This is a genomic window from Paenibacillus bouchesdurhonensis, assembly GCF_900155685.1.
Lineage (GTDB): Bacteria > Bacillota > Bacilli > Paenibacillales > Paenibacillaceae > Fontibacillus > Fontibacillus bouchesdurhonensis.
In genome coordinates, this window is sequence record NZ_LT732548.1 from 4,450,001 (window position 1) to 4,507,671 (window position 57,671).

36 protein-coding genes (2 of these 36 running past the window's edge) are annotated in these 57,671 nt (G+C 47.7%); 1 reads left to right on the forward strand and 35 read right to left on the reverse strand.

The annotated features are described in order from the left end of the window. From CZ379_RS24335 to CZ379_RS24360, 6 genes are all read right to left on the reverse strand, one after another. Positions 1-669: the 5' portion of an aminotransferase class I/II-fold pyridoxal phosphate-dependent enzyme gene (locus CZ379_RS24335; protein WP_110933978.1), read on the reverse strand. The gene continues 501 nt to the left of window position 1, outside the view; only the first 669 of its 1,170 coding nucleotides appear in the window; it begins with the start codon at positions 667-669; the stop codon falls past the left edge of the window. A gap of 84 nt (positions 670-753) precedes the next feature. Then, positions 754-2,262, reverse strand: coding sequence for an aminotransferase-like domain-containing protein (locus tag CZ379_RS24340; RefSeq protein WP_110933979.1), 1,509 nt, complete (start codon positions 2,260-2,262; stop codon positions 754-756). Positions 2,263-2,483: 221 nt separating this feature from the next. Continuing rightward, positions 2,484-3,374 carry a putative RNA methyltransferase gene (locus tag CZ379_RS24345; RefSeq protein ID WP_234405007.1) on the reverse strand — a complete coding sequence of 297 codons (891 nt, stop codon included), beginning with the start codon at positions 3,372-3,374 and terminating at the stop codon, positions 2,484-2,486. 356 nt (positions 3,375-3,730) lie between these two features. After that, on the reverse strand, positions 3,731-5,605 hold the full coding sequence (gene htpG, locus CZ379_RS24350; RefSeq protein ID WP_110933981.1) for a molecular chaperone HtpG: 1,875 nt from the start codon (positions 5,603-5,605) through the stop codon (positions 3,731-3,733). 208 nt (positions 5,606-5,813) lie between these two features. Beyond that, positions 5,814-6,080, reverse strand: coding sequence for a hypothetical protein (locus CZ379_RS24355; RefSeq protein WP_199925760.1), 267 nt, complete (start codon positions 6,078-6,080; stop codon positions 5,814-5,816). 185 nt (positions 6,081-6,265) lie between these two features. Next, entirely contained in the window at positions 6,266-6,535 is a 270-nt protein-coding gene (locus CZ379_RS24360; RefSeq protein ID WP_110933982.1) for a NifU N-terminal domain-containing protein, read from the reverse strand. A 203-nt stretch (positions 6,536-6,738) separates the two neighbouring features. Here CZ379_RS24360 and CZ379_RS24365 point away from each other — a divergent pair, with 203 nt between their 5' ends. Further along, positions 6,739-7,131, forward strand: coding sequence for a hypothetical protein (locus CZ379_RS24365; protein WP_110933983.1), 393 nt, complete (start codon positions 6,739-6,741; stop codon positions 7,129-7,131). Positions 7,132-7,278: 147 nt separating this feature from the next. On the opposite strand, the gene CZ379_RS24370 is transcribed toward CZ379_RS24365, so the two are convergent. The 29 genes from CZ379_RS24370 to CZ379_RS24510 form a co-directional block, all read right to left on the reverse strand. Beyond that, complete coding sequence (locus CZ379_RS24370) at positions 7,279-8,310, reverse strand: LacI family DNA-binding transcriptional regulator (RefSeq protein ID WP_110933984.1); 1,032 nt, start codon at positions 8,308-8,310, stop codon at positions 7,279-7,281. A gap of 111 nt (positions 8,311-8,421) precedes the next feature. Next, a complete protein-coding gene (locus tag CZ379_RS24375) occupies positions 8,422-9,258 on the reverse strand; it encodes a carbohydrate ABC transporter permease (protein WP_110933985.1) in 837 nt (278 codons plus the stop codon). After that, entirely contained in the window at positions 9,258-10,100 is an 843-nt protein-coding gene (locus CZ379_RS24380; RefSeq protein WP_110933986.1) for a carbohydrate ABC transporter permease, read from the reverse strand. The genes CZ379_RS24375 and CZ379_RS24380 overlap by 1 nt, the downstream gene beginning before the upstream one ends. 118 nt (positions 10,101-10,218) lie before the next feature. Continuing rightward, positions 10,219-11,607: an ABC transporter substrate-binding protein gene (locus tag CZ379_RS24385; protein WP_110933987.1), complete on the reverse strand. Its 1,389-nt coding sequence runs from the start codon at positions 11,605-11,607 to the stop codon at positions 10,219-10,221. A 350-nt stretch (positions 11,608-11,957) separates the two neighbouring features. Further along, on the reverse strand, positions 11,958-14,588 hold the full coding sequence (locus tag CZ379_RS24390; protein WP_110933988.1) for a cation-translocating P-type ATPase: 2,631 nt from the start codon (positions 14,586-14,588) through the stop codon (positions 11,958-11,960). Positions 14,589-14,802: 214 nt separating this feature from the next. Next, positions 14,803-17,082, reverse strand: coding sequence for a N,N-dimethylformamidase beta subunit family domain-containing protein (locus tag CZ379_RS24395; protein WP_110933989.1), 2,280 nt, complete (start codon positions 17,080-17,082; stop codon positions 14,803-14,805). Between the two features lie 675 nt (positions 17,083-17,757). Further along, the gene (locus tag CZ379_RS24400) at positions 17,758-18,753 is read right to left on the reverse strand and encodes a phage tail protein (RefSeq protein ID WP_110933990.1); all 996 of its coding nucleotides are present in this window, start codon (positions 18,751-18,753) and stop codon (positions 17,758-17,760) included. 2 nt (positions 18,754-18,755) lie between these two features. Next, entirely contained in the window at positions 18,756-19,034 is a 279-nt protein-coding gene (locus CZ379_RS24405; RefSeq protein ID WP_110933991.1) for a ketopantoate hydroxymethyltransferase, read from the reverse strand. Continuing rightward, positions 19,034-19,615: a putative phage tail protein gene (locus CZ379_RS24410; protein WP_234405008.1), complete on the reverse strand. Its 582-nt coding sequence runs from the start codon at positions 19,613-19,615 to the stop codon at positions 19,034-19,036. Before CZ379_RS24410 ends, CZ379_RS24405 begins: the two co-directional genes overlap by 1 nt. Continuing rightward, entirely contained in the window at positions 19,608-20,687 is a 1,080-nt protein-coding gene (locus tag CZ379_RS24415) for a baseplate J/gp47 family protein (RefSeq protein ID WP_110933992.1), read from the reverse strand. Before CZ379_RS24415 ends, CZ379_RS24410 begins: the two co-directional genes overlap by 8 nt. Continuing rightward, the gene (locus tag CZ379_RS24420; protein ID WP_110933993.1) at positions 20,680-21,075 is read right to left on the reverse strand and encodes a DUF2634 domain-containing protein; all 396 of its coding nucleotides are present in this window, start codon (positions 21,073-21,075) and stop codon (positions 20,680-20,682) included. The genes CZ379_RS24415 and CZ379_RS24420 overlap by 8 nt, the downstream gene beginning before the upstream one ends. Beyond that, positions 21,072-21,413, reverse strand: coding sequence for a DUF2577 domain-containing protein (locus CZ379_RS24425; protein WP_110933994.1), 342 nt, complete (start codon positions 21,411-21,413; stop codon positions 21,072-21,074). Before CZ379_RS24425 ends, CZ379_RS24420 begins: the two co-directional genes overlap by 4 nt. After that, a complete protein-coding gene (locus CZ379_RS24430; RefSeq protein ID WP_110933995.1) occupies positions 21,410-22,366 on the reverse strand; it encodes an XkdQ/YqbQ family protein in 957 nt (318 codons plus the stop codon). Before CZ379_RS24430 ends, CZ379_RS24425 begins: the two co-directional genes overlap by 4 nt. Before the next feature lie 10 nt (positions 22,367-22,376). Beyond that, positions 22,377-23,054 carry a LysM peptidoglycan-binding domain-containing protein gene (locus CZ379_RS24435; RefSeq protein ID WP_110933996.1) on the reverse strand — a complete coding sequence of 226 codons (678 nt, stop codon included), beginning with the start codon at positions 23,052-23,054 and terminating at the stop codon, positions 22,377-22,379. A gap of 26 nt (positions 23,055-23,080) precedes the next feature. Beyond that, entirely contained in the window at positions 23,081-24,982 is a 1,902-nt protein-coding gene (locus CZ379_RS24440; RefSeq protein ID WP_199925762.1) for a tape measure protein, read from the reverse strand. A 201-nt stretch (positions 24,983-25,183) separates the two neighbouring features. Then, positions 25,184-25,591 (reverse strand): phage tail assembly chaperone, encoded by a 408-nt coding sequence (locus CZ379_RS24445; RefSeq protein ID WP_110933998.1) that lies wholly within the window; start codon positions 25,589-25,591, stop codon positions 25,184-25,186. A gap of 21 nt (positions 25,592-25,612) precedes the next feature. After that, entirely contained in the window at positions 25,613-26,071 is a 459-nt protein-coding gene (locus CZ379_RS24450) for a phage tail tube protein (protein WP_110933999.1), read from the reverse strand. A 15-nt stretch (positions 26,072-26,086) separates the two neighbouring features. Continuing rightward, positions 26,087-27,412: a phage tail sheath family protein gene (locus CZ379_RS24455; RefSeq protein WP_110934000.1), complete on the reverse strand. Its 1,326-nt coding sequence runs from the start codon at positions 27,410-27,412 to the stop codon at positions 26,087-26,089. Then, on the reverse strand, positions 27,413-27,607 hold the full coding sequence (locus tag CZ379_RS24460) for a YqzN/YkzM domain-containing protein (protein WP_110934001.1): 195 nt from the start codon (positions 27,605-27,607) through the stop codon (positions 27,413-27,415). It abuts the gene before it with no gap. Then, entirely contained in the window at positions 27,600-28,037 is a 438-nt protein-coding gene (locus tag CZ379_RS24465; RefSeq protein WP_110934002.1) for a phage tail terminator family protein, read from the reverse strand. Before CZ379_RS24465 ends, CZ379_RS24460 begins: the two co-directional genes overlap by 8 nt. Before the next feature lie 447 nt (positions 28,038-28,484). Next, on the reverse strand, positions 28,485-28,733 hold the full coding sequence (locus CZ379_RS24470; RefSeq protein WP_110934003.1) for an acyl carrier protein: 249 nt from the start codon (positions 28,731-28,733) through the stop codon (positions 28,485-28,487). A gap of 4 nt (positions 28,734-28,737) precedes the next feature. Then, complete coding sequence (locus CZ379_RS24475) at positions 28,738-29,769, reverse strand: HAD-IIIC family phosphatase (RefSeq protein ID WP_234405078.1); 1,032 nt, start codon at positions 29,767-29,769, stop codon at positions 28,738-28,740. After that, complete coding sequence (locus CZ379_RS24480) at positions 29,762-30,205, reverse strand: GNAT family N-acetyltransferase (protein ID WP_234405079.1); 444 nt, start codon at positions 30,203-30,205, stop codon at positions 29,762-29,764. The genes CZ379_RS24475 and CZ379_RS24480 overlap by 8 nt, the downstream gene beginning before the upstream one ends. Positions 30,206-30,256: 51 nt before the next feature. Further along, positions 30,257-31,447 carry a bis-aminopropyl spermidine synthase family protein gene (locus CZ379_RS24485; protein ID WP_110934006.1) on the reverse strand — a complete coding sequence of 397 codons (1,191 nt, stop codon included), beginning with the start codon at positions 31,445-31,447 and terminating at the stop codon, positions 30,257-30,259. A 217-nt stretch (positions 31,448-31,664) separates the two neighbouring features. Beyond that, positions 31,665-38,216: a type I polyketide synthase gene (locus CZ379_RS24490; protein WP_110934007.1), complete on the reverse strand. Its 6,552-nt coding sequence runs from the start codon at positions 38,214-38,216 to the stop codon at positions 31,665-31,667. Then, positions 38,213-45,865 carry a type I polyketide synthase gene (locus CZ379_RS24495; protein WP_110934008.1) on the reverse strand — a complete coding sequence of 2,551 codons (7,653 nt, stop codon included), beginning with the start codon at positions 45,863-45,865 and terminating at the stop codon, positions 38,213-38,215. The genes CZ379_RS24490 and CZ379_RS24495 overlap by 4 nt, the downstream gene beginning before the upstream one ends. Positions 45,866-45,949: 84 nt before the next feature. Beyond that, the gene (locus CZ379_RS24500) at positions 45,950-50,812 is read right to left on the reverse strand and encodes a type I polyketide synthase (protein ID WP_110934009.1); all 4,863 of its coding nucleotides are present in this window, start codon (positions 50,810-50,812) and stop codon (positions 45,950-45,952) included. Beyond that, on the reverse strand, positions 50,805-53,441 hold the full coding sequence (locus tag CZ379_RS24505) for a non-ribosomal peptide synthetase (RefSeq protein WP_110934010.1): 2,637 nt from the start codon (positions 53,439-53,441) through the stop codon (positions 50,805-50,807). The genes CZ379_RS24500 and CZ379_RS24505 overlap by 8 nt, the downstream gene beginning before the upstream one ends. Positions 53,442-53,472: 31 nt before the next feature. Next, a protein-coding gene (locus tag CZ379_RS24510) for a non-ribosomal peptide synthetase/type I polyketide synthase (protein WP_110934011.1) crosses the window boundary here: on the reverse strand, positions 53,473-57,671 show its 3' end. The gene runs 5,077 nt beyond the window's last position; the window shows 4,199 of its 9,276 coding nt (coding positions 5,078-9,276); the start codon falls outside the window, past its right edge — the gene reads right to left on this strand; its stop codon occupies positions 53,473-53,475.

The following is a 57,671-nucleotide window of genomic DNA, read 5'->3' on the forward strand; positions in this document are numbered from 1 at the left end:
CTCCTTCATGCCCGGCAGCGAAGCAATGCTCGTATGCTGCTGTCCGTAGCTTAGCTCAGCATAGATCTCATCCGAGATAACGATAAGATCATGAGCGACAGCCAACTCGGCAATCGGCACCAAGTCCTCTCTTGTCATGACCGCCCCTGTCGGATTGTTAGGGTAATTCAAAATTAACACCTTAGAACGAGGGGTCAAATGATGCCTGAGTTTCCATGCCCGAAGCTTAAACTGCTCCTCCGCAGAGGTCTGCACCTCTACGGCCCTGCCCCCGTGCAGTTGTGCTAGAGGAGTATAGGCGATATAACTGGGCGTCGGAACAACGACTTCGTCCCCCGGCCTAAGAATCGTGCGCAGCGCCAGATCTACGGCTTCGCTGCTGCCAACGGTGACAAACATTTCAGTAGAAGGGCAATAGCTCACATGAAATCTCGCGTGCAAATATTTTGCGATTTCCTCACGCAATTCCATGAGACCGGCATTCGGAGTATATCCCGTCGCCCCCTGATTCAATGCCGTAATACAAGCCTCAATCACAGGTCTTGGCGTTACGAAATCCGGTTCTCCCACGGCCAATGATACGACACCCTGATCGACAGCTCCTACAAAAGCCCTGATCCCGGATGGCGGTATTTCCCTTACCAATGGATTGACCCAATCCTTGCTCATTTTAGCCACTCCTTGTCCACATTGTTGTACAATACTAGCTGCTCCGCCCATGACTTTTCAGGGTCGAGGTGTTATGGTGTCTTGTTATGGTGTAATAGTGTCTGTCTTTTCTTGGCTACAGTGTCTTATTATCTTACTTTCCTGCTGCGATAACAGCTCTTTTGCAGCCTCGCCAATGATCTTGATCCCAGCTTCGATATTATCATCACTCACGCGAGAGAAGCCCAGCCGCATCGTTTCCCCTCCCGTTTCATCCGTATGAAAAATATCCCCGGGTGTAAAAATGACGCCTCGCTGCTTACACAACTGGAGCAGCCTTCTCGTGTCAAATCCTTCGGCAAAGGACACAAAAAGATGCAGCCCCCCGTCTCCAGTCAGCTGGCTATAAGGCAAATATGTCTCGCAGCACTGCCTCGTCCATTCGTATTTCCGTTTATATTCCGTCCTGGCTCTTCGCAAATACTTATCCAGGTTTCCATTTAATAAATATTGATACAAAATAGATTGATCCAGCGTTGAGGTATGAATGCTGCGGGCTCGCTTCAAGCTTTCCAAGTAATAGATCAGCTCTCGATCCGCCAGCACCCAGCCTACCCGGAGGCCCGGAAACAGCACCTTCGAGAAACTGCCCAGATAGATAACGCCGTTCCCTTGACCAGCCGTTGCAATGAGCGGGGACACATGAGAGCCCGAATAACGAAGCTCTTCGTTGAACCCATCCTCGATGACAGGAATCTGATAGCGGGTCATTAACTTCATGAGCTCCAGCCTTTTCTGCGGAGACATGACGATTCCCGTAGGGTTGTGATAGGAGGGAACAAAATACGCACAGTCGAAGGACTGGCACGACAGCATCTGTTCGAGCTGTTCCAAATTAATCCCGTCTCGCTCCATACCGATCCCGGTAATCTCATACCCGTGCAGACGTAAATTTTTGATTGCCGTATGATGGGTCGGATTCTCGCAAATGACGGCTCCGCTGCGCTTCGTCAGGGCGGACAGCACCAGATCCAACCCCTCTGTAAAGCCGTTCGTAATGAGTAAATCCTTGCCCGTCAAATCCACGCCCTTCTGCTCCATATAATGTTTCAAAAAATCAATTAAAGGCTTATATCCCTTGGCATAGCCATAATTGAGCAATACTTCACCTTCCACGGCCATCCGGTCGAGAAACGCTCTTTTCACATTACCTAAATCGAACAGCTTCTCATTCGGGGCAATGCTTGTAAACGAAATCGTCCCTCTCTCCGCACGTATGCCGTGCTTCATCAAATCCATTTCCTCGGCCAGCAGCGCTTGACTATTCATCCGTTCCTTCCAATTGAGCTCCAATAGAGGTGCAGCAACACTAGCTACCATTTGGGAAATATAACTGCCCTTTCCCTTCTGCGTGTATATCAGCCCCTCTTCCTCTAGACCGATATATGCCGAAATAATCGTGTTGCGGCTAACGTTCATGAGCTCGCTGAGCTCCCGGGTAGAAGGAAGCTTCTGATGAGGCTGGAGCACCCCTTTTAGCACCATTCGTTTTAAATACTCCTTCACCTGAACGTATACCGGACGACCTTCTGTTATTTTAAAATCCTGATACATATCTATCGCTCCTATCCCCATCATGGCATAGAACAAGTGCTTGCAAAAGAACCACAGCCCTGTATTGTTCCCCTGGTCGTGGTTCCTTTCCTTTAAAATGATGTTTAGTCCTTGTCTCTTCATTCCCAAATTGTACGGGCAAGCAATTGCTACGGTCAAACGCAGACAACATTTAAACGAGCAAGGGAGCGGACTCAGTGTCCGCTCCCTCATAATTTTGACTAGTTCAACTTCCTCTTACCTGTTAAAATATCAAAGTCGAAGGTGACTGGCCTCCCCTTGCTCACCTTGACCATCTGCTGCACCTGCTCCCAGGACAGCTGCCATGCTAACGGGGTCATCTGCAGCAAATGCATGAAATGCTCCTGATCCAAGACCACCTCGTACTTCACCCGCTCCATGGCCACAAGCTTAAAATGACGACGAAACAACGCTATCGTCCTGTCATTGGAATATATCCTCCGGTCGGTTCCACGGTATAGTACCTGCCGTATTTCCTGCAAATACTCTTCGCCCGGTATGACTTTAAAGACCAAGCCCTCAGGTGCGAGCATTCGCTGAAACTCCGCGTAATTGGCCGGGGACAAAATATTCAGGATAAAATCGAAGGATCGGTCAGCAAATGGACATTTCGCCAGATCAGCAACTCCCCACATCACTTCGGGATTTCTCTTGACAGCCATTTTAATTCCCTCTTTGGCAATATCTATCCCAGCCGCGACCAACGACAGCCGGTTCCCTGTCGCCCCTGCCAGCTTGCGCTCGACTGCTGATAGATGAGAGCCCTCCCCACAGCCCGCATCCAACAGCTTAACCATATAGCGTTGTCCTGCTTCAGGGCTTCTCTGCGCCAGCGCCTGCAGCACCAGTGCACTCAGACGATCCGTAAGTCCTTGAAACACCCCAGCCTGACTGATATAACCCCGGGATTGGAATAAGCGCTTATCATATTTCTCCTTCGGAGCTTGCAGCAGGAAGTTAACATACCCCTGCTTCGCGACATCAAAACAATGACTGTTACTGCAAATCAGACTGCTTCCTTGTAGATTTAACGATTCAAAGCAAACAGGGCAAATGACCATGCCTGCAGGGATGTTATAAAATTTTGACATGCTATCGCACCTCATTCATTCGTATTGATTGAATAAAAAAGGCACAGTTAAATAAACCCAGGCATCCTTATTCTTAAAAAACCGGGTTCATCCCTCTGTACCTCTCATTATCGCAACCGAATGAATTTAATAATCATCTGATAGCAGCCTCTTTTCTCCATTCTCATGCATAGCATGGACTACTTATACAAAATGAAAATAAGAGGAGCCTAATAAGCTCCTCTATCATTCTAACCTATACTTCATGCAGTTGTAAAAGCTGTGCTCTTCCTTCCTAAAATCTCTATCTCTCAGAATCCCAACATTTATTCGATTCTCTATAGCATAGGAACGGATATTGTAGCTATGCCGCTGTATTAAACCATAATCTTGCAGATGCTATTCGTGAATTCCACCGGATCTTGAACAGGTAGTCCTTCGATCAGCAGCGCCTGATTGTACAGCAGATTCGTGTACAGACTTAGCTTCTCTTTATCATTCTCATGCGCAGCCTTGAGCGATTGGAACACCTCGTGGTTCATGTTGATTTCCAGCACTTTATCGGCTTGGACGTCCTGACCGCTAGGCATTGATTTCAATATTTTCTCCATCTCGATCGACAGCTCGCCCTCACTCGACAAGCAGACCGGATGGGATTTAAGCCGCTTCGAAGCTTTGACGCTCTTCACCTTGCCGCCCAGAACGCCCTGCATCGCCTCGAACAGCTCCTTGTTGCTGCTCTCGTCCGCTTCCTTATCCTTTTCATCCGGCTCGATGCCGAGGTCGCCGCTCGATACGGATTTGAACTCCTTTTCCTTATAGTTCAAGATCATCTTAATCGCGAATTCATCAATATCGTCGGTCAGATACAGGATTTCAAAGCCTTTATCGGCTACAAGCTCCGTCTGTGGCAGCTTCTCGATTCGTTCGATCGATTCGCCGGAAGCGTAGTAGATATATTTCTGATCCTCAGGCATTCTTGAGACGTACTCATCCAGCGTAACCAGCTTCTTCTCCTTGGAGGAATAGAACATGAGCAGATCCTGCAGATCTTCCTTATGCGTGCCATAGTCGTTGTATACGCCATACTTCAACTGGCGGCCGAAGGAGTCGTAGAATTTCTCGTATTGCTCTCTTTCATCCTTCAGCATGCTTTGCAGCTGTCCCTTGATCTTGTTCTTGATGTTCCGGGCGATCAGCGTCAGCTGACGATCGTGCTGCAGCAGCTCTCTGGATATGTTGAGCGACAGATCCTCGGAATCGACCATCCCTTTGACGAAACCAAAGTAATCCGGCAGCAGATCGCCGCATTTCTCCATGATCAGTACGCCGTTGGAGTAGAGCTCCAGTCCTTTCTCATATTCTTTCGTGTAGTAATCAAAAGGTGTATTTTCCGGAATAAATAGGATTGCATTATAAACGACCGCGCCGTCCGCGCTAATATGAATATGCTTCAGCGGCTTGTCGAAGCCGTAGCGCTTCTCATGGTAGAAGTTCTCGTAGTCCTCCACCGTCAGCTCGCTTTTATTTTTACGCCAAATCGGCACCATGCTGTTGATCGTTTGCTCTTCCTTGTATTCCTCGAACTCGTTCTCGGCGCCTTCTTTAGGACGCTGTCCGGTAACATCCATCTTGATCGGATAGCGGATGAAGTCGGAGTATTTCTTGATAATGGCTCTCAGACGGTACTCCTCCAGGAACTCATCGTACTGATCCTCTTCCGTGTTCTCTTTGATTTTCAGAATAATATCCGTACCTGGCGTCGTTTTCTCAAACGGAACAATGGTATAACCATCTGCACCTTCCGACTCCCACTTGAAGGCTTGATCGCTTCCGAACGGCTTGCTGATGACGGTTACCACATCGGCTACCATGAACGCCGAATAGAAGCCTACTCCGAATTGACCGATGATATTGTGCCCGTCCTTCGCTTCGTTCTCTTTCTTGAACGCCAAAGAACCGCTCTTTGCAATGATCCCGAGGTTGTTCTCCAGGTCTTCCTCCGTCATACCGATCCCTGTGTCGGAAATCGTGAGCGTGCGGCTGTCCTTGTCCGCTGTTATCTTAATGAAGTAATCCTCGCGGTTGAACACGAGATTGTCGTCGGTCAGCGCCTTGTAATATATTTTATCGATCGCATCGCTTGCATTGGAAATAAGCTCTCGAAGAAAAATCTCTCTTTGCGTATAAATGGAGTTGATCATCATTTCCAACAATCTTTTGGATTCCGCCTGAAACTCTTTCTTTGCCATGAATAAATAATCTCCTTTCAAGGGTTCATTTTGAGGGGGCCTGGTTCCAAATAGAGGCATGCTCACGCCTAATTGTCCAGCTTCATTCACGATACAAGCGCTTACCAGGCTCTCCGCCCTGTTAGCACTCCAATTCACAGAGTGCTAATTCTTCCTTTTATATACCATATAGTAAAATTTAAAGTCAACCCGTTGTGCTATATATGCGTTAACTTATCCGGATTTCGATCCTCACGACAATTCCTCTGACAACTTGGATATCCGGAAACATGCGTGCAAAAGCAATAGTGATCTCCTCCTGATGTGCAGCGGGCTTAAAGAGCAGCACCTTCCGTAGATGATAGGGCTCCTTATCAATCAGAACAATTCGTATCTTCCTTGTCTCTCCGGCTTTCTGAAATGCTTGCTGAATAGAGCGGATCGCATGTATTCCTGCATATCCCCCGCCTATGACAAGGCATGTTAATTCGTTCATCTTCCCATCTCCTTTGTGTTGTTTTCCATGTGACGGCAAAGGAGCCGGATTTGTGACAAAGCAAAAAAAGACGGCTCCCTTAAAGAACCGCCTTTTTTTGCTTTTACAGCGTAATCGCATTTTCACCTAAAGATAAATCCGTAGGATCAGACTTACTGTAGGCTTATTGTAAACCATCTTTTCTGTTAACCGTAAATCTTCTTGAAGACCTCTTCCGCTTCTGCTAGAATCGCATCCCAATCGGCTTCAGGCTTTTTGGTAATCGTTACGAAATCTCTCAAACCAAAGATGTTATCAACGCCTTCGATGCTAACTAGCGCGCTTGCAAGCGGATGGTCTGTCGAGTCGCCGCTCTTGACGGACATACTGCCAGTGCCTTCAAACAACGTCGCACTCGCATTGATCTTCACTGCGTTCGGATTCGGGGTGCCCTGAACATCGACTTCTATTGCCATTGCTGTATCACTCCTTTCCATTCCCCGCTATTGTAGCATGGTTCACTCGACTTGACGAATGCCCTGAAATAACGTGCTTTGGAGAAACGCCTCTCACTGCGATCAAGTTGCCCAAGCACCTCGGACACACTTTGTTCATATTGCGTTCATAATTCTGATATATATTTGGAAATGTCATTACAAAAATTTTCGGGGAGCGTACTATGGTTAATTATAGTAAATGGTTAATCCGCATTGCAGCAGTTTACTCCTTAATCGGCGCATTGATCGGGGCGGATATGGCTGGGCGATATGATTATTCTCTGACACCTGCTCACGCCCATATTCTTGTCGTTGGCTGGCTGACCTTGTTCGTCTACGGCATGTTCTACTATATCTTTAAAGAGATTAGTATGCTCAAAATCGCCAAACTGCATGTATGGTGCAGCATCATTGGCGGCGGACTCATGCCCTTCGGCATGCTTCTCTATTACAAAATGCAGAACACGGCAACCCTGCTTTCTTTCATTCTTCCTGCCTGTGTGCTGCTGGTGGCCATCGCCTTGTTCGTTGTTTTATTATTTTTCGATAAAAAGCTGTTCCGCGCCAATAATTAAAAGTAAATGCGGTTGTCCAGCGGACTACGCGATTTAGTAAATAGCAACTATTATACATAGAGCCCTGTTCTCCCTTGGGAGGGAGACAGGGCTCTTCACATTTCGCCGAAGCAAGCTGGTGTACTGCGCTGCTCTATAAGCGAAAAACTAGTTTAAGCGCTTAGTAGAATTCCTGATGACCAGCTCACCGGGAAACGTTTTATGTGCATGAGTTATTTTCTTATCGATCAAATCGAACAATATTCTAATCGTCTCTTGAGCAATTTCCTCGGTCGGCTGCTTAATGGTCGTAATCGAAGGATTATAGTAGAAAGAAATGTCCAATCCGTCAAAGCCAACGACCGAATAATCTTCAGGCACCCTGCGGCCGGCTTCGAATATCGCTTTGCAGGCTCCGATAGCGAGACTGTCCGAGACGGCATAAATCGCCGTGAACTCTTCACCGGACTGCAGCAGCTCCTTCGTCACCTCATATCCGTTCTCCATCGAGTAGCTGTCGATATCTTCCCGCATACTGCGCACCAGCCGCTCATTGTATTCAATGCCGTGCTGCTTCAATGCTTTCTTGTATCCTTCATATCTCAATTTACCGATACTTACATCGTCCATAGGAGCCGTAATGATCGCAATTTTACGATGCCCCTCATTGCATAAATAGTCAACGATTTTATGGCTCTCTTTCACGTCATCGACCGATACGGAGGAATAATCATTAGGATCGAACTCTTCCGTCATGCCGATCGTACTTAACACGAACGGTACGGATAATTGATCCAACTTCTCTTTGGAGTGAGAGAAATACCCCCCGAGGAACACGATGCCCTTCAGTCGTTTCTCCTTCTCCAGTTCGATGGCCACTTCAATTTCATCCTGCTTCTCATCAACTCGCTGCAAAATAAATGAATACTTCTTCCGTTGGATTTCCCTCTCAAACACTTGAATCATCGGGTTGAAAAAAGGGTTGGTAATCCCCTTGATCAGCACCGCAATCGTCTTGGACACCGAGCGCTTTAAATTTCTTGCACTGTTATTCGGCACATAATGATTCTCTTTGATGACTTTCATAATCATCGTTTTGGTCTCTTCACTAATGTCCGGATGATTATTAATCGCTCGGGAGACCGTAGTTACTCCAACGCCGCACATCTTTGCAATATCTTTAATTGTAATAGAAGCCATATTTGTTCTTCCCTTACATCGTAATGTAAACTACCACACCGATACATTTGATTAGAATAGCAGTTAAAGTATTAGAAAACAAGGCAGCTTCCATCGAAGAAACGGCGCCTGTCAGCCCTTAACTGCCCCTGCTACGACACCTTCAATAATATACTTCTGGCATAGCAAATAGAATATGACAATCGGTACAATGGCAAGAACCAGCATCGCCATCATAGCTCCCATATCAATCGAGCCGTAACCGCCTTTCAGATACTGGATCGCAATTGGAATCGTCTTGTATTCGCTGCCGATGACCAGATCGGGCAATAGGTAGTCATTCCATACCCACATCACGTTCAAGATCGCGACCGTGATTGCAATCGGTTTAAGGATCGGCAGAACCACTTTGAAGAAGGACTGCGCAGGATTACATCCGTCGATCATGACCGCTTCTTCAATCTCAATCGGAATGGACTTCACAAATCCACTGAACAGGAAGACAGATAAGCCTGACCCAAAACCTAAATATATAAAGATGATGCCAATCGGATTGTCAAGATTCAGTACGTTTGCCGTCTTCGTCATCGTGAACATCACCATTTGAAAAGGCACGATCATCGAGAAGACAAAAATATAGTATAGCATTTGATTGAATTTCGTCTTTACTCTCGTAATATACCAGGCTGTCATTGACGTAAACAGCACGATGACACCCACGGAGAACACTGTAATAAATAGCGACATGCCGAATGCTGAGATGAAATCCGTCTTGGCAATACCGCTTGTATAGTTGCTGACTCCCGAGAACGTCTCGCTATTCGGAAATAAGAACGGGGTGTCGCTGATAAAGAACTTTCCTTTAAAAGAGTTCATCAATACGATTAAAATCGGTGAAATAAAAGCTACGGCTAGAACGAATAAAATAAGAAATATAAGAGCGTCTGCTCCTTTATTTGTCTTTTGCATTAGCTCTCAACCTCCTTCCTTCTGGTAATAAGAAGCTGCACCAGCGCAATTAGAGCCACCAGGACAAAGAACACAACGGCCTTAGCCTGACCTACGCCTTCCCAACCCGTCTTACCATAGAAGGTGTTGTAAATATCCAATGCCAGCATCGCTGTTTGCTTCGCAGGCGCACCTGCAGTCAAAGCCAAGTTCTGGTCGAACAGCTTGAAGGAATTCGACAGTGACAAGAACAAGCATATCGTGATCGATGGCATGACTAGAGGCAGTGTGACATTGCGCAGCACTTGGAAACGGGAAGCCCCATCGATCTTCGCTACTTCGATCACGTCTTTAGGAACGTTCTGAATGCCAGCTACATAAATGATCATCATATAACCGATCAGCTGCCAGTTCATTAGCACAACAAGTCCCCAGAAGCCATATTTCGCATCATAGGTTAAGGTGAGATCAAAATTATACAGTACGCCGTTAATGATAAGCTGCCAAATGTAACCGAGCACAATCCCGCCGATTAAGTTCGGCATAAAAAACACCGTTCGGAACAGATTCGTGCCCTTCTTGCCACGGGTCAACAACATGGCGAGAGTGAAGGCAAACACATTAATTGTTAGTACCGATACCAAGGTGAATTTCACCGTAAACCATAACGCATTCAAAAAATCCTGATTCGAAAACGCCTTGACGTAATTGCTTAATCCTACCCACTTTGCATCATTCACGGTCGTAAATTCCGTGAAGGACAGATATACACCTAATAAGAAAGGTATGACAAAAGCTACCGAAAAGGCGATGATCGTTGGCAATGCAAAAAGGGCAAAGTATTTCTTTATCGACTTTTGCATGTTTTCTTCTCCTATCTCAGTTTTAAACATGATGCTATAAATGCCACTTATTCACCGACCATCGTATTGGTGCCACTGAGCTGCTTCTTCAGCCCAGTGGCACCGCCTGCACTAAAACTTATTTAGCCTTCTCTGCCTTCCAGCTCTCCGTGAATACCTTCACGACTTCATCCCAGGCTTGGTTGCCTTGAACATATTGCAGAAGCGCATCGCCAAACTGATTTTTGAATTCCTCGCTTGGGAAGGCTGCGAACGTCCAAGGTACAGAGGTCACGTCCTTCTCCATCCAGGTCATTACTTCTTTAGCCAGTGGATCGGCCGGTTTCTCATCTTCATTAAATGTATTGAACGGCGCGATAAATCCTAGCTCTTGCGTAACGTACGCTTTTCCTTTATCGCTGGTGAATAGCCACTCCAGGAATTCGATCGAAGCTTGCTGTTTCTCAGGGGATACTTTGCTGTTAATGGAGAGGTAGTTCTCTGTGCCGATGGCAAGACCCTGCTTCTCTTCTCCGCTCATGCCCGTGTAGATCGGCAAGAATTTAATATCCTCGGCTTTAACTACGTTACCGCCTACTTCATTAATTTGTCCCCAAGCCCAGTTCCCGTTCTGAACCATCGCGGCTTGACCAAGCGCGAATTCGGCCATGGAGTCGGCTACGGATTTTCCGCCCAGAAGTGCTCCCTTAGTTACCGAATTGTTCGTATACAGGTCAAAAATATTTTTGAAGTTGTCGCCATATTTGAATTGAACTTCATCTGCTGCCAGACCAGCCATGACTGTATTGTCGAACTCCGTATTATCCTTGAATTCATAATACAGCGGCAGGTTGGCTAAGTGAGTTTGCCATCTCCACTGCTCGCCTGCACCTAGTGAAGTGGAAGCGAATACACCTTTGATGCCAAGCTGATCCTGCTTCGCTGTCATATCTTCCACAACAGCCTTCAGCGTATCGAAGTTATTGATTTCAGATGCTGAAGAAATCGATACTGCCTTGTCCGGCAGGGCAAAATACTTTTGCATAATCGCGTCATTATAGATGATTCCGTAGCCTTCCACGACGTAAGGAATACCATATACACCATCCTCACTCGTTACAGCAAGGCTCGGATCGGATAAGTAGCTGTAGAGCTTCGTATCTTTAAGATCCAACGAGTAATCTTTCCAAGCCTGATAGCCTACAGGACCGTTGATTTGGAATATTGTCGGCGCGTCCTTCTTGGAAATTTCCGATTTCAACTTCGTCTCATAAGTTCCGCTTGCCGCGGTAACAACTTTTACCTTAACACCAGTTTCCGCTTCATACTCCTTAGCGATCTTCTCATAAACCTCAGCAATTTCTGGTTTAAAGTTTAAGAAGTAAATCTCTTTAGCTCCACCAGCCGCGCCTTCGCTTTTGCCGCCGTTTTCGCCGGCCGCCGAATTATCGCTCTTACCGCATGCTGCCAGCACAGTAACCAAAGTGAGTACAAGCATAATTCCTAGCATTTTCTTAAGCTTGTTCATCGTATAGACCCCTCTTTCGTTAATGAAATATCGTTTGTCATGAAAACCTTATGCAATAATCATGATAGCGTTTTCGGGAACGTTTCCGAAAACGTAATCGGAATCCTTATCGGTAACGTTTTCAATGACAAGGCTATAGTAGCACATGAAGCCCAAACTTCGCAATCCCATTTCTCGTAATTCAAAAAAAATTACCATTGGAAGTTTTAAACAGGGGGCATCTAACAAAAAGCCGGATCGAAAAATATGGCGTTTCCGTCCGGCTTTCTATTTCAAGGGCTCAATGGGCAGCCCCGTTGTAAAATTACAGGTGTTTTTTTGAGATGTTATGGCTCAGCCGCTCCTTATTCCTACGCTTGCTTCGCCGCGCCCATTCGCATGAACACCTTGATAACCTCATTGATGATGAGTGGGATCAAGGCTAGGCCAATCACAACGCCCCAATCTGCAAGGGACAGGTTGTGGACTTTGAAGGCAGCTGCCAGGAACGGAATGCTGATCGAAGCAAACTGAAGCGCCAACCCAGCAATGACCGCACCGACCAACAGCTTGTTAGAGAACAAGCCGACCTGGAAAATCGATTTCGTGTCGCTCCGCTTCGAGAATGAATAGAATAGCTGCGATGCGGCAAGTACAACGAAGGCCATCGTTCTTGCATACGTCATCGCCTCTTCGGATATATTCGCCGAGTTCATGCTGAAGCCGTGCTCTCTTAGGCCTAAGTAGAAGGCAACCAGTGTCAGGGAGCCGATCAGAATACCGCCGAGAATCGCCCGAAATGCTGCACCTCCGGCAAAGAAGCTCTCTTTCGGATTTCTCGGCTTCCGCTTCATGACATCCTCTTCTCCTGGATCAACGCCAAGCGCAATCGCCGGCAAGGTATCAGTCACAAGGTTCACCCAGAGGATTTGTGTAGCCAAGAGCGGCAGCGGCCAGAAGAACAGAATTGATGCCAGAATGGCAACTACCTCACCGAAATTACAGGACAGGAGGAAGGTAACGGTCTTGCGAATGTTCGCGTAAATATTTCTTCCTTGTCGAATAGCATGCACAATGGTGGTGAAGTTGTCATCGGTTAGGATCATATCGCTGGCGCCCTTGGATACGTCGGTGCCGGTAATTCCCATCGCAACGCCGATATCGGCATTTTTTAGTGAAGGCGCATCATTCACCCCGTCACCGGTCATCGAGACGATATTGCCTTGGGCTTTGTACGCCTTGACAATCTTCACTTTGTGCTCGGGCGAGACGCGGGCGAACACACGGATGTTTCTGATTTTCTGAGCAAAAACCTCATCGGAAAGCTCATCAATTTCCGCCCCCGTCATGCTTTGATCGATCGAGTCGGCAATGCCGAGCTCTTTAGCGATCGCTACGGCCGTGTTCCGGTGGTCACCAGTAATCATAACAGGTGTAATTCCCGCCATCTTCGCTTCACGGATGGAATCCTTCACTTCAAGTCTCGGCGGGTCAATCATGCCGACAAAGCCAAGTATCGTTAAATCCTGTTCCATCTCATCCGGAGATAGAAGCTGTTCCGTATCTTTATACGCGGCACCGAGCACCCTCAAGGCATCGTCGGACATGCCTTCAGCTGCATTCAAATATTGCTGCTTTAGTTCCTCGGTCAGAGGAACAACCTCCCCGCCTACGACCGCAGAGGTGGAGATATTCAGCAGTTGATCGATTGCCCCCTTGGTATGGACGCGGTAGCCCGTTCTCGTCTTATTTAGCGTAGACATGAGCTTGCGGTCAGAGTCGAAGGGCTTCTCGGAGACTCTCTTATATTCAGCCTCCAGCGATTTCTTTAAAATATTGTTTTGTTCCCCGTATACGACAAGTGCAACCTCCGTTGGATCCCCCGTGCTTTCCCCGTTCTCATATGTTGCGTCCGAGCAGAGAACGAATGATTTAATCAGCTCTACTGGAGGCTCGTCACCGAGCGGAGTAGCGGTATAGTACTTCACAACAGTCATTTTATTTTGGGTCAAGGTACCCGTTTTGTCCGAACAAATAATATTGACCGAGCCCAGCGTCTCCACGGCAGGAAGCTTCTTCACAATCGCGTTGATCTTCGACATTCTGGTCACGCCAAGGGCGAGGACAATGGCGACGATGGCCGGCAGCCCTTCCGGGATAGCCGCCACGGCCAAGCTGATCGCGGTCAGGAACAACTCGAACAAATCACGCTTCTGAATAAGACCGATAACAAAAATCAGTACGCAGATGCCAATGGCGATGAAGCCCAGTGTCTTGCCAAGCTCTTCTAATTTTTTTTGCAGCGGGGTCAGTTCATGAATGTCCTCATCAAGGATCGTCGCGATTTTCCCCATCTCCGTGTTCATCCCGGTAGCCACCGCAATGCCTTCTCCCCTACCATAAGTAACAAGGGTAGACATGAAGGCCATATTGGACATATCTCCAATCGGTGTCTTGGGATCATCGAGCAGGGTTGAGGCGTCTTTATCCGAAGGGACGGACTCCCCGGTCAGAGCCGATTCCTCAATCTGCAAATTGGCGCTATCCAGCAGCCGAAGATCAGCCGGTATGTATCGACCTGCGTCCAGAATGACAATATCCCCGGGAACAATGTCCTCGGAATTAATCTCCTTCACCTCTCCTTGACGGCGAACGAGCGACCTGGGCGTCGTCATTTGCTGCAAGGCCTCAATGGCCTTCTCCGCCTTATGCTCCTGGAATACACCGATCAGCGCATTAAGCAGAACGACAGCAAGAATAATGATGGCATCCACATATTCGCCTACGATGAGAGTAACTATTGCTGCGCCCAAGAGCACATAAATGAGCATATCCTTTAACTGGGCTAAAAATAGAGCAATCATGCTTTTCTTTGGCTTGCCCTTTAGTTTGTTCGGCCCGTGCTGCTCCAGTCTCGTGCGTACTTCTTCCTCAGAAAGCCCCGCAGCCGGATCGACCTGCAACTCCTCGAGCACTTCTTCCTGTGATTTCGAATGCCACATTAGAGAAACACCTCTTATTCTTGATAAAATGCATGTGTTGTTACCTATATTGTAAACCGAATCGACCAGAAATAATCGATTGGATTATTACTATATACGAGCCAGATCATAATATGTACTCAAAAATCAATCAGGTTATAGCACAGCCAAAATGAAAAAAGGGAAGCTTCCTGAAATGGCAGCTTCCCTGATAACAACATTGACTATTCAAGCACTATATTTTTGCGCCGTTAACCGTAGATGCAGGCTTTTCCTTGGTTAACATGTGTTTCAAGACATTTTCAGTAATTATGGCAACGTTATTATCATATTCGTTCCATGGCAGACTTCCTGCCCAGTTGATGGATCCTGTTGAGAATACTGCCCCGCCGCCCTCTATATCAAAATAAGTCATATCCGCACGCACCAATGGGTGAGTGCTTCCTCCTTGATTCGGCATCGTATTAAGCAAATCCTCATGCACAAATTGATAATTATCGTCCAAAGCCACTGATGTGGCAAGCCATAACGTGTGTTGGGGGGTACCATATCCAAGGTCGTAACGATCCACCTCGTCACCAGCGGCTCCACCTGATGCATAACCAAAGTCGCCAATAATCTCATTTTCACCGATGCCCTCAAAGATAAATTGTGCTGAAGGATGGAAGCTGTCCTCAAGGCGTTTATAACCGCTAGCTGTACCGCCACCTAAAGCAGTTGTGCCGACACCTACTAGACGCTGGGGAACGTAGCCATAGTGGCGCCAAATGCCCCCCGGTTCCCCCGTAGTACTATGAAAGAGTTCCCCAGGCGGCGAATCAGAAGAACGGGAACCAGCGTTGCCACGCCGTACTTCCAACAAGTAAGGACGATCCGGATCAAGGCTTGTAACCCAATAAAATCCGTTCCCACCAAGATACATCAGGCGGCCCCCTTCTGCCAAATACTGCTCCAGCGCCTTCATCATCGGCCGTGTCCAATATTCAGGGTGGCTGCCAGTGATAATGACTTTATATTGACGAAGCAGTTCAATTCCCTCGTTATGCAAATCCTCGTCCGTTACCGCATCGTAACGGTGCCCCTGCCGCTCAAGCCACCCCGTAATATACATGTCCGCCGGAAAATGGCGTACAGCACGCCAATTGGTGTAATTGGGACGAAAGTTCAACATTGGACGAAGCCTTGACGAAAATTGTACTCCGAAGCCATCACTATGCAAATCGTAAATTGAGCTTCCAAGTTCAGCATGCTCATCCAAATAAACATCTTGTGCCGGCAAAACATAATCATCATCTAAATAATCCTGCGCTAGTTTAAACAGCCGCTCATTTGCGTAAGCCAAATACGTGTTCGTTGGCGCTAAATACAAAGCCTGAGCAGTCGCAGTTCCCCGGGAAGGGCGGACGTAAAAAGGAATGTAATCCACAAAGCCGTCGGCCTCCAGTTGCAATGCGTAGACCCCGCTTTCTAAGTTCTGCGGTATTTTCCAGGTTATATCCACCTCCCAGCCTGCATCAACGACATCATCATCGTGGAAATGAACAGCAGCATACTGTTCTGGAGCAATCCGATAATCCACCTGTTCCCCCGTCCAGTTATAACTGGTTACTCCTCGTACGCCACCTTGTCTCAGCATACCAAGATAGCTGCCAGATGATTTGTCCCAAAGCTTAGTCGAGGATATATCTTTACTGAAATCATAATCAGCAATCATATCAATCTGATCCGCAGCAGAAATACGGCCAGCGGCAAACTCACGTAATTGATGCTCGTTAAAATATTTACAGAAGAAACGTGGATTGCTAATTTTGCCGTTATAGTGGCATCTTGTTCTTCCCTTTTTCCCCGGGTCGATATCCGCCGCAAGCAGGACATGCTCCGTGACAGTTCTGGAATAGTCGAAACCCGCCTTTTCCGTATGGAACTGTAATTCATTTACTTGGCTCCATCCAGTATATCGATGTGAGAATAGCATTACAGATTCATTCTGTGCTGAATATTGCACTGCTACGAAATACCATTCCTTCGCAAGCAGCGGCTGATCCGTGACCACACCAGCACTTTTCCCGCCTGCAGCTTCGAGTGAGAATGCCAATTTTCCATCCCTAGTTAATGACAATCTGGCATAGTCTGTACATTCAGTGGAACATGCAGACCAAATCGTCTGCTCGTTGTCATATTTCGGAATCGTAGGATAAATCCACATTTGTACTGAGAATTCTCCATCTTGCAGCCATTCTGGCGGTAAAGTCAGTTCAGCATATGAACCAGCTAGCGTTGTTTGTCTTCGTCCTTTATACTCTCCTGCACAATCCGCTGGAATCAGCTTCGTCGGCACTTCAGTTGAATTGTTGGGGTCTGGCATTCCGCCGCATAGCTTTACAATATTGGCCATATAGACTTCGCTTGCAGTATCAATCATGAAATTGATGTCCTGTCCCGGCTGTACACTAAACTCATCCGCATAACCGACAATAGTTACAGGTGACGTTGCAGCAGCAGATTGCTCATTCATTATAATTCCTCCTTCAAAATTTTCGAATATTATGTAAAATATGAATTAGGTACAAATAATTACAAAAATTATACCATATGTATTTGTGTTATGAATACAGGAAATGGATCTTCCCCCAATAAATTATCGGATATTTTGATATACTGATTTTAAAGCATAGCAAATAAGCCTCCATTTAATGGAGGCTTATGGAATAAGTGGTTTCTTTCTTAATCCGCGTATTACCGCTAGATAAGCGGCTCTTCGCAGGCACTTTGAGCTGCCCTATAATTAGAACTACCATATATCACCTTTCAGTTTGAAATTATGTTAAAAAAATACGCCTTGTGGCGTTCATTATGGCTATTCTGCTATTTTCAGTTCCCGAAACTTCCTCGTACCTCTCAGCAGCGAGGTGTTCATAGTTGCAAATATCGACACTCCCTGTATCATTCTTATACACAAAGTGTCCCGGGTTGGCCACGAGCTCCTGAGCCCCATTTTTTAAGCTTAATGACCTCAGCACACTTTCTAGCGAGAAGTTAACTGATCCTACCATATCTGCAAGTATGAATAAGGATCGACGTCAAATCTTTAGCTTCGACTGCTTCAACGCAATCCTTGGACTGAAATATTCTAATCATCTCTAACCCCCTTCGTTCACTTGGTAAATAATTTCAACATAACTTTAACCTTTTATCCCCATGCTCTAACAACAACGTTATAGATAGTTTTGCTAGAATTTCCAACGTGTCGGTAAAGCAGTAGGCCATTTAATGGTTCATCGCGATTATAGTTTTCTTTACCGATATATAAATTACCAGGAACCGTATACTGCCACAAATAGTTGTTATATATAGTATGAGACAACAGATAGCAAATTCCATAATCCAAATCTGTTGGTGAGTTCTCTAATGGATTTGATTTATAGGTTCCAGTAATCATGGCAATCTTTGGCGTAAAAGGGAGTTCTAATGTACTACTTACACTCGGATTGATCCTATTTACAGTATATTCGTAGTACAATTTAGGTTCTAGAGCCCCTAGCACCCCGAATATATCAACCTCGCTCCTTATATTATTAGAATCTAAATCAGAATCTCCCAATATCGTAATTGCGCTACTATAATAACCCGCCGCTTTTGTCTGGTTCGTCGTCCCCGGCGTTACAGTACCACCTGAGCCCCGGTTAGGCATGCTCCCGATCAGATTATTTGCACCGGCATTACTAAACGTTCTGCCACTCAACACGTCCGCTGTAACTGCATTCCCGGTCGCCTTTACGATAGAATTGAGTTTTGCAATCAACGAATCCCAACTCTCACTCGTGGATGCCGAAATCCCTTTGGCAACAAGCGCGGCAACCACTTCCGCTTTTCGCTCATTGCCAAGCTGAAAAGCCGAATCAGCCCTCGCCTGCGCTGTTGCCGCAGCAGTATTAGCCGCGTTCGCCGTAGTTTGCGCTGCTGTGGCTGCATCATACGCCGAATTTACTGCCCGGGGTGTTGCTGCCAAAGTCTCGCTAGTGCTGTTCGTAGCATTAGAGAGCTTCACGATCCCCGCCTCCGTTACTGATGCCGAAGGGATTTCGATATGATCCACATCTTCACGCAGTTGATTGATCTCTTCCCCGATCGCATTCATATCCTGAGGTTGAACCGTGCCATTCAAACTCCAATCTGTCCTCGCCATCCTTACACCTCCTTAGCTTGTACCGTATGCAGCAGAAGAGTATCAGTCGTGATCGGTACATAAACGTTATTGGTTGTTTTAATGTTGTTATTCGCATCCTTAAGCTCAATTTTCGTAACTAGCGAAACATCGGCGGCTGGGACGATATACTGCATTCCCACGGTTGAACCGGTTACTTCCTTTACACTAAAGCTTGTAATCTCAACCGTATCATTCAACACGACCTTTGAAATATTCGCATCAACAAAGCGAGCCACATCATTCAAAAAAGAGCTTATCATCACTTCACCACCACCTCCGGACCGAAGTCGGCAAATGGTTTTTCTCCCAGCTTCCATTCACCTAATTTATAGTTCCAATAAATTTCCTTACTAGTGATCCTTTCTTCCAAGCCGAGGACGTCCCCTAAACTGGTTTGCTGCTGATAGATCATGTTCGCAGGCTTTAACATCTTAACCGTATGTTCAACCTCTTTAAATACGGCTGCATCATCGAGATTGGTTGTAACGTTTAACTTAAAAGCTTGGGGATCTACACTGACAATCGTGAGTCCAGCCCCCACCAAAAAATCGAGCTGACGCTGCAAATACCGCACAGTAAACGGCGGTTTCGTAGAATACCGATTAATCAGCCGCTTTCGTCTGAACTCTAGCGTTTCTGTGGCAGGGTCGGCCTGTATGCCTAGAATCTTTTCCCGTCGTTTAATCGCCTGCATCGAAGCACTAACTACGAATTGGTCATCCAATAATTGGTCAACAACCTGCTCCACGCTAATAAATTCCTGCGACTCCGTCTCAGTCAAATCCACAAAATCCACGACATCATGGTATAAGTCCGGGAGATACTGCATGAATCTATTCACTCAGCGTCACCGTCCCCATGATTGGGATCTGTTCATCTGTCAAAATGACATTCGCTGCCGCTCCATTCAGCATCGTATGGGTCACATCTACTACACCCTGCACAGTCAAAATGCGAGATTCGATATGCGCGACGCGAACGATCAGAGATGAGTCATTGGCCCATGCTTGCCGAAGGGATAACAGATAAGCGCTTATCGCCTCTTCAACGTCACTTTGTACTTGTCCCAAGACGGCCTCGGGAGCTAGCGTCAATGATGCTGTGACATCCATTATGCGCCCCTGGGCACCCGTGATCGTTACCTCGTGACCAATCGGCGCCAGTCCCAATCCCTGGCCTTGATTTTGTTCTGGATCAATCCTCGTTTGAACTTCGTCTATCAGCGTTTGAGACGGCTGGCTGAAATCGGCTGCGAGAATTGTCGCCTTCACCGTCCCCCCGCCATTCCATACCGGAAATACTTTAACGCCGCCTACACCGGAAATTTCGTTAATCTTTTTCTTGTAATCCGCGATGTTGCCGCCAAAAGGCTGCTCGTTAATCGCATCCATGTACCGCTTCCGCAAAGCTTCATCACTCTCTGCATCCTCTCCCGGTACGAGTACATCCGTCAATTCAGCACGAACCAGGCCTGCAACATAATGGATGGGAAGCATTCCCCCATACTCCTGATTGCCGACCACCCCCGGCGTTTCGCATTCTACAACCCACTCGCCAGTACCGCCCCTGCTGACTGCAACATAATCAAGATCGTTGATCGAGAACCTGGACCCTGCTGGCACATCGATAGGTACGTTGTTGGAGCCATAGAACAAAGCTTTACGCCTTGCTTTCGTTGCTGGTTCACGGTGAATCCCGAACTCGGCTGTACGCCGTTCCAAATACTCTGCTGTGGCCGTATCGGCGTATGCAAGGTTGTTGTTTATGTCCAGTTCGATGTACATCTGGGCCAGCTCCGCTGCAGCAGGAGCCAGAGCGTCGTAAATAACTGATCCCTGGCGTTTATCGACATGATGGGATACCTTATCTAGCATCCTTTGCAAAATATGTTCATAGGTTTGGTGTTCATACATTTATTGTCACCTCGCTTTTAAAATCCCCGAAGGTAGAAACTACCGTAAACGTGGCTAGCGCTTCATCCCCAGTGATTGTGATTTGCATGTTTTCCACCCCAGATATTCGGTTGTCCGCCAATAGTGCTTCCTTTATAAGACGATCTATTTCTGATCGCACATACCCCTGACTTCGCCCCTGCAATCCTGTTAATTCGCTGCCGTAATTCGCATCATAGATAAGATGTGCGAATCGGTCGGTTTGGAGTATTTTATACACGGCTTGCCTGACTGCATCCAAACCTTCAACCATGCCCGTGCACCGGCCTTTATGAAAATCTATGCCATATGTCCGGCTCGTTTCCAGGGCCGTCTCAGCCGTCATTAAATTGCCGCCCAACGGTATCATGATCCCACCACCTTATCTAGCACCACATATTGCTGTCCCCCCTGCATTCTTAACAGCAAAACACCGTCACCCGCCTTCAGCCCCTCGCGAATAACGATCTTTTCTGTTAACGCATCCTGGGTCGGAATGCCATCTGTGTGATGGCTGTGTTTCAGATCAATTTCACACCTGGTCAGCTGTTCAGTCAGAACAAAAAAATCCTCATCCAGCAATAAACGCTGATCGACGAGGATTTCCAGGGGCTGTTCTTTGGTCACTGTACCAAACATGACCGCGACAGGATGCTCTGCTTCATTCAGATTCATGGTGATTTGCTTTATCGCATTGGCTAGACTCATTCGATCACCTTCAATTCAATTTGCAATGTGTATTCTTCGCCGCTGAAACGGTGGGAACATTCCTCAACCAAGTAAAGCTGGTTGATCGCCAATTCCCCGATTTCCATATGGATGTAGCAGCCAGCACGAACGGACGGATCCCCTAGCGCATCCACCTTCAAACTTTTGGTCTCGCGGTTTTTCAGCTTGATCAACTGATCGAGAAGCTGACGAATTTGGGCATCATTCATGTTCTCGTCTACTTTTTCGTAATACTGTAGTCTCCCCCATTTCGCCATATTGGCGCTATCCTGAGCGATATGCACATCCCGCTTCTTGGTGTCCTTGTTGTCACGCACCAATTTGAACTGGTTATACGTTTCGCTGTCGATGCTCTTTTCAAAGCTGAACCCGGTCATCAGACTCCCGTCCCCGATAGCTATATCCAGCTTCATGTCCTTTACATTTTGTAAGGCCAGCTTGCCGTAGTCGTCGTAAAACACGTAAATGCTTCCTGTGTTGACCGTTGTGAGTGCTAGAGCTTTGTCGATGATATCAATAAGCTTCTGACCGTCCTCAATCAGTGTGGGAAGTGCATATTTGGTATCAGCGATATAGCCCCACTTCAACTCGAAGTCGTTGGCAATCTGCTTGATAATCGCTGCTGCCGTCTTGTTCTTAAATACGTAAGTATCTGTCGTGGTTAAATATCGAATCTGATCATACGCTTTGATCTTTAGCGTTTCTTCCTGACTCCTGCCGATTGAAAATACATAGCCATAAAAAAGGGGCTTATCATCATACTTCACCGAGACGATGTCCCCGTTTTGAATCAGATAGTTACGATCTTGCAGCATCGTAAAATCTAGGCTTCCCGGCTTGCCGACCCTTGATGTTTTCCAGGTTGCATCCGTGACAAGCTCCGATATATCATACATACCGCCTTGTTTATCGTCCGTCATCACTTGCAGCATGTTACCCCTCCTATGGCAGCTTAATAACTTTACCAATGGGCAGCCGTTTTAATTCACTGTCTTTGATACCGTTCAGTGTTTGTATTTGCTTATATTTACTGCCATCGCCCAGAAATTGTTTAGCCACTTTCCAAAGGTTGTCTCCCGCGACAAGAGTATACGTTCCAGGCTGTACCCGAGTATCTGCACGCGACGCTGACTGATTCTCAGACAGTACCGTTTCTTTGCCCGTTGCATCCTGCTCGACTTTGACCTTCTTCGCGGCGTAAAAGCGATATTCTTTAAACGAAAGTTGGTAGTGTATGTCCCCCACAGCGCCGCCTTCTTCACTCCAGCTAAACTTTTCAATGCTCACTGCCATATTAATATTCAAATTCGAACCGGTGAGCACCAACCGAACCGGGCGTTTTTTACTTCGCCAATCTTCAATTCTATCAATGTAATAAGCCGGCCTGAACATAGCGCTGCGCTCAACATTAACCCCCGGAAACCAACTTGCTGGGAATAAGCTTTCAAAAGCAATTTCTTTCAGCTTCATATTCTTGATGACGTTAATTTCGCCTAACATAGATATATCGTATGTCTTACTATCCCCGCTGGATTGAACCTCAATTTTACCCGGAAGCACCGGGAATTCTATGGCTTCGGCTCCATTGTTGAATGACAGGGTGAGAGTGTATTTATCCACGGATCCCCCCCCTTTCTACCTTTAATTTAAGCGTATATTCTCGACGCACTCGATGCTATTTCTTCTTCCAATGTAACTGCAATTTGCGATATGATCGAATCCAAATCTGCTCCATGGTTAATATCCCCGGTGCTAACGGATACGGTAGGTGTTAGCGTTACAAAGTTTTGGATGGACTTCATTTCTGCCAGCTCACGCATCGTTTTGAGGTCTTCACTACTGATGTCCACCTTGTCTTCAATTTTTCCAACACTACCCACTTTATCAACTTTGTCAATGGATGCTGCAGGCACACCGGTTTGACTGAACAAAGAGGCGCTAGATCCCCTAGGGCCGCCTTTCGCTTCTTCATCGGCTTGTTGTTTTGCTCTATTCGCAGCCCTGTCCGCCATCATATCCGACAACTTTTGATCTCGTTCCTGTGCCTTTTTCGCAGCTCTCGCATAGGCTTCGTCTTTTTCAGTGCCAGCAAAATCAGCGATCTTGCCAGCTATATCCTCCATGTTAAACTTCCCTTGTAACGCAAACGTTGACCCAGTAACCCTGTCTATCAGGCTTAATATGACATTTATACCATTGATGATGTTATTGATTACATGGTCAAACAATTTCCCGATCGTTTGCGACCAAACAATAAAGGGTACCATCATCCATTCAACCAACTGCCAGAAATACGCCGGAAGCTGATCAAATATATTCAGAATAAAGTTCCACGCTCGCATAACACCAGCTACAAAATTGTCGTTGGTTGTCCACAATTTATAGAGGATCAAAATTAAGGATGCAATCAAAGTTATGATTAAAACGATGGGATTAGCGTTCATGATCGCATTCCATAGCGCCTGGGCTGTGGCTGCAATCCTTGTAGCTATCGTGCTCCAGTTTATCGCTAAGGTTAACCCCGCGATCGCTGCTGCCAGCCCCCATACAATCGGGCCGAGAAGGGACCAATTTTCAGAGAAGAAGCTAAAGACTTGAGCTGCATACTCAACTAGTTGAATCATCCACGATACTGCCTCGGATATGCCCACTGCTAATCCATCCAGAAAATTTGCCACGGCATCAGACTGCAAGTAAGTGGTTAACAAGACTACCAGTTCAGTAATTCTTGCTAATGGGCCTCCTGCTTCCCCTAAGCTCCCGACCCAGCCTTTAATGATATTGTCGAGAACGGTCATCGCACCACCAAAGGTCACCGGCATGTCCTCGAACATCTTGTCAATGTCTCCCGATTGTTTCTGAAAGGCCTTAACAAATTGATCGGCTGTAAGCTGATCGTTAGCTGCCATTTGCATTAATTCTCCACCGGAAATTCCTAATCCACCCGATAATATCTGCATCATGGCCGGGGCAGTATCCAAAAGGTGGCGGAGTTCATCCCCTTGCACAACCCCATCTCCCAACGTTTGGGACATTTGCTGCATAGCATTTTCAGCATCTGCTGCTGAAACTCCACTAATCACTAGAGATTTATTGAATTTATCCGTGAAATCAAGCAAATCATCATTGTTCTTAAATAAACCTTGCGTACCTACTCCAAGCTTAGTTATGAGTCCGGCTGTTGCACTATAACTCGTCCTGGTTCTATTGGCTATATCTAAAACTTGCTGCTGTAACCCAGCCTGGGTGCGCAAACCATCATTAGCAAAAGCTAAACGGGCGTTGGTATTAGCCATGTCATCGGATATCGCCATGGCACCACCGATCACCCCCCCTAGTTTTTGGGCAAGTTTCACCCCCTTGGCTATAACACCAAATACAAGACTTTTAACTGAGGATTCCGTTTGCTTCAAGCCATTGTTAATAGTTATATTTGCATCGTTTAATGTGGTGTTGATTTGCTGGTAATTGTTGTTGATTACCTGTGTCATATGAATAATCTTCTGGTAATTGTTAATCATGTTCAGAGTCGCTTGCACTGTTGCCATTTTGTATTTCACCTTCTTTCGAAGCAAATAACTATCTCTTCATTTTTTTCGCCGCTTTATCTTCCGCTGCAACCCTTTCATCAATGCAAGCCATAACAAAAGCCCTCTCTTCTCTAGAAAGGGCTAAAAACTCACTGGGCCATTTATGAAACTTGTGGAGGGCATAGTAAGCATAATTCGCCTCACTGTCGCCCTCCCTGATTAGTTTTTTGCTTCTTCCACCAGATCCTCCATCCCAACATCAAAACCGCTCAGGCGTTGGATGTGTTCAGCAAGCGTTGCAAGCTCACCGGGCAACAACACTTTATTTACATATTGCTCAGGAGTGGAACAACCAAGTTTGCTAATGGACTCCGCATCTTTAAAGTCAGGTACTAGCGTATTATTGATGACAGATGTGGTGTTAAACTGCTGTGCATTAAACTCTACCTTCCCTTTTTTATGAATGATGGTAGAACGTTTGCGAAGCTCCTCAAAATCAGGACCTGTCATGGCCTTAATCTTGAACTTTAACAGATTTCCCTCTGCATCTTTAAAGCGCTTGGACACGGTCACTTCTTCCGTCAAACCATCAATAGGGTTAGCATTCAAAAATTCTTGCAAGCTCATATCGTTTCCCTCTTTCTATCATTAAATAGTATTAAACATATCCGGCATGTCCACATCCTCAAATGTGAACGGAATTTCCTCTTCCAGCATATCGTCGCTGGTGGCATCAAATTTGGAGAGGAGCAGACTATCGACATTGCAGTTTTTAAGCACAATTGTTTGCTTCCCCGCAGCACTCCCCGGTTGCTCGTTGACCATCATCAAATCAAACCAAAAATCCTCACCTGTTTTAATATAGTTGATCATCAATTCCCTAAACATCGACGTTACATAATAGACCGTCAGTGTACCAGTGCCTTTCCATCCAGCAGCACGCTGTGGCGTATTCGTTTTACCGAGCACAGGCACATCCACTTTGTTTTTCTCAGCAGTGGCCTCCCCGGTCTTACCGTAGAGCAATTCCTCCACCCGTCCGTTGATGGTTACAAAAGCTCGTGCAGTCTTGCCGCTAATGGCATCTTTAACATTAAAAACTCCCATTGTTGAACCCCTCCCTTAACGTACTGTGACACTGATATAAATTTTTTCGACGCTATCCACGACTTGAATCCAAAGATTAATTCCAATGGAATCTGAATCCTTGCCCGGCAAAACTTCAATATCCTTTTGAGAATCAAAATTTTGGATCGCACCTATAGCCTGCAGGCTCTCGAGATAAGAGATCGCTTCAGCTTTAAACAGATTTCGCCCGTCGGCATCATTGGATACCTTGCCAAGGAAATGCTGTTTGAACACTCTGGATATATCATTAGCAATGGCGTCCAAGGTGCGAATAATCCGGTTTTTGCTAAATGGCTTCCCCCGGTCCATCGTAAATGTCTTAAGTGTATTAATATCCTGCACAATTCGTGCCTGGCCGTTATCGACAGTAAGCACCATTTCGCCGTTACTAATCGCCTGAACAAGCTCAGTCTTTGTATATTTCGGTGACACATCGACTGCGTTAGGAATCACCGCATAAGTCAACGATTGGTTGACGTTAGCAGCTGCTTCCATAGCTGCAATCTCCCATACCAGATAGGTCGGTTCTACCGTTAAGCCATCAGCGGTCACAATACCGTTTTTCAGGCTAATTACACCTTCATGATCCGCTTCAGGATAGTTGCACAGTACAGTCTGAAACTTCTTCCCCTCGTTCTCCCGGAGACGCTTGGTATAAGCCGTTGCGAGTGATTTAATGACACTATCTTCTGTAGGCACCGCCAACACCTCAAATTCCTCCGCCTCAAAGGCTGCAAGGGCTGCAGTATATTCCCCAGCTCCGCCAGAACCGTCCGCCCCGCCCTCCAGGGAGGTCACAGCAGTGTCTGTCAATACGCCTGTACCGCTAAAGTCCACAAAGTCATTGGATACGAGATCCTCTGCTTTTTCGACCATCTGGACATCCACTTCCTCCTGATCCACATACGTGATGACATTAAAAAAGCCCAGCATATCTATGTTGGACTGGATCGAAACTTTCAGATCATTTCCTCGCGGGCCGCCGTATTTAGCCGTCGCGGTCAAACTACCTGACACGGCGCTTGCCTTCACTGCCCCGTTTGCTCCTAAGCGATAAATCAATACCTTATTAACATGGGAAAGTGCCGCGGCAATATGCCTGATCCGTGGGTCGACTGCATGAAACCCGATAGCAGCTAACGAGTTCTGCATAAATGTGCTTGCTTCAAGTGTCGTGATTCCTTCTTTCCCCCAAGGCAGATGAGCGGGAACCGCCAATATACCTCGTTCTCCTAATTTACCAAGTGCCTGTGCTTCAGATTTGAAATTAATGTATACATCAGGCAATACTTTATTTTGTGTAGTCCAAGTGCCGCCCATTTATTTCACCTCTCTGTTCATAAATTGTTCTACTAGCTGTTTCGCTTGTGCGATCGAATAAGTCTTGTAATCCTCCAGCACAATGCTAAGGATATCTCGATCAACACCTTGCCATTGCTCAGATTGCACAAATTGTTCCTTCGTAAAGCGAGCTGCATTCGCCTTTTGCTTTGTATCTTCTTCTTTTTTAGCCATAATTTAAGTACCCCTCCTGCTCGAGTGTTTGCATTTTTGGCATTTCCGGCTTCGGCTTCCACAGCCAATAGTTATAATCCACGAAGAAATGTAATGTCTGATCATTAACTTCATGCTTCATATTAATCCCCCGGTATATTTCGCCATCGATCTCTACTGTCGCTAGCGCATCATAGAGTATTTCTGCGGTTGCATGAGCCTTTTCGTTGTATTGCGGCCCTGTCGGGAAAAAGGTAATGTCGAAGGTATGAGTGCGGTGATAGCGCCTGCCCAGTTCTTGTATTTGTGATGTTGTCAGCATTTGAACCATGAAATATGGTCTTTCCAGGCCCTGCTCACTCTCTTCGTCATAGACTGTTATGCCAGGAAATGCTTCCGCCAGAGCGTCTGCGATTCCCTTACGAATGCGATTTGAACTTACTTTGTTCATAGCAGCACCCCTTTCTGCCATTCTCGCGTTGATTTTCTTCGTAAATAAAAAAAGACCGATATACTTCGGTCATGAGTATGCCTAATCCATTCGCAATTCGGGCGGCATAGGGGTATTAGGCGGCAAATCAGCTAATCTTTCCTGCAGTGCGTTCATAGCCTCCTCCTCCTCCTTTCGATCGTCCATCGTGAGCGGAAATTGATCTTACCACAACAAAAAAAGCCGGCAAAATTGCCAGCCATGACATCAAGTGTCTGCCCTTTTGTGGTGTCCATGAATCTAATTCCCACACTATCATTATAGCCCGGTTATTTTGGCAAAGTCGGACAGGCTTTGGTCAAGGAGCGGACAGGTTGCGGCCTTTGATTTGTATCATATGAATCAGGATACTCTCAACTATATGTACTCATTCCGCATAAATTGGGCCCTGCGCTAACAATCTTAGCCCTAACCATATTTACTTTTAATTATCCAATCTGTTAAACTTCCGACACTTCGAAGTGAATCCAAGGCCAGATCTTCTTCATCAACGGTAAAATCAAATCGTCTTTCTAACTCCGCCAGTAATCTGATCATTGTCATCGAATCCAGAATACCCGAGCTGCCAATCAGTTCGGTATCTATATCAGCCTCCGGCAGCCCAAGTACTAAATGAATAGCCTCCAATATTCCCTCTTGAACTTGTATACGCTCCATACCTTTATTCTCCTATCTCAAGCCAGTCAAATGTTCTGCTTGAAAGCGGCAGCTCTAGTTGATAGTTAATGTACTCCTTATCTCCCTGCTCCTTTAGCTTACTGAAACCAAGCATTTCCAATAGCAAACGAGCAGGCAAATTACGTTCCTTTCGGGCCAGGAGGCAATGCATCTCCCTAACCTGAGGCCATTTTAGCACTAGACGCCTTAGTACAGTATATAAAAATGCCGCAGCCACTCCACGCCCTTCAATTCGGCAGGAAACACAGAACAGCCTGATTTCTATTGTGCTTCCCTTAAGAGCGATAAAGCAGGTGCCAATCAAGCCATGATCTCCAAAACGATCCTTCAATCTCGCTACATAAATAATATGTTGCTTCCACTGGCAAAATGCTTCAACAAACGGGCGGTCAATACGCTCCAGCAGGCTATTCATCTGATTGGTTCGACGCGATAACTCAACAATTCGCGCATAATCGCCAGGACTGGCCTGTTGTATCTGAAGTACCATTTGGCATTCCTTCAAAAACTGTTCGCGGCTGCCTTGAAATACTTTTGCCGCTGCTTCACGCTGCTGCCGTGCATTCATATAATGTCTGCGGTTTGCAGACTCCTCTGTTACATCCCTAACCTGAAGCTCGGGATAATTAGGCAGCTCTAAATAATGCTGCGCATCATAGGTGCGCACCTGGGGATAGTAATAATTCATTTCAAACCGCTCAAATGAATCATTATCCACGAATGCCAGCGCCTCCAAGCCAATATTCAGTTCCATGGCTATCTGCTTCAAGCTTATCGCCTTAGAATTAAAATGGCATTGCAAAGATACAAAATATTGGGCTATGCCCAGTTTCTCCAGCTTGCTAACCACCTGGTCAAGTCTGTTGCGGCTTGCGATACTATGTAAAATACCGCGATGATCCAATTCGGCCAGCACCAGTTCTATACCTGGACGCAATATAATATTGTCGGCATCCTCCCTTAAGATGCCTTCCCAGATCGTATCATCCAAATCCCAAACAATGCATTTAATCATCTGACTCACTTACCGACAGCTCCATCGTTAGATGCATGGGCCTGAAGCCATACTTCTTATACAGCAGACGCATCGGTAAATTTTCGACATGCACCTTACCGACAATGTGCTCTACCTGTTCCCTGCGGCAATAAGCTATTCCTTCTTCAAATAGCTCTTCCACATAACGGGTTCCTCGCAAGTCTGGAGCAATATAGAAGCTTTTAAAGTTGGCATACTTTTCCTTCGTAATCGAATTTTCACGTGGCGTGATCCACATCCAGCCGCCAATACTCTCATCTACCTCAAGGATAAGCATGCCTTTCCGTTCATTTTGGCTAGCCTTCTCAAGCTTTTTAATATGAAACTGCGGGTCAATTACAGCATCGCGCCCAAATGAAATAACAGAGATTTCAATTTCAATTTGAGCCACCTGTACTATATCATGATGTTCCATCACCCGGATCGGCATTTCCTAAAGACCCCATTCTCTATGATTTGTATTGGTTTATGTTCCTCTCTTCTGAATAAGCTCGAAAGTACTATGCCGACAATTCGGACAACCATCCTGCTTCAATTGTTCTATCGTCTGCCATTGCAGTTGATAGCCTACCTGGCAAATTTGACTGCATTCTTTACATTGATAAGAACGAATTGTGCGTTTGACTTCCCCCGTATAAATGGCATCTTTATACTCAGAAGCGATTCTTTCCTTAATCTCTGCAGTTGATTGCAGCACAATCATTTGACTCGTGTTACCGATAATTTCCGCACCAATATATTCGTTAAAGCGGGGTAACACGCTTGTTACCAGCAAGCCCATTTCCGTTATTGATCGCTGCATTTCCAATGTAAAGTCAGGGGATTTATGAGCAAAGGACAGAAAGATCGGTAATCCTACATCCGGCTTCAACAACTGGATAGCTCTAGACAAAAACAGATTCATTCCAGGAAGCGTATATGGGGGATCGGTAAATACACAATCAAACTGATGCATAAAATCCTGAGGAAGCTGGACACGGAAGTCCATTTCATAGCAAACAATTGGCAAATCTTCATGCTCAGCCAAATAATTGATATAGCTGATAATACGCTTATCAATTTCAAAGACATGAATACGAGAATTGGACTTATGAGGGTTCTGACGATACAACTCCTTAAGCAGAAATGCGAGTGAAACGCTGACAAGATCATCATCGCCCAAGCACACAATATCCCTGCCAATCAATACGCCGTTCCGCAATGCAAGCACCGCTCGCTTCATACTTGTCTCCAGCGTGCAAGAGGATTGATCAATCGTTACATCTACTTGTGGTCTCCCCGCAAAGATCGCCTCAAGCTTGCCCATCAGTTCATGCAATTCCTTGCGTAAATCTTCCATCCCTCCTGGCTGCCAGTTGCCCCGCATTAAGCGTTGATACATGTCACGATCCAAGGCTCCAAATCCCATAGTGTATTCAATCAACCGTGTTCCCCGCAAGGTGCATTTAACTCCCCGTCCCTGCTCAATAATTCCCGCTTTAATAAATTCTTTCTTGATCGCGGCAACAATCGGCAAAGGCAGAAGGGTTTTTCGCGCTATATCCTTAGTAGATATGCCAGGTTTAAAATATATATCCAGTAAAATATTTTCAATGACCTTCTTGCCGTCCTTTATCGATACCTGAGAATATATTGAATCGATCGCCTCATTGTTCATAGATCAGCCATCCTCCTAACCTCTAGGAAAAGCCAGTCATCTCAGCCGCAAAAGTCTTGGTTTGGAATTCCCTATATTTTTTTACTTATGTTTAATAGCCTATTTGTTAGTATTTACTATTTTATTTAATATAATCCCATAAATTCTATAAAAAAACAAGACATCAGCTATCAGTCAGAACTGATCGGCTGATGTCCATGGCCTGCATACTTCAACGCTAATCCATTACAGAAACCTGAATAAATGGACTGAGCTGTTTTATCGTCCGATATTTAAACAAATGCTGACTCTCCATAAGCAACCCCTGTTTCTCCATCTCAATTTCTACTTGGATTGCATAAAGAGAGTTGCCTCCCAAATGAAAGAAGTCATCATCTACTCCAATCTTCTTAACAGCTAGTATCCTCTCCCATATTTGCACCAATGCCTCTTCGATTTCGTTGTCAGGCGCGCAATATAAAGCTCTTGTGATCTGCCCGCCCGTTTCTAAAGGCAGCTGCAGAAGCCTGCTAGCAGCTGCATACCGCAATGGTTGCAGCTGACAGCGATGCAACTGCTTTTCCCAACCTGTTACAAGAGCTTCCCGTTCCAACTGATTTGCTTGTTGTTCCAATGCAGCTAACTCCGTCAACGTATCGTATACCGTATTTCTACCTCTCTCACTGTCTCTCTTTTCCTTCATCGCTTCAGGATCAGCTTCACTTGATAAAGGTGCATTATAGATGCATGTCGTCCCTTTCAGCTTATCGGGGATATCCTCGACTTTTTGACGGAACAGCAGCGTCTCCCCTGGCTCATCTGTATGAAGCCATGAACCACTGATCAGAAAATCCAGCATAGGCACATTCCTGCCAGTCTTCATGTACGCAGCTTCAAGATAATTGATTCCCTCCTCCAGGAAATAAGGCTTCAAAGCGCTAAGCACCGCTTGTTCAACTCCTCTGCCGAGCACCCGACAGCTCAACAGAAATGCATCCAAATACAATGTATCCTTATTCCTTCTAGTAATCACCGCACCGGACAATCCATAACTGCCAAAGCGGTCAGCCGCCTCGACAGCCCAGCATATCGTGTCGGGCTGGTTCAATAAAGCATATAATTCGGCTTCCGTATAACGGGTAGCTTGTAGTGTAAACTGATTAATTCGCTGCGTAAGCTGAGCAATCCGTGGAAGCTGCTCCGCCCGAACCCGATTTACGCTAACGACCAGCTTCAACTCATTAAGAAAATGTTGCAGCGACGGTAAAGAAGCCTTTGCCTTTAAACGTTCTCGTTCCGTAATATATCTGCTTGTTCTTTGCTTGTCCTCCTCTGTTACCCGGAAACGATCCAGCGCCCATAGATGCTCCAAGAACGGACCCAATTCCCGTTCCTGAGGCAGCTGAAGCGTAAGCACCTCTGGACATCGGGCCTGTACCTCGGCACACTCCAGTTCGTTATCATCAATAAATACGAAGGTGTCGAGACCTACGCCTATTTCTTCAGCCAACTGCTGCAAATTATGAGATTTCGCTTGCCAATTTAGCCGCCAAGCCACAAAGTGCTCTTTGCTCAGCAGCATATCAGGATGGCTTTCAAACACCTGCCACACATCCTGTTCGTTATTTTTACTCACGAGCACAAGGAGCATTCCCTCCTGTTGTTTGGACAATAGAAATTGCTGCAGCATGCGGCTGGATTCTTGGATCTGCACCCCATCACAACCATCCTCGCCACAAACGCCCTGCCACAAAGTATTATCGCAATCCACCGCAATCACTTTAAATGGATGCCCCTGCCATGCCAACAAATGCCGGGCAGCAAATGTACCCATTACTGCATTAAATTGCGGTGTAAACGGTAAATGGGCCGCCTGATCGCCTACCGCATCATAACGCTCGGTTACAGCATACATTCGATCCGCTTGTCTAAAATCAATAACGTGAATCGGATGAAGCTTCCCAAGCTTTTCAAGCTCCTCTTTCCATCGATCATTCAAGTACTCCAGATAGCTGATCATTTCTGAAGAGAATGACGCTGGTGCCGTTACAGGCAGCACGCCTGCAAACAATGGCGTATCCCGACGGTTAGCAGCGGATATTGCCTCTATTAGTTCACTCAACACATGCTCCATCTTCACCCGCTGGTCTGCTTCCGATGATTCATCAGCCAGCAGCCAATCCTCAAACCGGACAAGCAGCATTCCTGCTCCTTCGGTTGTAGAAAGCAGGCTATCTGGATCCAGAAGCTCCTGGAATACCTGATTGTACGGTGCAAATCGAACATCAATTCTTGTTCCGAACTGTTTGCCCCACCAATCAAGGTAAGGCTGGATTGGATCAGCAGTAAAAGTTGCCGCGACCACGAGTTCTAGAGCCGGTTCAGGCACGATATTCTGTTGCTTTGCAGCCAATGCCTGATGCTCCTCTTCCGTTAATACTCTGATATCTCCCAGCGTGCGGTTTGGCTCGCTCAGCACCAAATCGATCAGCCTGATCAAATGATCCATCAGCCCAACCATCGTATCCTCGATAAACAATGCCGTATTATACTGAAGGGCACAGAGTAAACCGCCATCGTCCGCATAGCCGATATCCAGCTTGAAATCAAGCTTGGAAATTCCTTTAGTAATTTCATAGTTCTCAAATGTGAGGCCTTCAGCCATCAGTACGGTGTCCTCATCAAATTCATTATGAAAGATCATCATCGTATCAAACAGCGGGTTACGTCCACGTGTCAGTCTGGTAGTCAGCTTCTCCACCATTCGATCAAACGGATAATCCTGGTTCTCATAGGCACTCATTATTGTCTCGTTCAAGGACAGCAATTGATCCAGAACCGTTTGCTGCGGCTCAAGACTAACTCGTATCGGTAGGAAATTGGTGAACATACCGATCAACGACTCCACATCTGCATGACGCCGGCCCGCTACCAGGGAGCCGACAATCAAATTCTGCTGTCCTGTATACTTGTGCAGCACAATCGTATATAAATGAAATAACAGTACATTAATCGTGACATTCTGTGATCTAGCAACCTTGTCAAGACGCTCTGCAACCTCTTTAGAAATTCTTCGCTTATGCACTCGGCCTGCAAAGGATTGAAACTCCGGCCGCTCGAAATCCGTTGGCATATGAAGGAGAGGAAGCTCAGTGCGGAGTTGGTTCAGCCAGTATTCCTCCTGCTTCTGAAGCAAATTCCCTTCTAGCAAATCATGCTGCCATTCGGCATAATCTTTATATTGAATCCGCAGCGGCGATAATTCCTTACCAGCATATAAGTCACTAAACTCCTTAATAAATACATTCATAGATGAACCGTCAGATACAATATTGTGCATATCCATCAAGAGCACATGCTTTTCAGGTGCAAGCTGTACTAGAGCGGCACGAATGAGCGGAGCTTGCCCTAGATCAAATGGCTGTATGAAGCCGCGCACGACCTGCTGCATATCCTCTTCATTAGCTTCTAGACGTGCAATTTTAAACTCAAAGCTATCGTGCACTTGCTGCATCGGTTCGCCATTGATCATGTGGAATGACGTTCGCATATTTTCATGCCGTTGAATAAGCTTGATATATGCCTGTTCAAACCGATCAGCGTCCACTCTGCCAGTTACCGTTAACGCCATCGGCATATTATAGGTCGTCATTTGACCAATTTGCTGGTGAATAAGGAACGTGCGCTTTTGTGCAGAGGAAAGTCGATAATAGGGCTTGGGTTCCACCGGTTTGATCGCCAAATACTTCTTTTGATCAAGCTGGCTAATATACTGGGCAAGTTCCTGAATTGTCGGATAGGCAAAAATATCGGACAAAGCCAGCTCGACATGAAGCTCCTTATGAATTCTAGCAATAAGACTCGTTGCTTTTAAAGAATGGCCTCCTATTTCAAAGAAATCCTCATTAATCCCGATCTCCTCAATGCCAAACATATCCTGCCATATCTGGACTAGCGTCTTCTCCACAGGATTGCGCGGTGCTGCTTTGTCACCCGCGGCTTTCCTAGATGTATAAGCTCCCGGTGATTTCTTTACAAGGGCAAAGCCTTCTCCTGCTGCGCCTGTTCTTGATGCTCTTGTTGCAGCTTCGTTTCCTGATGCAGACCGGGTTTCGTGATGAATAATTCGTACTCCCCCATCCTCCAGCCAGAATCGCCCACGCTCAAATGGATAAGTCGGCAGAGGAATACGATACCTCAATTCCTCTTTATATAGCCCTCTCCAATCGGGCTTAACGCCGGCGCCCCACAGGCGGCCAACCTGTGTAAGCAAATGCGCCATATCCGGAACTGCCTGCTTTGGATGGCGCAGCAAATGCACCATCACCTTATTTTCTCTATTTTGCATGTTGGCAAATGAGGTAAGGGCATTTCCACCCCCCAGTTCGATTAACGCGGCATCCCACTCGTTCAGCAATGTAGCTAATCCATCGGCAAATCGAACAGGGCAGCGAAGATGTCTTGCCCAATACGCCGGACTTGTCGCTTCCTCATCACGAATCCATGTCCCGGTTACATTGGAAATAAACGGCTTAGTCGGCCTATTCAATGTCAGCCTGCCTACTTCTTCTTCATACTTCTTCAAAATCGGATCCATCATAGCCGAATGAAATGCGTGTGATGTATGAAGCTTGCGACAATCATGGCCTTGGGCTTCAAGCTTTGCAGCCAGACTATCAATTGCTTCATGCGTACCTGATACCACGCACATGGAAGGAGCATTGACAGCTGCAAGAGCCAGATCCTCCGAGAGCAGCGGAAGCAGCTCCTGCTCACTAAGCGGAACACTAAGCATCGCTCCGCTCGGTTGACTCTGCATAAGCTGACCTCGAACCACAACAAGGCTAAGCGCATCTTTTAGCGAGAAAACACCGGATATGCAGGCGGCAACATATTCACCAATACTATGGCCAATCATCGCCTGAGGAGTGAAGCCCCATTCCAGCATCATTCTGGCGATCGCATATTCTACAATGAAGATAACCGGCTGGGCAACATCCGTCTGATTGATAGCATTGTGATCTATCTGCTCCTCTATAGGCGGGTACAATGCTTGCTTTACCCGCTTGGCGGCCTCATCAGACAGCAGTTCCAGACAGCGCTTAACCTCATCACGGAATATGGGTACCTTCTCGTACAATTCCCGCCCCATTTCAACATACTGCGAACCTTGACCAGAAAACATAAATACAATCGGTCTGTCATCCGACTCTGCTAAATGATTGTATACTTCAGGTGCATCCGGATCGGCCAGCAGTGCAGCAGCCTCCTCCGTACTTGTGCAAACCAAGGAGCGGCGATAGGGGAAGGAAGCACGGCCGACCTGCAAGGTATAAGCCATATCCTTAAGAGATACCTCAGGGTTCTCACGGATATAATTACTAAGCCGTCTCGCCATTCGGTCAAGCGCCGCTTCTGAACGTGCCGAGATCGTAATCAATTCGGCTGATTGATCTGAAGCGATTCTTTCCGTCATGGGCGCTTCTTCCAAAACAACGTGTGCATTGGTTCCGCCGATCCCAAAGGAGCTGACGCCAGCACGCAGAGGATATCGATCATTTGTCCAAGCCTTTAATTGATTGTTTACATAAAAGGGACTGTTCACAAAATCTATTTTGGGATTCGGGCTCTGGTAGTGCAGCGTTGGCGGCATTGCCTTGTGTACTAGGGCCAGCACTGCTTTAATAAGTCCTGCTACCCCGGCTGCATTATTGAGATGTCCAATGTTCGATTTGACAGAACCAATCCCGCAATATTGTCTCTGATCTGTCTGAAAGGCCGTCTTTAATGCTTCAATTTCTATTGGATCACCGAGAGTGGTTCCTGTACCGTGCGCTTCAATGTAGCTAATACTCTCCGGTTCTACCTCTGCCACATGATGCGCAGCCCGAATAACGGAGACTTGACCCGTCGTGCTGGGGGCCGAATATCCTACCTTACGATTTCCATCATTATTAATTGCCGAGCCTTTAATTATCGCAAAAACATGATCCCCATCCTCCAGAGCATCCTCTAGCGTCTTTAGTACAACCATCCCTGCGCCGTCCCCAAATACTGTACCAGCCGCCTGTTCATCGAAGGCCCGGCAATGTCCATCAGGAGAATTAATCATACCCTCCTGATAGAAGTAGCCATTTTTTCTCGGCAACTGAATAGACACACCTCCAGCCAGAGCTATGCTGCATTCCCCGCTCAATAAGGCCTGGCAGGCTAAATGCACAGCAACAAGCGAGGTGGAGCACGCTGTCTGTACAGTAAAGCTCGGTCCTTTTAAATTCAATTTATAGGACACCAATGTTGCTAAATAATCCCGTAGATTCAACATAGCTGTCTCAAGGGTAGCAGATTCCTCAGAACCCCCCAGACCTTTAAACGCTCGCATGAACCAGTGGGAGTTAAACGCAGCTCCCGTGTACAAGCCGATTGCTCCTTTATAAGTCTTCGGATCATAGCCAGCCTGCTCCAGAGCCTCCCACGAGCATTCATGAAGAAGCCTGAATTGGGGATCCATAACCTCCGCTTCCCGCGGAGTATAATCGAAGAATTCTGGATCAAACAGGTCAATATCCTCAAGTATCCCCTTTGCCTTAACATAATTAGGATGACGGATGATCTCTGGATCAATGCCTTCTGCCAATAACTCTTCGTCCGTAAAAAAGGAAATACTCGCTTTGCCGCTGCGCAGATTATCCCAATATTCCTGCAGGTTTCTTGCGCCTGGAAACCTTCCTGACATGCCAATTATGGCGATCTCTGATCCGGTATATTCCATTTCCCTCTTTACGCTCATTGCAAGACCTCCCCTTTGCGTCTTTTTTGCCTCTGCTCCTGCTGGCGTTTTTTCCCTTTGGCTACTGTATCGATCAACTGATGCTCCATCTCTGCCTCTTCCGCCTCAATTTCTTCGCTTTTGCCCAACCGCTGGGCAAGAGCATGAATCGTTGGATAAGTAAACATATCTACTACTGCAAGACTTTCATTTAGAGCTTCGTTTAATTTTCCAGTCACTTGAATCATATCTAGGGAGCTAGCACCCAAATCAAAGAAATTATCATGAATTCCTACTTGATCAATTCGAAAGAACTGCTTCCACACCTCGGCAATCGTCTTCTCGATTTGATTTCGAGGCGCAACATAGGCACTCGTCAAATCCGGCCGTTCAAAAGTCGCACCTGCCCGATTGTTCTCCTGCTTCCTGCCGGCATGGTAAATCCATTGATCAATTCTCGCTTGGAGATTTCCTGTAGAAACGATGATTTGATGACTGTCACAGGGGGCGTATACATAGCTGAAAAGCTTCGGTGCCTCGGCAGGCGTAATAGCCAAATCAACCAATGTCTCGCCGATCGTTGAACGGTGTTCCTCCCAAAATTCCCAAGCATCCCAGTTAATGCACAGCCACTTTGTATCGCTCGTCTGATTCTGCCTGCGGGCAAAGGCATCCATGTACAGGTTCGCCGCTGAATAGGCGCTGAACCCAAGTCCGCCAAGCACACTCGCAATCGATGAGAACAAGACGCAGATATCCGGCTTTTTATCGTCTATGAACCGCGACAATATTTGCAGTCCCTTCACCTTGGCATTAAACTGCTCATCCAGCTGTGATTCGCCAATATTCTCAATCGCCCGGAATGATTCGCTTCCCGGCAAGCCTGCCGCCTGCACTACACCGTTTAAACCACCATATTGGGAATCAATAAACTCAAACACCGCTGCCATATCTGCCTCATCAGATAAATCGGCCTGTACATAAGTGACCTCAGCGCCGAACTGCTCCAGCCGCTGAACGCTTCTGATTTTTCGAACCAGCGGATGCTCCTCCCCATATTCACCCAGATAATGCTCATATTCTTCACGGGCAGGGAATGAAGAACGCCCTGTCAGAATTAGTCTGGCCTTAAAATGCTGAGCTAGATATTGAGCCGTCAGCATACCGATCCCGCCAAGTCCTCCTGTAATCAAGTACACGCCACCTTCGCAAAACGGCATTCGCTCGCTGCTGATCGACTGATGAAGAGCCATCGGCTTGTAGTCTTGTACCCAACGATATGAACCGCGGTAAGCAATCTGGCGATCTTCCGCCGGTGCCGCAAGCTCAGCAAGTAATTGGCTAACCATTCGTTTTCTGCGGTTTTCATTATTCGGCAGATCAATATCAATGCTCACACATGTCATACTGCTGTATTCCTGCTGAATCACCATACATGGGCCGAGCAGCGTGATTTTGCCTGGAGCAAGCCGCTCTTGCCCTGTAACCTCCTGCATATTCGTGGATACAACAGCTAGGCGAACCTCTTGGATCTCCTTTTTCTTATTCAGTGCTTGTGCCAAATAAATCAAGCTGTAATAGCCTAACTTCTGCTGTTCCCAATCGGCTTTAGACTCATTAGGCAAAATGCCATCCGCTTCAGCTTTTTCAGGTGTAACATTCCACAAATGGACTACCTGATCTGGCACAAAGCTTTGCTGCCCCAGCTCGTCTAAAAGCTGTGTATAATGCTCAGAAACCTCAGGGACAATCGTAAACACATCATTCTCCAGCTTCTTAAATCCACTGCCTGCCTTAACCACAACAATACGATGGCCTTCTTCTTTTGCCCGCTGCGCCAATGCCTCGGCAATCAAACAATTATCTGCAAAAATCAACATATGAAGTGGCTTCGTAATCGAAGAATGATTGAGCATGGCTCGTTTCCAGCCAGGATAATAGAACCACTCCTCCATATTCGGGTTCTTACCATTCGGCCGCGCCGCAGTGAGATGTTCCTTCTCAAGAGAAGAGGACGGGGTCTCAAGCCAGAAGCGTTGCCGCTCCATCGGATAGGTGGGCAATTCAACACGTCTGCGACGCTCGTGTTGATAATAGCTAGTCCAATCCATATGCGCACCAGCCGTCCACAGCTTTCCAAGCCTTTGCAGAAGGTGCGCTGAATCAGCAGTCGCTTCTTGGGGATGTCTCAGTACATTGACAACTACTCGCTCTCTGGAAGCAGCAATATGTTTCCGTACAAAGGTGCTTAGCGCATTTCCCGGCCCTACCTCCACAAATACCGTTCTAGGCTGGCTTAATAATTCATCCAGCCCATCCGCAAAGCGTACCGTTGACCGCAGGTGCTGAACCCAGTAATCTGCATCCACGGCTTGTTCGGCGGTAATCCATGTCCCTGTTACATTCGAAATGAAAGGGATCATTGGCTTCTCTAACGAAATAGCACGTACACGGCTTGCAAATTCGTCCAGCATGGGCTCCATCATATAAGAATGGAATGCATGCGATGTATGGAGCAATCGATTGGCGATGCCCTTACTCTCCAGGAGACGGGCAAATGCCTCGACCTTCGGAATTTCTCCTGACACAACACATAAGGCTGAGCTGTTGACTGCGGCTAAATCCAATCCCTCTGGCAGCGATGCAAGCAGTTCATCCTCGGGCATAGCTACGCTGAGCATCGAACCGGGAGCCATGGCTCGCATCAGCCGTCCTCGAAGTGCAACAAGCTCCAAAGCCTCCTCCAGCTTAAATACCCCCGCTAGACAAGCAGCCGTATATTCTCCAATGCTGTGTCCCAGCATAGCTTCGGGAGTCACCCCCCAGTTCATGAGCAATCTGGACAGTGCATACTCCATAATGAAGAGTACAGGCTGAGCGATATCCGTTCTCATCAAAAGCTCTTCCCGCTCTGCCATCAACGACGGATTATCCTCGAACAGAACCTTGCGTAGATCAAACTCCATAAAGGTCTGAGCCAGCTCCATGCAGTGGTCAAGCTCCTTGCGAAATACAGGCTCCTCCTGGTAGAGTCCCCTCCCCATATTGACGTACTGAGAGCCTTGACCCGGGAACATAAACACAACCGAACGCGACTCCAGCCCCGTGTGCTCCTCATGGATCACGCCGGAATCCGATGAGGTCAGTATATTTACCGCTTCCTGCACATCCTTGCACAGAAATGCAGTCCTCCACTCAAATGCCTTTCTTCCAACCTGAAGTGTGTAGGCCACATCTGCGAGATTGGCATCCGGCCGTTCCATCAAGTAATCGGCCAGTCGGCTCTTGACTGCCTGTAAGGCTGTTGGTGTTCTTGCGGACAAAAGCAGCAGCTTATCTGTTTTCCCCTCATCGGATGCTTCAATTAAAGGCGCTTCCTCCAAAATGACGTGAGCATTCGTCCCACCGATACCAAAGGAGCTTACGCCGGAACGAAGCGGATAATGTTCACTCTCCCATGGTGTCAGCTCGGTATTTACAACAAATGGAGTGTCTGCAAAATTAATTTTTGAATTCGCGTGTTCAAAATGAAGAGTCGGGGGGATCTGTCTCTCTTTTAGGGCAAGCACTGTTTTAATAAATCCAGCCGCACCTGCGGCGCTATTCAAATGTCCCACATTGCTCTTGACTGAGCCAATACGGCAAAACCCGGTTTTCGCGGTTTGGAAGGCCTCTTTCAAAGCCTCTATTTCAATGGGATCTCCCATAGGTGTACCTGTCCCATGCGCTTCCACATACGTAATACTCTCCAGGTCAACTCCCGCCATATGCTGCGCTGCGCGAATGACATCTGTCTGACCTTTGGTGCTGGGAGCGGTAAAGCCTACCTTGCGAGTCCCATCATTGTTCAGGCCGAAGCCTTTGATTACAGCATGGATCACATCGCCGTCTTCGATTGCATTGCGAAGCCTTTTTAGAATAACTACCCCTACTCCATCCCCAAACACCGTTCCAGCCGCTTTCTCATCAAAGGCTCGGCAATGGCCGTCAGGAGATTGAATCATCCCCTCTTCATACATATATCCGCTCTTGTGAGGAACCGTAACCGTCGAACCACCGGCGAGCGCAATATCGCAAGAACCTGCCAGCAGCGCCTGAGAAGCCATCACAATATTGACCAAAGAAGTAGAGCATGCTGTCTGCATCGAAATACTTGGGCCGCGAAGGTTCAGCTTATACGAAAGCTGCGTGCTGAAAAACTCCCTATCATTAAGCAGCATAGCGCTAAATCGTTCAGCCCCGCCCAGTCCTGCTGCAAAACGGGATACCCACTCCAGATTTGGGGTTGCTCCAGCATATACACCTATCGATCCCGAATAAGTATCCGGGTTATAACCGGCTGCCTCGAGCGCTTCCCATGCGCTTTCGTGGAACAAGCGAAGCTGTGGATCCATCAGCTCAGCCTCCCGGGCCGAATATCCAAAAAATGCGGCATCAAACTGATCGTAGCCGTTTAGTGCCCCCCTGGCTTTTACATAGGACGGATGCGCAATAAGCTGCGGATCTATTCCTTCAGCTATCAATTCCTCCTCAGTAAAAAAAGTTATAGACTCTACGCCACCGGATAAATTACGCCAAAATTCCTCAAGATTATCCGCTCCCGGGAACCTGGCCGCCATGCCAATCACGGCGATTTCCTGACCATGATAGTCACCTGTCCGAATAGATTCACTCGCTGCTTGGTTCAGCTCTGGGCAACTTGCCTGCACGTTTTTTATTTCCGATGGCTTCTTACTATCCACTGTTGTTGCCTCTCGCAAATGCCTAGCAAGGACGCGCGCGGAAGGGTAGGTATACAAACTCACCACCGGAATCTCTTGATCCAGCGCCCCGGTTAATTTGTCAGCAATTTGCGAAACATCAAGTGAGCTGGCTCCAATTTCAAAGAGATTATCGTTAACCCCCAGCTCCGTAAACCCAAAATGCTCCTTAACCGTATCCGATATGATTTGCTCGATCGCTGAAACCGTCAGCATCCGCAGCTTATCTGACGTTGCTCCTATATTGCCGCTTGAATTCGACTGCACTTCCCGGCGGGCAGAAGAAGCCCTGTTAATAAGCCCTCCTACAGGCAAATCTACAGCAAATCTCCGCTTGGCAAATGGATACGTCGGCAGGGGAATCCGGCAACGTCTTTCGTCTGCATAATAGCCAGACCAATCAATTTTGACGCCAGCAGCCCACATTTGACCAAGTCGTTGCAGTAAAAATGTATCATCTGCCGTCTGCTCCTCTGGCTGCCGCACAAGGGGAATAAATTCATGCCCGTTTTGGGCCTCCCCGTCCGACTGTCCCGCTATAGAACCGTCCAAGTCATTGCCCAGCCCTATGCTGACAATGACTTGCCTTCCTTTAAGCAGCCCGGCTGCATGATCAACAGGCCGGACTCTGGCTTGAAGCTGATGCACCCAATAAGCGGGAGAAGTAGCTTCTTCTGCGGTAATCCAGGCTCCTGTAATAGTTGATATATAAGGAATGCTTGGAGCTGATAGGGAAATTTGATTCACTTTATTAGAAAATATTTGCAAGTCTGAATCCGTGAAGGCCGACGAGCCTTCCTCGAATGATTGCCCAGCGCTGCCTGGTTTCTCCTCAAGCTGTGAATTGCCAGGCCCGGCCCCATTAGTCTGAGCGTTCAGCAAGCGGCTGCGCAGCATAAGAAGTTCAAGTGCGTCCTCGAGTTTTAACACGCCTGCCAATACTGCCGATACATATTCCCCGGCATAATAGCCCAGCATAGCCTGAGGCTGTATTCCCCAGAACATCAACAGCTTGGCCAGCGCATATTCAAAAGCAAATAGCGCAAGCTGCCCGCTCTCTGATCGAACAGGCTTGGCGTCGTTGCCATCGAATTCCACACTTACTTCCGCATTTGTCTCTTCCCCGTGAGAAGCAGCCGTGCCCGAATTTTCGTTCCCATCGCTGCGAAACAGCTGCCTTCTGAGATCATCCCCTCCCCTGGAAATAATGAACTCACAGCACCGATCCAGCTCCTGCCGAAAGATGGGCTCCGCCTGATATAAGCCCAGCCCCATATTCACGTATTCCGAGCCCTGACCCGGGAATAGAAAAGCAACTTTGGCCTGCTCCTGTGTCCTTTCGCCAGTCCCTCCCTTGTTATCTGTCGCCGCCTGCGCCAGCAGTTGCAAAGCGTCCTCGTTGTCACTGCAAACCAAAGCTCGCCGATATTGAAATTTTTTTCGTCCCGTTTGCAGTGTATAAGCTACATCCGCCAAATCGATCTCACGGTGGTGCCGTAAATATTCAGCGAGATTATGCGCGGCCTGCTTCAATCCAGCCTCCGTAGCTGCCGACAGTACCATCAGCTTGGCGGAACGGCTCGCTGACCCCTTGCGTTGCACGGGGGCTTCCTCCAATACAACATGCGCATTCGTTCCCCCGATGCCAAAAGAACTGACTCCAGCACGAAGAGATCCATCAGCTCTATCCCAAGAGGTGAGTTTGGTATTGACAACGAAAGGAGAATTGGCGAAATCAATTTTAGGATTGGGCCGTTGAAAGTGCAGTGTAGGCGGAATCTGTTTATGTTTTAGCATAAGCACCGTCTTGATAAAGCCGGCCACTCCTGCTGCAGCATCCAAATGACCAATGTTTGATTTAATGGAACCGATGCGACAGCTGCCTTGAGAGCTGCCCTCAAAAGCAAGCTGAAGTGCTTCCACCTCAATCGGATCGCCTAATGATGTTCCCGTGCCGTGAGCCTCAATATAACCGATACTCTCGGGGGGCACCTCCGCCATCTGATGCGCACTGCGGACAACCTCTACCTGGCCCACTGTGCTTGGCGCTGTGTAGCCAACTTTGCGATTGCCGTCATTATTAATGGCAGAGCCCTTCACAATGGCATGGATTGTATCCCCGTCCGCCAATGCATCGCTAAGCCGTTTAAGCACAACGATGCCAATGCCATCGCCAAACAAGGTGCCGTTGGCTTCAGCATCAAATGGGCGGCAGTGTCCATCAGGGGATTGAATCATCCCTTCCTGGTACAGGTATCCTGTTGTTCGAGGAAGATTAATCGACACTCCGCCAGCTAAAGCCATATCGCATTCTCCGCCCAGCAATCCTTGACATGCAAGGTGAATGGCAACAAGTGAGGTCGAGCAAGCGGTTTGGACGCTTACGCTCGGGCCTTTTAAATTTAATTTATATGAAATACGTGTCGTAAAAGAAGGATTATTTAGTTGCAGGATTTGAAAATGATCACTGGAATGTCTCGCCGCCATAGCTTGACCGGCTACCCAGTACGTATTCGAAGAGGCCCCTGCGTAAACGCCGACCAACTTTTCCTCAGAGTCAGGGCTGTAACCAGCATTTTCAAGGGCTTGCCAGGCACATTCATGAAATAATCGAACCTGCGGATCCAGAAGCTCCGCTTCCCGCGGTGTATAGTCGAAAAATGATTCATCAAATGATTCTACATCCTCCAGCATGGCTTTAGCCTTCACATATTGAGGATGCTTGAGCATTTCCAGATCAACTCCGCCAGCCTGCAGCTCCTCATCTGTAAAAAAAGTAATCGATTCCTTCCCGTCCCGCAGATTTTCCCAAAATTCCTCAATATTTTCAGCTCCAGGGAAGCGTCCGGCCATCCCGACAACGGCAATTTCCAACCCGTTACCTTCGTACATTTTATTATTCATACTCATTTTGTCACCGCCTTCACGTTTCTCCTACTCCAGATACGGTTAGTTTGCTTCGCCTCTTCCCATCAGATCGATCATCCTGCAGCTTTACTTCCGATCACGCCTGTTTAGTCGCTGCTTTAACCTGCTTTTTCCCTCACTGATTTGCTCTGAACGATCAACCGTTTGCTCCGGAGGTTCTGCTCCAGTAACAGTTCTCCTGATTAGCTCAGCTAATGAATGAATCGTTGAATGACTGAACATGTCCACGACCGATACTTCCATATGCAGTGCTTTCTTTAACTTCGTATTCATTTGAATCATATCCAGTGAGGTTGCGCCCAGTTCAAAGAAATTGTCGTGCAGTCCCAGCTCATCAGCACCAAGATATTCTCCCCACAATCGGGAAATCAACTGCTCCAGCTCATCTCCAGCAGGAATCTGAACCCGAACCTCCCTTTCATGAGAGGCTTGAGAACCGACCTTATTTCCTTCTTTCATCAAGGAATGTAACGAAGCTTCCCGCGCCTTCTCCATTCGGATAGATAAATCCGTTGTAGACACCAATACTTGCGGCAGGCGACTGCTTAACGCTTGGCGAAAAACAGCAACACCTTCCTCCGGCAGCAAGTGTGCACTGGCGCCCGGGTTTATTTGCTCAGCTGATGCCTGTATTGCCGATACTTGCATTTGCTCCCCGCTTGCGCTTCCAACTTGCACCTTGGCCTCAGCTTCATGAATAGCTGGTGGTTGATCCCGGGTTATTGCAGTCTCCTGCTCCGCAGCAGCCATTCCAACTTCCTTCCATCCATCCCAATTTATTGAAGTCACATGCGCAGCAATACTCCCCTGCTTGCGATAAGCATAGCTATCGAGATATGCATTAGCAGCACAATACCCTGCTTGACCTATCGCACCAAGCACACTAACCAATGAAGAGCACAAAACCAGGAAATCAAGCTGCCTTCCTCCCGTAAGTGCTTGTCCCAGCACTCTTTCCAGCACCTGCGTGCCCTTGACCTTGGCAGCCATTGCCCGCTGCTCAAGCTCCGGTGTACGCCGTTGGATCAACGCTCCATCCGCCGTTCCCGCTGCATGAATGACGCCGTGTATAGTTCCAAAACGAACCATAGCCTGATTTACAACCTGTTCCATCTGCTGCTGGTCGGATACGTCTGCACTGCACACGAGCACCTCAGCGCCATATTCTTCAAGCGCGGCCAGCTTGCTCATCTTGGATGCTAACTCATGGTCACCGTTATTCATCTTTGCGGGGTTCCGCCAATCCGGCTCATTCGGCACCGAACGGCCGGTCAATACCAGCTTTGCCTTTACCGTTTTGGCCAAATACTCTGCTAAGGTAAGACCAATTCCGCCCAAGCCTCCGGTTATCAAATAAACTCCCTGTTCTCGAAATCTCATATTTGCAGAAGCATTGACTTCAGGCACCGGAATAAACTTCTGTACCCAGCGATAATTGCCGCGATAAGCAACGACCATATCATTGGACGCTGAGACGAATTCTCTATGCAAGCTGTCCAGTAACGCTTGCCGGCGATTCCTGGCGGCAGATGCTTTATCTGACGGAATATCAATATCAATGCTGTGGCACTTTACATTGGGGTATTCCTGCGGAATCACAAGGCATGCGCCAAGCACGGACGCCTGCTCCGGTCTTAGCTCCTCTTCCCCTGTTACCTCCTGCATCGTCGCCGTTGCCACATAAAGCTTCAGTTCCTCTTGAATTCCACGCCGTCCTATAGCCTTAGCAAGAGCAAGCAAACTGTAATAGCCACACTCAAACGTACGCTGACTTCGGATCAATTCCAGATCGCCTGTACTGCTTAGTTCGGCTGTATCCCCCGATTCAACAAGCTCGCTTGCCTCTATCTCCCCTGGCGTTAACCAGGCATGAATAATGGAACCAAGCTGCTGACCGGAAGCTGATAGCTCCTGCAGCAAACGGTCATAATGCTCCGCATCTCCCGGCGCAATCCGGTAAGTATCGGCATCCAGCCGGGCAAACGAAGCGGAGGGATGAACTACGGTAACTTTCGCACCCTCCTGTCTTAATCGTTCCACGAGTTGTACTCCAAGCCCCTCCTCAGGAATAAAGGCAACCCAGTGCTGCTTAGAGGATGGTCTGGCAGGCTCCTGCTCCAATATCGAACGTTCCCAGGCCGGCGTATACAGCCACTCTCCAACCGTCGCTTTTTTTACAGCCGATTTATTGCGCTGCGCATCTGATACGGAAAGAGACTTGCCTTGAAATCCCTGCTTTAAAATGTCGATTTCACGTGGCGGATCTACCCAATATTGCCGTCGTTCAAAAGGATAAGTTGGCAATGCTGTCCGCAGACGGCGTTCATTAGCATAGTACGATCTCCAGTCAATACGAGCTCCGGCTAGCCATAACCGCCCTAGCTGCTGCAGTAAATACTCGCTGTCATTAATCTGATTTTTAGGATGACGAACTAGACTTACAACTTGATGACCTGCTCCTTTGCCAGGATGACGCCGCACAAATGCACTAAGGGCATTGCCGGGACCTACTTCAACAAACACTGCCTTGTCATCCTTCAAGAGCTCCCCAAGCCCATCGGCAAATCGTACCGTTCCCCGCAAATGCCTCGACCAGTATTCGGCCGATCCTGCCTCTTCACTGGAAATCCAAGTGCCAGTAACATTCGAAATATACGGAATTGTCGGCTTATGCAAATCAATCGAGTGAAACTGCTGGATGAATGGCTCCATCACAGGCTCCATCATGGAAGAATGAAATGCATGCGAGGTATGCAGCCTCGAAATAGCTTCACCCTGCTCCATCAGCAATTTTTCCAATTTCTCGATGTCCTCAATTGTTCCGGATACCACGCACAACGCCGTCCCATTGACCGCAGCTACGGACAAGCGCTCATGCAGCAGCGGAGCCAGATCCTGCTCAGACAGCCGCACACTGAGCATCGCGCCTGCGGGAGCGCTGTGCATCAGCTGCCCCCTTGCGATGACCAGCCCCAAAGCATCCTCAAGCGTCATCACCCCGGAGAGGCAAGCCGCCACATATTCGCCTACACTATGCCCAATCATCGCGCTTGGCTGAAGTCCCCAGCGCATTAATTGCCGAGCCAGCGCATACGAGAAAATAAATAACGCCGGCTGCGTTATATCCGTCTGCTCCAAACGCTTCCCCGCATCAGGCGCCTGTTCTCCGGAAGGATATAAAATATGTTTCAAATCCACATTCATTTTACTTTGAGCAAGCTCCAGGCACTGATCCACCTTCTCGCGAAAATATGATTCCTGCTCGTATAAATCCAACCCCATATTCACGTACTGCGCGCCCTGTCCTGGGAACATAAACACCAGCCTCGGCTGAGTCGTATCGCATACCTCCGTGATTACGCGGTCGGCAGGCCGACTTGCCAGCTGGCTGCACGCCTCCTTTGATGTGGAAGCCACAAGCATGCGCCGATGACGAAAAGAACGCCGTCCGGCCTGGAGTGTAAATGCGACATCCGCAAGCGGTGCATTCGGATGCGTCCGCAGATATTCCAAGAAACGTGCCGTCGCCAGCTCTAGGCCAGCTTCTGTCCGAGCCGACAGCAGCAACAGCTTCGCTTCCCTGCCTTCATCGCCACTCTTAGCTGCCGGCGCTTCCTCAAGCACCACATGCACATTGGTACCACCTATGCCAAAGGAGCTAACCCCTGCCCGTAGTGGATAATTCTCGTTCTGCCAAGTCGTCAGCTCGGTGTTCACCACAAAGGGACTGTTCGCAAAATCGATTTTCGGATTAGGCTGTTCAAAATGCAGACTTGGCGGCAGCTTTTTATGCTGCAGAGATAGCACTGTCTTCATAAATGCAGCAACACCAGCAGCACTATTCAAATGTCCGATATTGGTCTTCACCGAGCCTATTTGGCAATAGCCCTTCTTCTCTGTCTGAAAAGCAAGCTTCAGCGCTTCTATTTCCACAGGATCCCCTAAGGTTGTTCCTGTGCCATGGGCTTCAATATAGCTAATGCTCTCCGGCGAGACACGCGCCATTCGCTGGGCTGCGCGAATCACCTCGGCCTGCCCTTCTATGCTTGGAGCCGAATAAGCCATCTTGCGCGTTCCGTCATTATTTGCGGCCGAGCCTTTAACCACTGCATATATGCAATCGCCATCCGCAAGTGCCTGCTTCAACGTCTTTAATACAACAACTCCCGCGCCTTCCCCGCCAATCGTGCCCTTGGCCTTGGCATCAAATGCCCGGCAGTGACCGTCCGGAGAACTAATCATTCCCTCCTCATGCAGATAGCCTTCCGTTCGCGGCACCGTCACTGTAGCACCGCCAGCCAAAGCGATCTTGCACTCACCCGTTAACAGCGATCTGCAAGCCAAATGTATAGCCAGCAGCGAAGTAGAGCATGCGGAATCAACGTTAACGCTGGGCCCCTTTAAATTAAGCTTATGAGCGATCCGCGTACTCAAAAAATCCTTATCCGATAAAGCCAATGCCGCAAATTGCTCAGCCATACTGTCGCTTCGGGAGAGCATAGCCACCATTTGCCAATAAATGCTCGCTGAAGCCCCTGCAAACAGGCCGATCGAACCGGACGTTTGCTCCGGATCATATCCGGCATGCTCTAATGCTTCCCATGCAACCTCATGAAATAGACGAATCTGAGGATCTATCACCTCGGCTTCGCGCGGCGTATACTCAAAAAAGTCGGAATCAAACCATTCAGCATCCGGGACGAGCGCCTTTGCCCTTATATAACGCGGATTCTGTATCAGTTCTGGAGCTATTCCCGCCGAAGCGAGTTCTTCATCCGAGAAAAAATGTACCGATTCCTTGCCGCTTTTCAAGTTCTCCCAATATTCATCGATGTTGCGGGCTTCCGGAAACCTTCCCGCCATCCCTATTACGGCGATTTCCAGCCCGCTATACGCTTGTGCTGCTGGTACATTTCGGCTGTCAGGCATCCGTATTTCCCTCCAGTATGAGCATGGTCTGCTCCATCATTTCAAAGCCTTCATCCATTTGCTCGTGATTTGCCATATCAACAGGTTGCTGCTCATCCCCGCGGTCGAGGCGCTGCAGATACCCACCGAGCGCTGCTATCGTTGTATACTGAAACAGCGAAGGCACCGGAATATCATAGCCAAACGTTTCGTTCAACCTGTTGACCACCTGAACAAGCTGAAATGAATTCCCCCCCAGATCAAAGAAGGTATCATGTACACTTAATCTGGCTTCACCAATTCCCAATATCTCCGCCCAAATCCGCACCAGTGTACCCTCGATTTCACCACGTGGCGCAACGTATTCCTTCCCAGTATGAACATTTTCCCTTGGATCAGGTAAGCCTCTCGTATCCAGCTTGCCATTAGCCGTTACAGGAAACTGCTCCAAATAAACAAAATAAGCTGGAATCATATAACTCGGCAATTTCGCAAGCAAGCTGGCTCGCAGTTCAGAAGCAGACACACCGGGCATCCCGGTATAATACGCACAAAGCATATTTTGACCAGCCTCATCCTCGCGAACAAGAACGATGGCTTCATGGACACCGTCATACTGTCGCAAATGCATTTCTATCTCGCCTGGCTCGATACGGTATCCTCGCACCTTCACCTGGTCATCCTGCCGTCCCCAATATTCGAGCATGCCATTCGGAAGCCAGCGTCCCTGATCGCCTGTGCGATACAGCCGTTCATTCGGCAGGAATGGATGCTGTACAAACTTGGCCTCCGTCAGCTCCGGTCGGCCCAGATAACCCCTGGCGAGCCCTGCACCGGCTACACAAATCTCACCAGGCACACCTGGAGGCAGCAGTTGAAGCTGCTGATCCAATATATAAACCTGAAGATTGTCAATAGGCCGTCCAATTGGAATTACCCCGTCGGCTTCAGTCACTTCAACGAAAGTGGTGACAACTGTATTCTCGGTTGGCCCATAATTGTTAAAGAGACGATAGCGTCCCGGTTTAACTCGCTTCAGACGTTCCCCTCCCGTGAGCAGTATCCGCAGCGCGCTTTCCTCCGGCTGTTCCAATTCCATGAATTGCTCACACATCATCGTGGGCAGAAAGGCAATCGTAATCCCCTGCTCAGCAAAATATAATCCCAGTTTCCGCGCATCCAGGCGAATTTCAGGCGGAACGATATGAATCGAAGCCCCTGCAAGCAGGTGGGGAAACACTTCCCACACCGACGCATCAAAGCCAAATCCGGCATATTTAATGCCTCGATCAGCTGCTGTCACCTCAAAAGCATGATTATGCCAATAGGACAAATTCGTCAGAGAACGATGCTCAATCATGACACCTTTGGGCTGTCCGGTGGAGCCGGAGGTATAGATAACGTACGCCAAATCAGCCGCCGAGCTATTTCCCCCCAAATTATCTACCGACTCACTGAAGCCCTGGGGATCATCAAGAAACAATCCCGGATGGCTGCCTAATTTATCTGAAAGCTGCTGTTGTGTAAGTACAACCTTTACACCGCTGTCCTCCAAAATATATTGAATCCGATCATGCGGATAATCCGGATCTAGCGGCAAAAACGCCCCGCCAGCCTTCATCACCCCCAGCATTCCGACGATCATTTCAGCAGAGGGAGTTAGCAATAGACCGACAATGTCCCCTGCTTCAATACCTTCTTTACATAGCACCCTCGCTACCTGATTCGCTTTTTCATTCAGCTCCCGATAAGTCACTGCGCCTTCTGAACTGACCACGGCCAGCGCTTCAGGACTCCGCTCTGCCTGCTCCTCAAACAACTGGTGTATAGTTTGTTCCCACGGATAATCTACTGTATCTCCGGCGAATGATTGCAGCAGTTGTTCCCTCTCTCCCGGCAGCAAAATTTCTAATCGCGTTAATGGCACATCCGGATTTGCCAGAGCCTCCTGCAGGAGCTGGATATAACGAGAAATGATCCTTGTCATCGTCTTACGCTGATACAATTCGGCATTATATTGAAGCTCACCCTCAATACCATTAGCATCAGTTCTAAAGAGGTAGAATAAGGTTTTCCACCTTATGTTTTTTAAAAAACGCTCTTCCTGAATATTGGACAGGAGCAGCGCCACCTCAAATAGGGGGTGAGCCAGTTGATCATCCAACGGCATCGCAAACTGCCGGGCGATCAGCTCCATCGGGTAGCTCTGATGCTCTACCGCTGCTACAACCGTCTCCTGCATGTTTAAAAGGCATTGCCGGAATGTGATCCCGGCCTCCATCCTTGCCCTCAAAGGAAGCACTGTGTTAATAAAGTCCGCTTCCTCCCGCTGCCGGTAGATAGGAGTTCCTACCACAACATCGCTGCGATTTGTCATACGGCTTAGTAAAGCAGCAAGTCCAGCAGCCAATACAACATGAAGCTTGGAGTCTGAATTTCCGCTTACCTTTACAAGGCGCTCCGACAACTCCTTTGGGAAGCGCAGAGCAGCTTTCTCCACGGTAACTCCGGTTGCATGAGGATAATCAGAAAGGAAGCCCCCCTTCTCAAAATCACCAGATAAGGCTGTTAACCAAAAATCCCGTTCTTTGCTTTTTTGCGATGCAGCTATCGCCAATCTGTCCATATGATATTCTGACCCTGCTGTCATACCTAAACCTCCCTTTAAGATGCCAACCGGTCTATAATTCGAACTCCCCCTGGGCGCTCGCAAGAAACACAGGCTCCGGCTCAGCCAGGTGATGCTCAATAGCGATATCTTTCAATTGAATCGACGGATTTTTTAATACGCTAGTTACGATATCCTCCATGTACTTGGCAAACCGTTCGATCGTTTCCCGCCGGAACAGGCTCGTGCTGTATTCAAGCTTAAAGGATAGATACTCCCCATCCTCTTCAGCAATCAATGAAAGATCAAAATGAGCGGCGTCATGTACATAGGAGAAGGGATGCAAGGCCAATCCAGGAATGCTCATATCTGGGTTTTGCATGTTTTGCATAGCAAAAACAACATCAAAAATCGGATTACGTGCCAGCTCCCGTTCCTTGCCAAGCCCCTGCACCATTTCCTCGAACTGGTATTCCTGATTCGCGAATGCCTCCAGCGTTGTTGCCCGCACCGCTTGAAGCAGCTCGATAAAGCTCATTTCAACATTTAGTCGAATACGAATAGGCAGCATATTGACGAATTTTCCGATAATTAGCTGCAATGCCTGCTGCTTGCGGCCAGCAATCGGCGTGCCGATGATGATATCGTCCTGTACAGACAGCTTTGCCAGCAGTAGATTAAACACCGCCAGCAAGGCCATAAACAGGGTGACATCCTCCTTTAGGCAAAGCGATTTCAAGGCCTCAACTCTGGACTCATCCAGCGCAAACTCGATCCGGCTTCCCCGAAAACTTCTCATTGCCGGGCGAGGGTAGTCCGTCCGCAGAGACAACGTTGGAGCATCCGCCAACTGCTGAAGCCAGTAATCTCCTTGTTTCTTCATCGCTTCCGTCACCATCACTTTGTTCTGCCATTCCGAAAAATCTTTATATTGCAATGTCAATTCAGGCAATGCTCTACCGCCATACAAGGCCATAAAATCATTCACAAAAATATCCTGTGACAATCCGTCAGAGACAATATGGTGCATATCGACCATAAGCATATGCCGCTTATCTCCGAGCTTCAGTAGTCCGGCCCTCATTAGCGGCGCACGGCCTAAGTCAAACGGGCGAACAAATCGTTCTATTGCCTCACGGATTCGCTCCCCTTCCTCTAATTCACAATCCGGGTAATTCTCCGTGGTAAAGTCCGCAGACTCCATCTCAAACGGAACCGTAGGGTGAATTCTTTGCATAGGCTTGCCATTAACCGGTTCAAATGAGGTTCGCAGACTCTCGTGACGCTCTATTAACCTTCTAAAAACAGCAGCCAGCCGTTCAGGATCCAAAGAACCTTCCAGAATCCCTGCCACGATTTCGTTATATCCTGTATGCTCTTTGCCCATTTGCTGAATCAAATACAATCGCTTCTGTGCTGACGACAGCTCGTAATAGGCCTGTTCCTGTGCCGGCTCTATATCAAAATAGTCACTCTGCTCCGCTGACTCAATATAATTAGACAACTGGCGTATCGTGGACATATTAAAGAAGTCAGGCAGACTGATTTCAACCCGCAATTCCTTGTGAATAGCCGTTACCACTGTGATGGCCTTTAGCGAATCGCCGCCAAGCTCAAAAAAGTCATCATGCACGCCAATTGATTCAATCCGGAACAATCGCTCCCAAATTCCACATAATTGACGCTCAGTATCGGTAGCCGGTGTTTCATATTCCCCGGACAGTGCCGGCCTAGCATAATAAATCTCGTCGCCTGCCGGTAGAGTGGAGTAGCTATCCTGAGCTTCTCGTTTAACCCACTTTTTAATCCGATTCTGCAAGTCTCCAGTCGAAATAACAAGCTGGTTAACTTCACCAACGGTGAACAATCGTCTAAACAGTTCCACCCCTTCTTCAGGCACAATAAGCAATTCCGAGATGGATGCTCGGTTACCGGCCTGTCCGCGAATCGTCTGCTCCTCTTGAAGCTGCCAGCCATCCCAATTTATACATGTCCATGGCACCCGACTTCGCCGATTATAATCATGAACATAAGCATCCATGAAATGGTTTGCTGCTGAATATGCTACGAAACCCAAGCCACCCAGCATCGGAGATAATGAAGAGGTCAGCAGGCAGAAATCCAGCTCCTTATCTGTGAGAACTTGCTCCAGCACTAGCAGCCCATACAATTTGGCGCTGAAGTGCTGCTCGCATAGCATTTCATCCGTCTCCTCCAGCATGCTGAATGCGGCATCCCCAGTCATGCCTGCGGCATGAATAACTCCATGAATCGAACCGAATTCAGCTTCTGCTGCTGCAATTGCCGACTGCATCTGACTTAAGTCAGCAGCTTCGGCACGTAGAACAAGTACTTCCGCTCCTTCCTGCTCGAGCTGGTACAGCCTACGGATTTGCTTGCTTACACTGTCATCTTCCTCATGGGTATTAAGCCATTCCTCCCAAGATTCACGCGCAGGGAACGAGGAGCGGCTCGTAAGCACCAGCTTCGCTTGGACACTCTTGGCAAGATAACTGCCGAGCACCTGGCCGATATAACCAAGACCGCCAGTAATCAGATAAACGCCGCCTTGTCGCAATCCCGGGGTATTCTCTGTTGGTTCAGCCACTCTGATTGGTTCATAATCAAGCACCCATCGTTGATTGTCACGATAAGCAGTGGCCAGCTCAAACCTCATGGAGCGTAATTCCTCCAGCAAACGATCCAATAGTTTATCTCGCTGCCAGCTTCCTTCCTTCGGCAGGAGAACATCGATGCTGCTGCACTGCATAAAGGGCAGCTCCTGTGGAATAACACGGCATGGCCCTAGTACTGTTGCCTTCTCAGGATATAAGGCCTCTTCTCCCGCAACAGCTTGCATGCTGCTGCTTAAAACCCACAAATGAACGTCTGCTCCATCGCTGTACTGCTTCATTGCTTTGGCCGTATATAACAAGCTGTAGAAACCCAATTCCTGGGTTGTTCGCAGCCATATCGAATGGTCGTCGAAGGCATTGCGCTCCCTAATTCCCCATGTATGCAGCAGCCTTGTTGGCATCAGCCCCTTCACTTGCAAATCGGCAAACAGCTTCTTATAGTGCTCCTCGACCTGAGGATTTAAAATATAATTTGCAGCTCCAGCCTCCATAAAATGCTCACCGGGGCTGACCGTGATAACCTGTGAAGCTAGCCCTGCGATTCGATCAGTCAGTTCCCGGCCAAAGCTTGAAGCGCCAGAATCGCAACACTGGTTCACATCATCGATCGTATTTGCCTCATTTAGAAACACAAGCCAGCAATGGGAATTTGCACTTGCACTCTGGCGCTCACCCTCACTTAAAGTTGGCCTAGGGATGGGTAACTTCCTCCAAGTTGGGGAATAGAACCAGTCTGCCATGTCCGGCAGCTTGCCGAGCTTCTCATGCTCTTGGCGCCCTCCCGTTCCGATCAGAGCTACGGCTTGCGGTTTCATGCCAGCCTGTTCATCAAGCCAGTAACGTTGCCGCGCAAAGGAATATCCCGGTAAAGCTACGATCGTACGGAAGCTACGATGAAATGCCTTCCATTGAACGGGCAGCCCATACATCCATAATCTTCCGATCCGATTGACTAGTAATCCAACATCCGAAGCCTCACGCTGGGCTGGACGTATAAGATTAACCGCCTGCTGTCCACGATTTGTATTCAGATGACGACGCACAAGCACCGTTAGATCCTGACCTGGCCCAATTTCTATAAACAAGCGGTCAGTCTGCTGGGCAAGCCGGGCGATTCCTTCAGCAAAACGTACCGTATCTGTCATATGGCGAATCCAATAATCCGGATCCGTTGCTTCCTCCGCCGTAATCCATCCCCCTGTCGTGGTCGATACGTAGGGAATCATCGGAGGTTGAAGTTTCACCTTGCGAACCGCCGCAGCAAACGGCTCAATCACTGCCTGAAGCAAGGAGGAATGACCTGCTGTTGATACAGGCAATCTCATACACATAAGCTTATGCGTCCTCAAGGTCTGCTCCAGTGCCGTTATTTCGTCATCTGTGCCCGCAACGATACAGGATTCCCCATTCACGACCCCCAAAGATAAAGAGCCGCTTAAGAATGGTTTCAACTTGTCCTCGGTTAAAGGGACACTGAGCATAGCTCCAGCCGGCGCTGACTGCATCAGCTCGCCGCGCAGTATAATCAGCTTCATTGCTTCTTCCAGGCTCATGACCTTTGCCAGGCAAGCGGCAGCGTACTCGCCAAAGCTATAACCAATCATTGCTTCCGGCTTGATTCCCCATACTAGGAGAA

What these genes read in the sequence shown, in the direction of transcription:
- CZ379_RS24340 (WP_110933979.1), bottom strand. Translation starts at nt 2,262, where the DNA reads ATGTATCAGGATTTTAAAATAACAGAAGGTCGTCCGGTATACGTTCAG.
- CZ379_RS24345 (WP_234405007.1), bottom strand. Translation starts at nt 3,374, where the DNA reads ATGTCAAAATTTTATAACATCCCTGCAGGCATGGTCATTTGCCCTGTT.
- htpG (WP_110933981.1), bottom strand. Translation starts at nt 5,605, where the DNA reads ATGGCAAAGAAAGAGTTTCAGGCGGAATCCAAAAGATTGTTGGAAATG.
- CZ379_RS24355 (WP_199925760.1), bottom strand. Translation starts at nt 6,080, where the DNA reads ATGAACGAATTAACATGCCTTGTCATAGGCGGGGGATATGCAGGAATA.
- CZ379_RS24360 (WP_110933982.1), bottom strand. Translation starts at nt 6,535, where the DNA reads ATGGCAATAGAAGTCGATGTTCAGGGCACCCCGAATCCGAACGCAGTG.
- CZ379_RS24365 (WP_110933983.1), top strand. Translation starts at nt 6,739, where the DNA reads ATGGTTAATTATAGTAAATGGTTAATCCGCATTGCAGCAGTTTACTCC.
- CZ379_RS24370 (WP_110933984.1), bottom strand. Translation starts at nt 8,310, where the DNA reads ATGGCTTCTATTACAATTAAAGATATTGCAAAGATGTGCGGCGTTGGA.
- CZ379_RS24375 (WP_110933985.1), bottom strand. Translation starts at nt 9,258, where the DNA reads ATGCAAAAGACAAATAAAGGAGCAGACGCTCTTATATTTCTTATTTTA.
- CZ379_RS24380 (WP_110933986.1), bottom strand. Translation starts at nt 10,100, where the DNA reads ATGCAAAAGTCGATAAAGAAATACTTTGCCCTTTTTGCATTGCCAACG.
- CZ379_RS24385 (WP_110933987.1), bottom strand. Translation starts at nt 11,607, where the DNA reads ATGAACAAGCTTAAGAAAATGCTAGGAATTATGCTTGTACTCACTTTG.
- CZ379_RS24390 (WP_110933988.1), bottom strand. Translation starts at nt 14,588, where the DNA reads ATGTGGCATTCGAAATCACAGGAAGAAGTGCTCGAGGAGTTGCAGGTC.
- CZ379_RS24395 (WP_110933989.1), bottom strand. Translation starts at nt 17,082, where the DNA reads ATGAATGAGCAATCTGCTGCTGCAACGTCACCTGTAACTATTGTCGGT.
- CZ379_RS24400 (WP_110933990.1), bottom strand. Translation starts at nt 18,753, where the DNA reads ATGGCGAGGACAGATTGGAGTTTGAATGGCACGGTTCAACCTCAGGAT.
- CZ379_RS24405 (WP_110933991.1), bottom strand. Translation starts at nt 19,034, where the DNA reads ATGATAAGCTCTTTTTTGAATGATGTGGCTCGCTTTGTTGATGCGAAT.
- CZ379_RS24415 (WP_110933992.1), bottom strand. Translation starts at nt 20,687, where the DNA reads ATGTATGAACACCAAACCTATGAACATATTTTGCAAAGGATGCTAGAT.
- CZ379_RS24420 (WP_110933993.1), bottom strand. Translation starts at nt 21,075, where the DNA reads ATGATACCGTTGGGCGGCAATTTAATGACGGCTGAGACGGCCCTGGAA.
- CZ379_RS24425 (WP_110933994.1), bottom strand. Translation starts at nt 21,413, where the DNA reads ATGAGTCTAGCCAATGCGATAAAGCAAATCACCATGAATCTGAATGAA.
- CZ379_RS24430 (WP_110933995.1), bottom strand. Translation starts at nt 22,366, where the DNA reads ATGCTGCAAGTGATGACGGACGATAAACAAGGCGGTATGTATGATATA.
- CZ379_RS24440 (WP_199925762.1), bottom strand. Translation starts at nt 24,982, where the DNA reads ATGGCAACAGTGCAAGCGACTCTGAACATGATTAACAATTACCAGAAG.
- CZ379_RS24445 (WP_110933998.1), bottom strand. Translation starts at nt 25,591, where the DNA reads ATGAGCTTGCAAGAATTTTTGAATGCTAACCCTATTGATGGTTTGACG.
- CZ379_RS24450 (WP_110933999.1), bottom strand. Translation starts at nt 26,071, where the DNA reads ATGGGAGTTTTTAATGTTAAAGATGCCATTAGCGGCAAGACTGCACGA.
- CZ379_RS24455 (WP_110934000.1), bottom strand. Translation starts at nt 27,412, where the DNA reads ATGGGCGGCACTTGGACTACACAAAATAAAGTATTGCCTGATGTATAC.
- CZ379_RS24460 (WP_110934001.1), bottom strand. Translation starts at nt 27,607, where the DNA reads ATGGCTAAAAAAGAAGAAGATACAAAGCAAAAGGCGAATGCAGCTCGC.
- CZ379_RS24465 (WP_110934002.1), bottom strand. Translation starts at nt 28,037, where the DNA reads ATGAACAAAGTAAGTTCAAATCGCATTCGTAAGGGAATCGCAGACGCT.
- CZ379_RS24470 (WP_110934003.1), bottom strand. Translation starts at nt 28,733, where the DNA reads ATGGAGCGTATACAAGTTCAAGAGGGAATATTGGAGGCTATTCATTTA.
- CZ379_RS24475 (WP_234405078.1), bottom strand. Translation starts at nt 29,769, where the DNA reads ATGATTAAATGCATTGTTTGGGATTTGGATGATACGATCTGGGAAGGC.
- CZ379_RS24480 (WP_234405079.1), bottom strand. Translation starts at nt 30,205, where the DNA reads ATGGAACATCATGATATAGTACAGGTGGCTCAAATTGAAATTGAAATC.
- CZ379_RS24485 (WP_110934006.1), bottom strand. Translation starts at nt 31,447, where the DNA reads ATGAACAATGAGGCGATCGATTCAATATATTCTCAGGTATCGATAAAG.
- CZ379_RS24490 (WP_110934007.1), bottom strand. Translation starts at nt 38,216, where the DNA reads ATGAGCGTAAAGAGGGAAATGGAATATACCGGATCAGAGATCGCCATA.
- CZ379_RS24495 (WP_110934008.1), bottom strand. Translation starts at nt 45,865, where the DNA reads ATGAGTATGAATAATAAAATGTACGAAGGTAACGGGTTGGAAATTGCC.
- CZ379_RS24500 (WP_110934009.1), bottom strand. Translation starts at nt 50,812, where the DNA reads ATGCCTGACAGCCGAAATGTACCAGCAGCACAAGCGTATAGCGGGCTG.
- CZ379_RS24505 (WP_110934010.1), bottom strand. Translation starts at nt 53,441, where the DNA reads ATGACAGCAGGGTCAGAATATCATATGGACAGATTGGCGATAGCTGCA.